This is a genomic window from Propionicimonas sp. (genome assembly GCF_034927565.1).
Lineage (GTDB): Bacteria > Actinomycetota > Actinomycetes > Propionibacteriales > Propionibacteriaceae > Propionicimonas.
This window is the reverse complement of sequence record NZ_JAYFPT010000010.1, coordinates 56,601-114,271: the sequence shown is the minus strand read 5'-3', so window position 1 is coordinate 114,271 and position 57,671 is coordinate 56,601. Positions and strand designations below refer to the sequence as shown.

Here is a 57,671-nt window from a genome sequence, read left to right as displayed (position 1 = left end):
CAGCAGCGAGATCGACGCCACGCCGTTCAAGCTGCCCGGCTCGACGGTGGTGATCAGCGGGAACTGCGGCGGCACCAGGATCACCCTGCAGCAGGCGCTCGAGGTTTCCTGCAACCCCGGTTTCGCCCGGCTCGGCGTCCAACTGGGCGCGGACGCGTTGCGCGAGCAGGCGGAGAGGTTCGGCTTCGGTTCGACCTTCCTCACCGACATCAAGTCCGCGGCCTCGAAGTTCCCTGAGTCCCCCGACGATGCCCAGACCGGGATGAGTGCGATCGGCGAATTCGAGGTCGCCGCCAGCCCTCTGCAGATGGCGTTGGTGGCTGCCGCGGTCGCCAATGACGGTGTGGTGATGAAGCCCTACCTCGTCCAGCGGGTGGTTTCTGCCGATCTCACGACGGTGATCAGCGACACCCGTCCCAGCCAGGCGTCGAACGCCCTGGGCGCCTCCGATGCCGCCGGACTGCGCCAGATGATGATCAGCGTCGTCGAGAATGGCACCGGCAGCCGGGCGCAGGTGGACGGGATCACCGTCGGAGGGAAGACCGGAACCGCGCACTCGGACAATGTGCGCCGGCCGTACGCCTGGTTCATCGCCTTCGCCGAGGAACTCGATCTGGCGGTTTGCGTCTTCGTCGAGGACGCCGAGATCCCCGCCACCGACATCGCCGGCGGACGTCTTGCCGCACCGATCGCGAAAGCGGTGATTGAGGCCATGCGATGAGGATTGGTTGGGTACGCTCGCGTCCATTCGGTCACAATGGGGCAGAGGTGCGTCTGCCCGGCGCGGGCGGAGCGCAAGGAAAGGAATCAGCTGATGACTGACGAGCCGACCCTGTTGGGCGGTCGCTATCAGCTTGGCGGCCTGCTCGGGCGCGGTGGCATGGCCGAGGTGCACCGGGCACGCGATCTGCGGCTGGGACGGGAGGTGGCCGTCAAGCAGCTTCGCATCGACCTGGCCACCGATCCCACCTTCCAGGCCCGTTTCCGGCGCGAGGCCCAGGCGGCAGCCGGGCTGAACCACCCCAACATCGTCGCGGTCTACGACACCGGCGAGGAGGCCGACCCCGCCACCGGGGTACACGTTCCCTACATCGTGATGGAGTTGGTGGAGGGGCACACCCTGCGTGAGATCCTGCGCACCGGGCGGCAGATCCAGCCCGAGAAGGCGCTGCAGTTCACGATGGGCGTGCTGGACGCGCTCAACTACTCCCACAAGGCCGGCATCGTCCACCGCGACATCAAGCCCGCCAATGTCATGCTCACCTCCAACGGCGTGGTGAAGGTGATGGACTTCGGTATCGCCCGGGCGGTGGCCGACACCTCGGCAACGATGACCCAGACCGCGGCGGTGATCGGCACCGCCCAGTACCTGTCACCCGAGCAGGCCCGTGGCGAGACCGTCGACAACCGCTCCGACATCTACTCCGCGGGCTGCCTGCTCTACGAACTGCTGGTCGGCCGGCCGCCGTTCCAGGGCGACTCCCCGGTGAGCGTCGCCTACCAGCACGTCCGCGAACAACCGGTGGCGCCGAGCGCGATCGACCCGATGATCACCCCGGCGATGGACGCCATCGTGCTGAAATCGCTCGCCAAGGATCCCGCCGACCGCTACCAGACCGCCGCCGCGATGCGCGCGGACATCGGACGGCTGCTGGCCGGACAGGACGTCACGGCGCGCTCGCCGTACCCGCCGGTGCCGCTGCCCGGTTCGGCAAACGCGCCGACCGTGGTCGCCCGGTCGGCTGTGCCGCCGTCCCAGCCGACCACCGTGCTGCCGTCGGAGTCCGAGCTGACCGGCACTGCGACCCGGGCGATCGAGCCGGTGAAGCAGCGCCGCAACCTGACCTGGCTGTGGGCCGTGCTCGGTGCGCTGGCAGTGGTCGGGATCGGCGCCTGGGTCTACACCTCGCTGTTCCCACCGGCCGCCCCGGTGGTGCTGGTCAAGGTGCCGATGGTGATGACCATGAAGGTGCCCGAGGCCTCGCAGGTCCTGGAGGACGCCGGGCTGAGGATCAAGACCGAGGACGTCGAGGGCCCCGACGACAACACCGTCGGTTCGATCACCGACCAGGATCCGCTGCCCGGGCAGGAGGTCGAACCGGACACCGTCGTCACCGTGCAGGTGAACGTCGGACCGAAGAAGGCGACCATTCCGACCGGCCTGAAGTCGATGAGCTACAAGGACGCGGTGAAGCTGCTGGAGGAGGCGGGCTTCACCAACGTCCAGGCCGAAGAGGATCCGAACGAGCCGATCACTGCCAAGACCAACGAGGTCACCTCGGTCAACCCGGACGAAGGGGCCAGCGTCGCCCTCGACCAGGAGATCATCGTGTACTACGCCACCGGCGAGTCGATGGTGCCGAACCTGCGCCAGCTGGACAAGGCAGCCGCCATCAAGTTGGCCAACCAGTCCGGCTTCGAGAACATCGTGGTCGAGACGGAGGAGACCGAGACCACTGCCGAGGGACTGGTCTTCAAGCAGGATCCAGGCCCCGGCCAGCTGTGGAAGCGGACCAAGACGATCACCATCACGATCGCGAAGAAGCCGTCGGCGCCACCCACCTCGGCGACGCCGACCGAGCCGACGAACTCGCCGACGTCCGAACCGTCCTCGTCCGAGGAGCCGGACGATTCCGGCGACCAGGGCGGCGGGTAGGCAGGTCCGGGTTCAGGCCTGCATGCCGGGGGCGACCAGCGGGCTGAGCCCTGCTGCCCTGGCCGGCGCGTCGGCGTCCCCGCAGACTGCCAGCCAGTTGCCCAGCATCTGGTAGCCGCCCTGGGTCAGCACGGACTCGGGGTGGAACTGCACGCTCTCGACCGGCAGGCTGCGGTGCCGCAGCCCCATGATCACGCCCGACTCAGAGCGCGCGCTGACCTCGAGGTCGGCCGGGACGGTTGCCGGGTCGAGCGCCAGCGAGTGGTAGCGGGTGGCGGTGATCGCCGGCGGCAGGCCGGTGAACACCCCTCTGCCGTCGTGGTGCACGGTCGAGGTCTTGCCATGCAGCAGTTCGGGGGCGCGCACCACCGTCCCGCCATAGGCCACGGCCATCGACTGCAGGCCCAGGCACACCCCGAACACCGGCAGGGCGGCGGGATGGTTGCGGATCAGGTCGACGCAGACCCCGGCCTGCTGCGGCGTGCCCGGCCCCGGTGAGACCAGCACGCCGTCGAAACCGTCGGACCAGTCGGCGGCGGCGAACCGGGGGTCGTCGTTGCGCCAGATCTCGACTTCGGCGCCAAGCTGGGCAAGGTACTGGACCAGGTTGTAGACGAAGGAGTCGTAGTTGTCCACGACGAGGATGCGGGCCATGGCGACCATTGTCACCCATGCACCGCGGGCACCCGCCCGCTGTCGGCGGGACGGGACGCCGTCCTCGCCGCAGGCCCGGTCACAACCGGACCCGCCGGGGGCAGGCGGGTGCGCCTGAGCACTCGTCCCGGCTGGAATCTCCGGACTGTGGGGCGATCAGCCGGCGGGCCTGGCGTAGCGCAGCCCGACGCTGCCCTGGAAGCCCGGCATGGCGACCTCGTCGACCCGCTGCTGGGCGTAGCCCAGACGGTAGGCGGTGACATACTCCCGGTAGGTCCGCAGGTACGCCGAGGTCGCCAGCGACGCTTCCATCCGCACCTGGTCACCGATCGCCGTGATCACATATGGCGGGGCGTAAGGGACGCCGTGCAGCAGGACGGTGTTGCCGACGCACTTGATGCCGGTCCGCGAGGTCACCCGCTGACCCTGGATGGTCATCGCCTCGGCGCCGCCCTCCCACAAGGCATTCGCCACCGCCTGGATGTCCTGCTGGTGGACGACCAGCAGTTCGTCGGCCACCCCGGCCGGTTTCACGCTGAGCGGGGCGTCGGCGAGGGTGACCGTGACGGCGGGGCCCTTGACCGGAGTGAGCGCCGCCTGCTGCGACAGCTCTGTCAGGTCGGCATCGGCGGGCTGGTCGGCCGAGAGATCCTGCGCGAGGGTGTCGACCTGAGCCCGCAGGGTTGCCACCCTGCTCGCGAGTTCGGCGTTACGGTCGGCCTCGGCCCGGACCAGGTCGATCAGGTCGGTGGTCTGGTTGGGGCGCAGGTCGGCTCCGTCTGCTGCCAGCGCGCCGGTGGTCATCATCAGGCCCGCGGCCAGACAGGTGGCGAAGGTGGCCAGCTTGCCGGCGGTGGGACGCCGGCGACCCCAGCGCAGCGCACGGCGGACCCGGATCCGGGCCAGGGTCAGCGCGTCCACCACGCCGGCCAGCCTACGTCAGGAGCCCGCGGGCTTCCGACGCCCTGAGGCAGACCCACGGCGCACGCCGCCCCAGGGTGGACCCTCTCGGTACTGGATCGTTCAGTCAGGCTCCCGTGCCGGCATCACCTCCGGAGTCCGGCGACTCGGGTATCCTTGGGCCGTCCAGCCGCGCAGTACGAGGAGTTCCAGGTGCCCGAGTCGAGGGTCCGCAAGACCGCCGCCGAGAAGAAGAAGCAGGCGTCCAAGGAAAAGGTCTCTCAGGCACGCGCTGAGGAGAAGCGCCACGTCGTGGCCCCCGGCAGTCGCCAGTGGGTGGCGCCGGCGTTCATCACCCTCGGCCTGATCGGCGTGATCTGGCTGGTGGTCTACTACATCACCGCGTCGACCGGGATCCAGGTGCCGGTGATGACCGACCTTGGTGCCTGGAACGTCGGCATCGGCATGGTCTTCATGGCCGGTGCCTTTGCGCTGTCCACGCTCTGGAAGTAGCCGCCGGCAGCGCTCGGGAAGTAGCCGCCGGGCGCCGTCTCGTCAGACCAGCGGCTTGAGCAGCGGGAACAGGATCGTCTCGCGGATCCCGGCGCCGGTCAGCAGCATCATCAGCCGATCGATGCCCAGCCCCATGCCACCCATTGGCGGGGCGCCGAACTCCAGGGCTGCCAGGAAGTCCTCGTCCAGTTCCATCGCCTCGGGGTCCCCGGCCGCCGCCTTCAGTGACTGGGCGACCAGCCGCTCGCGCTGGATCACCGGGTCGATCAACTCGGAGAAGCCGGTGCCACGCTCGACCCCGCCGATGATCAGGTCCCAGGCCTCGATCAGGTCGGGGTTGCTGCGGTGCTGCCGGGCCAGCGGCTGGGCGATCGGCGGGTAGTCACAGACGAAGGTGGGCTGCAGCAAGGTGGGCTCGACGATCTCGCCGAAAAGTTCCATGACCAGCTTCTGGGCGACCCAGCCCGGGTCGTACTCGACGCCGCGCTGATCCGCGATCGCGCGCAGCCGGGCGGCGTCGGTGGCCGGGGTGATCTCCTCGCCGAGCGCCTCCGACAGGGTCGGATAGACCGGCTTCCAGGCCCATTCGCCGTCCAACTCGATCTCACCGGCCGGCGTCACGATGGTGCGGGTCCCCAGCGCGGTGTCGGCGGCGCGCTGGATGACCCGCTGGGTCATCGCGGCGATCGTGGTCTGGTCGCCCCAGGCCTGGTAGGCCTCCAGCATGGTGAACTCGGCCGAATGGCTGGAGTCAATGCCCTCGTTGCGGAAGATCCGTCCGATCTCGTAGACCCGATCGGCGCCGCCGACCATCGCCCGCTTGAGGTAGAGCTCCAGGGCGATCCGCAGCGTCATGTCGATGTCGAAGGCGTTCAGGTGGGTACGGAACGGACGGGCGGCCGCCCCGCCGTGCACCAACTGCAGGACCGGGGTCTCCAGTTCGATGTAGCCCTCGTCGTGCAGCACCTCGCGGATCGCGTGGGTGACCAGGGCGCGGGTGCGCACCATGTCGCGGGCCTCCGGGCGTGCCACCAGGTCGGCATAGCGCTGCCGCACCCGGGTCTCCTCGCCGAGGTCCTTGTGCAGCGTCGGCAGCGGGCGCAGCGCCTTGGAGGCCAGTTCCCAGCTGCTGGCGAGCACCGACAGTTCACCACGCTTGGAGGAGATCACCCGGCCGGTCACCGAGACGAAGTCGCCCAGGTCGACATCGGCCTTCCAGGCTGCCAGCGACTCCTCCCCGACCTCGGCCAGCGAGATCATGACCTGCAGCCGGGTGCCCGACTCGGCCAGTGTGAAGCCGTCCTGTAGGGTGGCGAAGCAGAGCTTGCCGGTGTTCCGGATGAACACCACCCGGCCGCTGACACTCACCACGTCCTGGGTCTCGTCCCCGGCCTCCAACTGCGCCCACCGCTGGTGCACCTGCGCGGCACTGTGGGTGCGCGGCACGGTGATCGGGTAGGGCGGCGCCCCCTCGGCCAGCAGCCGGGTGCGCTTGTCGTGCCGCACCTGCTCCTGTTCGGAGAGTTCGGGGTTGATCGGCTCAGTCACCGCCTTAGGCTATCGGGCGGCCCGGCCCAGGTCGGCATCGATCCACAGCTGTCGGCCCACCGGGCCGGCCACCGTTCCCCGTCCCCGCCGCGACCGCCACTCGCCACTCGCCACTTGCCGCTCGCCGCTCGCCGCTCGCCGCTCGCCACTCAGCTGCGGCCCGCTCAGCAGAATCCGGGCAATCCGGCGCAGGCGCGTGCACTATCCACTCCGGTCTGCTCTACTGCCCGGTTTCTGCACGACCTACAACTGGTGATGCCAGGTCCGGGGCGAGCCGGGACAGTCTCGTGCCTCGCCCCGGGACACGTACACAGGTATTGTGCATGATTATTGTGCACGTGTAGGCTGCCGCCATGAGCACCGACGACACAGCCGGATCCAGGCCCTTCTCCCACCTCGAACTCGACGCCACCGCGGTGAAGGTGCTGGCCCACCCACTGCGGTCCAGGCTGCTGTCGGCGCTCCGGGTCGACGGCCCGGCGTCCGCCACCAACCTGGCCACGCGGTTGCACACCAACACCGGCGCGACCAGCTACCACCTGCGCAAGCTGGCGGAGGTGGGCCTGGTCGCCGACACCGGACGGGGTCGCGGCAAGGAGCGGATCTGGCAGGCCGCCACGCAGAGCCACGGCTGGTTGAACTCCGCCTTCGCCGAGGACGAGGACGCCCGCACCGCGCTGGACTGGCTGGTTCGCAAGTACCACCGGGACTTCGACCAGCAGTACGCCGCCTGGCTGGACGTCGCCGACACCTGGCCGGCCCGCTGGCAGGACGTCAGCGGAATGAACGACACCTGGGTGGAGGTCACCGCCGCCCAGGCCCGCGCGATGTTCACCGAGATCGACGCCGTGATCGAGAAGTACCGCAAAGCCGGCGCCGGTCAGGCCGACGCCCGTCGGCTGCACAGCTATCGGATCGCCTTCCCGCTCGACCCGGCCGATCCGCCCGACCAGGACGCTGCCGGATGATCCCGCTGAACGCCGCCGCGGCCCGCCGGATCTTCCTGCTGCTCACCGTCACCCGCTGGTTCCCGGTCGGCCTGGTGGTACCGGTCACCACCCTGCTGTACCTGGAGCGCGGGCTGGACGTGGCGCACGCACTCACCCTGGCCTCGGTCGTCGGGCTGGTGGTCTTCGCCCTCGAGCTGCCGACCGCCGGCATCGCGGACACCCTCGGACGCCGGCCCGTCCTGCTGGCCGGAGCAGTCCTGCAGGTGCTGGCCGCGGTGCTGTACTGCACCGCGGACTCCTTCTGGGCGTTCACCGCCGCGGCGGTCGCGATGGGCGTCTTCCGCGCGCTGGACTCCGGGCCGCTGGAGTCATGGTTCGTGGACACCGTCCACCGCGAGCGCCCCGGTGCCGACGTCGACCGCACGCTGGCCCAGCAGGGCGCCGTCCTGGGCGTCTCGATCGCGCTGGGCTCGCTGGCCTGCGGTGGGCTGGTCTGGTGGCATCCGGTGCAGTTCTGGTCGGCGCTCACCCTGCCGTACGTGGCCTATGCCGTGCTGGCGGCCGTCCACCTGACGATGCTGGCGATGCTGCTGCGTGAGCCCGCCAGGCATGCGGACGGGAGGGTACGAGCCGCGCTGGCCACCGTCCGGCAGGTACCGGGCACCGTCGCGACCGGGCTCCGGCTGGCTCGCGACAACGGCGTGCTCCGGGCGCTGCTGCTGGTGGAGGTGTTCTGGTCGACGGCGATGGTGGTCTTCGAGTCTTTCACTCCGATCCGGCTGGGCGAGTTGCTGGCCGACAACACCCGGGCCGGGGCGCTGATGGGGCCGGTGGCCTCGGTGGGCTGGGCGGTGTTCGCCCTCGGCTCCGGGCTGGCCGGGTTGGCGTCGGCCCGGATCGGCGTGGCGAGGACAGCGCTGCTGGCCCGCGTCCTGAACGGGCTGGGGGCGGTCTGGATGGGGCTGGCCGGCGGGCCGGCCGCGCTGGTCGTGGCCTACCTGGCGACCTACGGACTGCACGGCTCGGGTGGCCCGGTCTACAACACGCTGCTGCACCGCGAGGCCGTCGCAAGCAACCGGACGACGGTGCTCTCCATGGCGTCGATGCTGGGCTTCCTGGCCTATGCGATCGCCTCACCGCTGCTCGGCTGGACGGCCGCCACGGTCTCGACCCCGGTGGCGATGGTCGCGGGCGGCGGGTTCAGCGTGCTCGGGGCGCTGTGCTTCGTCCCGGCGCTGCGGCGCGAGCGGCAGCGCGCCAGCGCCCCGGTCGGAGCGGACGGCCGCACGCCGGCGTGAGCGCAGCAGACTCGACAGCCGGGCGCCGACCGGTGCCCCCACCCCCGGTGTCGTGATCGTGCACCTCGACGTCGACAGTGGGCCTGGAAACGCCTTGGCGAAGCATCGAGCCGCAGGATTGCGACACTTCCGTCACGAACCTGGCTGACTGATGCTGGCCATCTGGCCCGCGACCGGCAGGTGCCGTCCCCACCAGTCCAGGATGGCGTCGAAGCGCTGCCGGCGGTGCCAGGGGCGGCCCGAGCGGGAGAGTTCGTGGTTCTCGCCGGGGAAGACCAGCAGCTCGGCCTCCACCCCGGCCAGCTTCAGCTCGGTGTAGTACCGCAACGCCTGGGAGAGCGGGCAGCGCAGATCCTGCTCGGAGTGCAGCACCAGAGTCGGGGTGGTGACCTGGCCGGCCAACAGCATCGGCGACTGGGCGTCCATCGTGGCCGGGTCGTCAGTGTTGTAGCTGTGCGGAAAGAACCAGCCGATGTCGGACGCGCCCACGAACGAGCGCGGGTCGAGATAGCCGCGCTCCACGATCGCGGCGGCGAACCGGTGGTCGTGGGCGATGATCCAGGCGGTCAGGTAGCCGCCGTAGGAGCCGCCCATCACCCCGACCCGGTCACCGTCCAACGCGGGGACGGTGACCACTGCGTGGTCGAGGAAAGCCAGCACGTCGGCCAGGTCGCGATCGCCGAAGGCGCCCCGGATGGCCGCCCCGTGCGCCTCACCGTAGGTCGCCGAGCCCCGCGGATTGCACATCACCACCGCGTAACCGGCCTGTGCGTAGACCTGCGCCTCGTCGAAGAAGGCCGGCCCGTAGGCCGCGAACGGACCGCCGTGGATGGTCAGCAGCACAGGATGCGGTCCCTCACCTTCCGGTACCACCACCCAGCCGGGCACCGCCGTACCGTCCGGGCTGGTGGCGATGAGTTCACGCGCCGGGAGCGGCGTGGCGACCTCGCGCAGCCGCGCCCCGAAGTCGGTCAGCAACCGCGAGTCGGCGCCCACTGCCGCAACCTCGCCGGAGCTGGACGGGGTGGCCACCGCCGCCACGGCCCGTCCGCTTGCACCGGCGATCCCGGAGACCGAGGCGCCGGCGGGGAGCTCCATCCGCGTCCAGCTGCCGTCCGGCCAGAAAACGACCGGTACACCCACCCCACGCTCGGCCAGGACGGCCAGCACCACACCGTCGGCCGGGTCGGCATCGAGGTCAGTGAAGTCGAGGTCGGCGGGATCGGTGAGCCGGACGGCCGGCCCGTCGCTGCAGGGCATCCGCCAGACCGCCGCATTGCGGGCGACATGGTCTCGTCCGGTGGGGCCCAGATCGGTCCCCAGGAACCACAGGTCGCCCCACACCGTCACCGGCGAGCTGACCGCGAGACTGGTACCGATCACGGCAGGATCGGTGAGCAGGGTCGCGGCGCCGGTGGCCAGGTCGATCCGGTAGAGGTCTTCACGCAGGTCGGTATCACGGCCCTCATGGCGGGCGGCGACCACGATCGCCGACTCGCCTGCCACCACCGGCTGGCTGTGATCGAAGTCGCCCTCGGTGAGTTGCCGGGCCTGCGGAACCAGTGAATGGTCGCCGGCATCGGCCTTCGCCGCCCGGCCGACCGGCGTGACCGGCGGCTCGTCCCCCGGGTCGGGCAGGGTGACGACGAACAGGTGGACGCGCTGGTCGGCGGTGTAGCCGCGGCCGTTGAGCTGGAAGGACAGACCGGTGATCCGGCGCGGGTCCTCGGCTGCGGCGGGGACGCCGTCCAGCGTGCCGTAGCGACCCTGCTGTGGGACGGCGGCGGTGAAGACGATCCGGGAGGAGTCCGGGGTGAAGGCGAACTCGGCCACCCCCAGCTTCCGGTCGGTGATCACCATCGGCTCACCGCCACCGGCCGGAACGATCGCGAGCTGGGGTGGGCCGTCGGGGGTCGCCCGCAGGAAGCCGATCAGCCGGCCGTCCGGGGAGAGCCGGGGGGCGGTGTCGCGGAAGCCACGGGTGATCCGCGAGGGAGCCGAACCATCCAGCGGCACCCGCCACAACTGGCCGACATAGGCGTCCGCTGCGAAGTCGGGACGGATGGCGGAGGCCACCGCCCACCCGTCCGGGTGGACCGCCGGGCGGGACACGGTGACAAGACGATCCAGCTGCTCGGGCTTCATTTCCCGAGCCTAGCCCCGCCAGCGCCAGCCCGAGCGCTATTGACCGCCTCCCCTCCCGAACCGGCCGCCTGTCCTCGCGTCGAGAGCCAGGCCCCTGGGCGGAGCGGTCGGCGACAAGGGTGGCGGTCGGCGACAAGGGTGGCGGTCGCCAGCCGTGGGCCGGTTCCTTGGGCCGGGGTGGGCCGGACAAGACCATCGCGTGCAACGCCGGCTTCCGTTGCGCCCCAAGACCGCCACGCGCAGCGCCAGCTTCCGTCACGCCCTAAGCACGTCTACCTATTTGGTGAGTGAGTACTCACTCACTACACTTCCGTCCGTGAGCCGCGCAACTGCCATGACCCCCGAGAACCGCCGTCAGGCGATCATCGGCGCGGTCACGCCGCTGCTGCTCGAACACGGTACCTCGCTGACCACGCGGCAGCTCGCCGAGGCGGCGGGGGTGGCCGAGGGCACCCTGTTCCGGGTTTTCGAGTCCAAGCAGGAACTGATCGCCGCAGCCGCCCTGGCCGCTCTGGAGGCCGAGCCTGCGGTGACCCAGGTTGCAGACCTGCCCGAAGACCAGAACCTCACCGAACGGGTGACCGCGCTGCTGGCGATTCTGCAGCAGGAGATCCACCGCACGCGCGCGCTGGCGGTGGCCGTCTTCCACCGGCCGGCGGCCGGGCAGCCACCCGGTCCGCCACCGGGCCACCCGCCCAAGCCGTTCCACCACGACCGGCAGTTGCGGATGACCGATGCGGTCGCCAGCAGCCTGCAGGGGTACGCTTCCCAGCTGACCCTCCCGCCCCGGACGGCCGCCAACGTGCTTCAGGCGATGGCCTTCGCCTCCACCTTCCAACTCTCTGAGAACCACACTCTCGTCGAGCCGTCCGCCGTCGCCGACGTCGTACTCCACGGCATCACCCGAGGAAACCCATGATTCGTCTTCTCACCCGCTACCTTCGACCCTACGTCTGGCTGCTGGTAGCCGTTGTCCTGCTGCAGCTGGCCCAGTCGATCGCCTCGCTGTTCCTGCCCAGCCTGAACGCCCAGATCATCGACGACGGCGTCGCCACCGGCGACACCGCGGTGATCTGGCGGCTGGGCGCGATCATGCTGGCGGTCAGCCTGGTCCAGGTGGCCGGCCAGATCGGCGCCACCTGGTTCGGTGCCCGCACCGCGATGAGCTTCGGCCGTGACGTCCGCAACGCGGTCTTCTCCCGCGCGCTGACCTTCTCCGCCCGCGAGGTGAACAAGTTCGGCGCGCCGAGCCTGATCACCCGCAACACCAACGACGTCCAGCAGGTGCAGCAACTCGTGCTGATGACCGCCGTCATGCTGGTCTCCGCACCGCTGACCGCGATCGGCGGCGTCTTCATGGCGCTGCGGGAGGACGTCGGACTGAGCTGGATCATCCTGGTTGCGGTGATCCTGCTGGGCGTGCTGATCGGCTTCCTGGTCACCCACATGACCCCCCTGTTCCGCGCCATGCAGCAGCGGGTGGACGCGCTCAACCGAGTGCTGCGCGAGCAGATTGCCGGTCTGCGGGTGATCCGGGCCTTCGTCCGCGAACCCACCGAGGCGGCCCGCTTCGACCGCGCGAACGCCGACCTGGCCGACACCGCCACCCGGGCCGGGCGCTACATGATGACCATGTTCCCGATCGTGATGGTCATCATGAACCTCTCCCAGGTCTCGGTGATGTGGTTCGGCGCCCAGCGAGTGGCCGAGGGTCACCTGCAGGTCGGTCAGCTGACCGCCTACCTGGCCTACCTGATGCAGATCCTGATGAGCGTGATGATGGCCACGATGATGCTGATGATCGCGCCGCGGGCGCAGGTCTCGGCCGGCCGGATCAGCGAGGTCCTGGACACCCGCTCGTCCGTGGTGCCGCCCGACCAGGGCGTCACCACCGTCCCCCGGCATGGCGAGGTCGAGTTCGACCAGGTGAGCTTCTGCTATCCCGGCGCCGAAACCCCGGTGCTCGACCGGGTGAGCTTCGTCGCCCGGTGCGGTCAGACCACCGCCATCATCGGCTCCACCGGTGCCGGCAAGACCACCCTGGTCAACCTGATTCCGCGGCTGTTCGACGCCACCGCAGGTCGCGTCGAAGTGGACGGGGTGGACGTCCGCGAGCTCGACCCCGACCTGCTGTGGAGCCGGATCGGCCTGGTGCCGCAGAAGCCCTACCTGTTCAGTGGGACGGTGGCCAGCAACCTGCGGCTGGGCAAGCCTGACGCCACCGACGCCGAACTCTGGCACGCGCTGGAGGTCGCCCAGGCGAAGGGCTTCGTCGAGAAGATGCCGGACGGCCTCAACTCCCCGATCGCCCAGGGCGGCACCAATGTCTCCGGCGGCCAGCGGCAGCGGCTCTCGATTGCGCGCGCCCTGGTGCGCCGGCCCGAGGTGTATGTCTTCGACGACTCCTTCTCGGCCCTGGACGTCGCCACCGACGCCGCGCTGCGCACGGCCCTGGTCCCCGAGACCACCGACGCCGCGGTGATCGTGGTCGCCCAGCGGGTCTCCACGATCCGCACCGCCGACCAGATCATCGTTCTGGACGACGGCCAGGTGGTCGGGCTGGGTACTCACGAGGAGTTGCTCCGGAGTTGTCCGACCTACGCGGAGATCGTCGAGAGCCAGTTCCGCGCCGAGGAGATTGCAGCATGAGCCAGCACACTCCCAAGCCGGCACCGGTGAAGGCCAACGCCCGTCCCAAGTACGGCCCGCAACGCCGTGGCGGCGGCGGCCACGGCCCAATGGGCGGCGGCACCGGCGAGAAGGCGGTCAACTTCGGCCCCTCGCTGCGCCGCCTGCTGGGCAATCTCGGTCCGGAACTGCCGAAGATCTGGCTGGTGATCGGCATGATCATCCTCTCCACGCTCGGCTCCTCGGTCGGACCGCTGATCCTCGGCCAGGCCACCGACCTGATCTTCACCGCCCATGTGGTCAACGGCACCGGGATCGACTTCGCCGCCGTCGGCCGGGTGCTGGCCGGCGCGCTGGCGCTGTACATCGTCGCCGCGCTGCTGAGCTGGGGCGGCGGCCTGCTGATCAACGGCATCGTGCAGCGTTCGGTCTACCGGATGCGCGCCCAGGTCTCGTCCAAGATCGGCCGGCTGCCGCTGAAGTACTTCGACAGCCAGCCCCGCGGTGAGCTGTTGAGCCGGGTCACCAACGACGTCGACAACGTCGCGCAGTCCCTGCAGCAGACCCTCTCCCAGGTGCTGTCGAACCTGTTCACCCTGCTCGGCGTGCTGTTCATGATGTTCTGGGTGTCGCCGTTGCTGGCGGTCGTGGCGCTGGTCACGATCCCGATCGCGATGGGCCTCACGGTGGTGATCGGCAAACGCTCCCAGAAGTTGTTCGCCACGACCTGGAAGTCGACCGGCGAGCTCAACTCCCAGATCGAGGAGAGCTACACCGGCCACGACCTGGTGACCGTGTTCGGACGCCAGCGGGAGTCCCTTGCCCAGTTCAAGGCGAAGAACGCCGAGCTGTTCGACGCCTCCTTCGGCGCCCAGTTCATCTCCGGGATCATCATGCCGGTGATGTTCTTCGTCGGGAACCTGAACTACGTGGTGATCGCCGTGGTGGGCGGTCTGCAGGTGGCGTCCGGAACGCTCGGCCTGGGTTCGGTCCAGGCGTTCATCCAGTACTCCCGGATGTTCACCCAGCCGATCACCCAGCTGGCGTCGATGGCCAATCTGCTGCAGTCCGGCGTGGCCTCGGCCGAGCGGGTCTTCGAGGTGCTGGACGCCGAGGAGGAGCCGGCCGACGCCGACGGCCAGTTGGCGGTCACCGGTGGGCGGGTGGAGTTCGAGCACGTCGACTTCAGTTATGACCCCGACAAGCCGCTGATCACCGACCTGTCGCTGGTCGCCGAGCCCGGCTCGACAGTGGCGATCGTCGGCCCGACCGGGGCCGGCAAGACCACCCTGGTGAACCTGATCCTGCGGTTCTACGACCTGCAGGGCGGACGGATCACGCTGGACGGGGTGGACATCGCCAGCGTGCCACGCCGCGAACTGCGCAGCCAGATCGGGATGGTGCTGCAGGACACCTGGCTGTTCGGCGGCACCATTCGGGACAACATCGCCTACGGCAAACAAGGCGCGACCGAGGACGAGATCCTGGCTGCGGCCAAGGCCGCCTACGTGGACCGCTTCGCCCACTCGCTGCCCGACGGCTACGACACCGTGATCGACGAGGAGGCGTCCAACCTGTCGGCCGGTGAGAAGCAGTTGGTGACGATCGCCCGGGCCTTCCTGTCCGAGCCCTCCCTGCTGATCCTGGACGAGGCGACCAGCTCGGTCGACACCCGCACCGAGTTGCTGGTGCAGCGGGCGATGAAGAAGCTGCGGGCCGACCGCACGTCGTTCGTGATCGCCCACCGGCTGTCCACCATCCGCGACGCCGACGTCATCCTGGTGATGCGGAATGGCGCGATCGTCGAGCAGGGGACGCACGACGAGCTGCTCGCCGCCCACGGCCACTACTACCGGCTCTACCAGGCGCAGTTCGCGGCGGCCCTCACCGAGGACCCGAACGCCGAACCGGCCGAAGGGCAGGTGGCCTGAGCCGGCTCCACCCCACCGGTGCCCACCAGAACCGGAGCAAACAGGCCACCGGAGGTGTTCAGGTGCACTCACCTGCCCTGAAGCACCCGGTTCCTGGCAGGCAGACCAAGGTTCGAGCCCAGCCGAACCCGCTGACCAGGTCAGCGGCTGAGTAGGGTGGCGACATGGTCTCACCGCTCGCCGTGGCCGCCATGGCTGTCGTCCTGGCGGTGTGCGTGGTGGTGCCGCTGGGCGCTTTCGCCTGGATCGCCACCCGTCGCAACGCCGGAGGCGGACGCCGCTGGCCGGGGGTGTGGCGGGCATTCTGGGCCGGCGCGCTGGCGTTCACCGCCTCCCAGTGGCTGACCCAGATCCCGCTGATGACCTTCGTGGTGCCCGCGCTGGGGGCGGACGTCTCTGGCTTCCTACTGTCCGGACCGGTGGCGAGCTACACCGCCGGGCTGTTCGAGGAGACCGGAAGGCTGGTGGTGATGCTGCTGTTGCTGAAGGCCTTCCACCGCTGGATCGACGGCGTCACCTTCGGCTTCGGCCACGGCGGTATCGAGGCGATCACCCTCGTCGGTCTCACCATGGTGAACAATCTGGTGCTGGCCGTCCTGATCAACGCCGGTCAGTGGCCGACCATCGCCGCGGCGCTCCCGCAGGAGACCGCCGACCAGCTGTTCACCGCCCTCACGACTACCCCTCCGGCCACCTTCCTGCTGGCAGGGGTGGAGCGGCTGAGCGCGATCAGCCTGCATGTCGCCTGCTCGGTCATCGTCCTGGCCGGGATCGTCCACCGCCGCAAGGCGCTCGCCTGGCTGGTCGCGGTGGTACTGCACGGCAGCGTCAACCTGCTGGCCGTCCTCGGCCTGGCCGCGGGCTGGCCGGCACTGCTGGTCGAGGCCGCGCTGGCCGCGGTCGCGGTGGCGCTGTGGTTCGGCATCGCCCGCGTCCGGGGCTGGTTCAGCCAGCCGGACGCCCCCGTCCGGGCCTTCGCCGCACCACCGCCTCCGCAGTCTCCCCTGCCCTGACCCGCGCCGCCAGACCCCTGTCGCCCCCGGCCAGGCGCCCGGACGAGGACAGCGTGGCGCTGAGGCGGCAGGTTCACCCCTGGCGGGCCAGGATCAGCTGCCTGAGTTCGGCGACGGCGGCGGCCAGGTCGTCGCGGCTGGCCGGACGCTCTCCGGGCTTCAGGTCGATCAGTAGGTCGCCGGCGGTTTCCAGGCTTGCGGTTTCCACCTGGGAGACGTCGTCGATGCCCTGCCGACTCAGCGCGAGCGCAAGTTCCCGGTCCTCGATACCGACCCGGGCCAGCGCCGCCCGGTCGGCGTGACCGTCCTTCACCAACGCCACCGGACGGCCCTCCAGCAGGCGCTGCAACCAGCGGCTGCGCTGAGTCAGCACGTCAAGGCCGAGGTCGAAGCCGATCAGGACCACGGCGCCGATCATCGCCCCCAGTACCGAGTTGTCCGGGCCGATGATCGCGTTCTGCACGACATTGCTGAGCAGCAGCACCACCACCAGATCGAGGGAGTTCATCTGGGCGAGCAGCCGCTTGCCGGCCAGCCGCAGCAGCAGGGCGATCCCGAGGTAGACCACCACGGTGCGCAGCACCTTCTCCAGCAGCGGAATGTCCATCGTGATGAACGGGGTGTACCACTCCATGACGTCCTCCTGCGTCGTGCGTGCCCCCAGTCTGCCGCCTGGTCACGCCTCCCAGTCCACCTCCGGCACCCGACGGTACGAGACACCGCGGGCATCCCAGCGCCGGGCATAGCCCGCCAGCCGCCGGGTGAACCCGGCGAAGTCCCGCTGCTGGCCGGGGGCCGGCGCCGGCGACCAGGCCAGTTCGGCAAAGGCCGCCAGCCGCGGGAAGGCCAGCGAGCGCACCGCGTCCAGCCCGCAGAGGTACTCGGTGAAGACCGCCGCCTCCACCCCCAGCAGGTCGGTCTCGGCCAGGCCGTCGATGACGGTGGTCGGCTCCCAGCCGTAGGCCTCCCGCAGGCTGGTCGGCCCCTCGGCCCAGTCCTGTCCGAGGAGGTCGTCGGCGGTGTACTTCATGTCGAAGTAGGCGACGTCGGACGGCGACAGGATCACCTTCCCGCCCTGCGCGACCAGCGACCGTACCCGGGCAGCGTGGCCGTCCTCGGGGATGGTGTAGTTCCAGTACTGCCCGACCACCCCGTCGGGCAGCCCGCCGGCCTGGCCGATCTCGTGCCAGCCGACCGGGATCCGGCCCAGGCCGGTCACCAGCCGCGCTGCCCGCCGGACGTACTCCGCGTACCCCTCGTCCGGGGTGGAAAGGCATTCGTCACCCCCCAGATGAAGCCACGGTCCAGGGCTGAGCTCGGCCACCTCCCGCAGCACCTCGGCGGTGAACCGGTAGACCAACTCGTTGGCGGTGTCCAGGGTCGAGAAGCCCACCTCGTCGCCCTCGTACGGTTCGGGCACCACCCCGGGACAGGCCAGCTCCGGATAGGCAACCAGCGCGGCATTGGTATGGCCCGGAAAGTCCACTTCGGGGACGACGACGATGTGGCGGTCGGCGGCGTGGGCGACGATCCGCCGGAAGTCGTCCTTGCTGTACCAGCCACCGGCCGATCCCTGGCTGCCGGATCGTCCGCCGACCTCGGCGAGCCTGGGCCAGGAGTCGATCTGCAGCCGCCAGCCCTGATCATCGGTGAGGTGCAGGTGCAGCCGGTTGAGTTTCAGGTCGGCGAGGTCGTCGAGGAAGGCCAGGACGTCGTCGGTGCCGAGGAAATGCCGCGCCACGTCGAGCAGGACGCCCCGCCAGCCGAACCGCGGACGGTCGGCGACCCGCAGTGCCGGGAGTCTCCCGTCTGGGCCGACGGGCAGCTGGGAGAGGGTGAGGCGGGCGTAGAACGCCCCGGCGGCGTCACCCGCGACGATCCGTGGACGGTCGGCGTCAGTGGTGAGTTGATAGGCCTCCGGGCCGAGGGCGGGGTCGATCGCCACGTCCGCCGGGTACGAGGCGGGCGCTCCCGGGCCGCTCCGGGACTCCAGCTCCACCGGGAGCGGCAGCAGGCCGGTCCCGGGCTGCAAGGGGCTCTCACCGGCTCGGACGGCAAGGCTGACCGGGTCACCGCCCGCCAGGTCAGCAAGGTCACCGCCCGCTGGGCCAGCAAGGTCGACCGGGTCACCGCCCACTGGGCCGGCGGGCACTCGCCCGGCCAGGGCGGCGACGATCCCGGCGACGGGGCCGGGATGGCCCCGACCCGCGGGATCGGTGGGTCGCCGCTCAGCCACGGGGGTCAGGGTAGCCCAGACCGGAACGGGCCCGGGCCAGGGCATCGGCGCCGCAACCGGCGGCGGTCAGCGCGAGCTGGATCCCGCCCAGGATCGGCGGCGCCGCCACCACCACGGCCCGGGCCAGCGGGGACAGCGCCGCCAACTGGGTGTGGATCGCCGCCATCAGCAGCGGGTCGTGGGCGGCGATGATCCCGCCGCCGAGCACCACCGGCACCGGGCGATCGAACAGCTCCAACCGGTGCAGACAGGCCCGGACGAAGGCGACGATCTCCTCCGCCTGCCGGTCCACCAGCCCGCGCGCCACCGGGTCGCCGGCGGCGGCTGCCTCGAAGACCAGCGGCGGCAGCCCGGCCAGTTCGCTGTCACAGCGGCGGCCGAGGTGGAAGTCCTCGATCACGCTGGCCACCGAGTCGGCCCCCAGCCGCTCCAGCATCCCGGCGGTGAGCAGGGTGGCAGGGCCACGTCCGTCGGCGTCCCGGGCGGCATGCCACAGCACCTGGGCGCCCAGGCCGCCGCCACCGCCCCAGTCGCCGGAGATCTCCCCGAGGGCGGGGAACCTGACCTCCGCCCCGTCGGCGCGCACCCCGATCGCGTTCATCCCGGTACCGCAGACCACCGCCACGGCATCGGGCGCGTCCGTCCCGGCGCGCAGCAGCGCGTAGAGGTCGTTGTCCACCACGGTGGACTCCCCGGCCCACGGCAGCGACGCCAGCCGGGCGCGGTAGACGTCGATCTCGGAGGGAAGGTCGATTCCGGAGAGGTAGAGGTTCGCCTGACGGACCTGACGTCCGTCCGCCACCGCCCGGACCAGGTCGTCGACGATCCGCACCGACCAGCCCAGGTCGTCCAGGTGCGGGCTGGAACCGGGGCCGCGGAGCTGCCCGACCACCGTCCCGTCGAGGGTGGTGGCCACGGCGTCGGTCTTGGAGCCGCCGCCGTCGACCGCCACCACCACCGGCTCGGCAGCGGCGCTTCTCATGCCCACTCCAGGAACTTCCGGTTGGCGGCCAACAGGTGGTCGGCGAGCCGCTCGGCGCGGTGGTACTGGCCCACCAGCGGGTGGGCCAGCAGGGCGCGGACCACCCGGTCCCGGCCACCGTGGATCGCCGCGTCCAGCGCCAGCCGCTCGTAGCCGGCGACCCCGGCGACCAGGCCGGCGACGTCCTCGGGCAGCGGGGCCACCGGCTCGGCGACGAAGCGGCCGCCGGTGAACCGGGCCGGCACCTCGACGACGTGGTCGTCAGGCAGGAACCGCAGCAGCCCGTCGTTGGCCAGGTTCACCACCCGTGGCGGGTGTCCGGCGCCGTTGATGGCGGCCAGGATCTCGATCGCCGCCTCGGAGTAGAAGGCACCGCCGCGGCCCTCCAGGGCGGCCGGCTTGGTGTCCACCGCCGGGTCGGCGTAGAGCTCCAGCAGTTCCCGCTCGATCGCCCGGACGGCCTCGGCGCGGGTCGGCTCGACCAGCTGCTCGGCGAGTACCTCGTCGTGGGCGTAGTAGTAGCGCAGGTAGTAGGACGGCACCATACCCAACTGCCCCAGCAGCCCCGGTGCGAGCTCCACCTCCTCGGCGAGCTCGTCCAGCCGGGAGGCCAGCAGCCCGGGCAGGACGTCGGTGCCGGCCACGTTCACGCTGCGCTCCCAGGTGAGGTGGTTCAGGCCGACGTGGCCCAGCGCCACCTCGTCCGGCGCCACCCCGAGCAGCCCGGCGAACCGGCGCTGGAAGCCGATCGCCACGTTGCACAGCCCGACCGCGCGGTGGCCCTGGGAGAGCAGCGCCCGGATGACGATCCCGACCGGGTTGGTGAAGTCGACGATCCAGGCATCCGGACGGGCGTGCCGGCGCACCACCTCGGCGATCCGCAGCACCACCGGCACGGTGCGCAGCGCCTTGGCGAACCCACCCGGCCCGGTGGTCTCCTGCCCGATGCAGTGCTCCTCGTGCGGCCAGGTCTCGTCCGACTGCCGGGCGTCCTGGCCGCCGATCCGCAGCTGGATCAGCACCGCGTCGGCGTCGGCCACCCCGGCCACCAGGTCGCAGGTGGCCACCACCCGGGCAGGGTGTCCGGCGCGGGCGAGCATCCGGCGGGAGATCCCGGCCACCAGGTCGAGCCGGTGAGGGTCGGGGTCGACCAGGACAAGCTCTGCCAGCGGCAATTGCTCGCGCAGCCGCGCGAAGCCGTCAACCAGCTCCGGGGTGTAGGTGGAGCCGCCGCCGACGATGGCCAGCTTCATCTCTGGGTTCCTTTCTCAGACATGGATCGGGGACGGGACGGTGCGGCGTCAGCCGCCCGCGGTGATGTCGGACACCAGCCGCTCGCGGATCTGGTCGACCAGCAACTGCCGGGCACCGAGCAGCACCGGACGGGGGCCCGTCCGGCTGGGTTGCACGACCAGGCCCGGACGGGGGCCGCCGGCCACCCGGTCGGCGACCAGCTCCGCCAGCGCGGGCCCACCGGCGGCGCTGGTCGGGCCGCCCAGCACCACCAGCGCCGGGTCGAGGACGGCCAGCGCCGAGGCGAGCACCACCGCCACCCGGTCGGCGACCGCGGTCAGCAGCGCCGGGTCTGCGCCGAACCGGGCGGCCAGCTCCGCCGCCGTCCCCGGGACGGTCAGCCCGGCCAGCCGGACGATCGCCGGACCGCCCAGCAGTTCGGTGGCATCGGTGGCGTCCGGGTCGAGCGCCGCGGCAGCGGCCGGCAATGGCAGGTAGCCGATCTCGCCCGCGCTGCCGAAGGAGCCGCGGTGCACCACGCCACCGAGGTCGACCCCCAGGCCGAGGCCCTCGCCCAGCCAGAACAGGACGAAGCTGTCCGCCTGCTGCCCGGCCCCGACGGCGCGTTCGGCCATGGCGGCCAGGTTGACGTCGTTCTCCACCGTCACGTCCAGGCCGAGCGCCTGCTCGATCCGGGTGCGGGCCCCGGCAGCGGGCCAGCCCGGCAGCGTGTCGGTCAGCGAGAGCGTGTCGGCGGCGCTGTCGACAGCCGCCTGGACGCCGACCGCCACCAGCCTGACAGCTCTGGTCCCGACCTGCGCCGCCTCGCAGGCAACCGCCACGGCAGTGCGGATGTCCTGCTCGGGGGTTCTGCCCGACGCGGCCGTCGGCAGCTCGACGACGGGGTGTTCGGCGTCCAGCGCGTCGACCACCACGGCCTGGATGACGGTGGCCTGCATGCTCACCGCCACCCCCAGCAGCCGGTCGGCACGCACCCCGTAGCTGACCGCGTTCGGGCCGCGTCCGCCGGAGACCGTGCCGACGGCGCTCACCAGGCCAGCGCTCTCCAGCCGGCTGATCATCTGGGTGGCGGTCGGCTTGGACATCCCGGACAGCTCGCCGAGCTGGGCCCGGGTCAGTGGTCCCCGCTCCAGCAGCAGCCGGAGCGCCGTCCGGTCATTGTGGGCACGCAGCCAGGTCGGCGTGCCGGGATCGATCTGGGCCACCTTCTCCCTTCCTGTCGCAGGCTGTGGATACGCATCATCGCGGGCCGGGCGGCCGCGGACCAGTCGCTCAGCCATTCCGCCGCACCTCATCGCGGAGCTGGCCGAGCCGGTCGGGGTCGGCGGCGGCGTCCAGCAGGGTCCTGGTGTACTCGTGCTGTGGGTCGAGGATCACCCGGTCGGACGGGCCGCGCTCGACGATGTCGCCGTGGTACATCACCAGGATCTCGTCGGAGAAATGCCGGGCGGTGGCCAGGTCGTGGGTGATGTAGAGGACGGCGAGCCGTTCCTCCCGCTGCAGGTCGGCCAGCAGGTTCAGCACCCCCAGCCGGATCGACACGTCCAGCATCGACACCGGCTCGTCGGCGACGATGAACCGTGCGCCGGGGGCCAGTGCCCGGGCGATCGCCACCCGCTGCCGTTGCCCGCCGGACAGTTCGTGCGGCCGGCGCTGGGCGTAGCTTTCCGCCGGGGTCAGCTGCACCCGCTCCAGCCACCCCAGCGCCCGGGAGCGCACCTCGGCGTCGGCGAGCCTCGGGTGGTGCAGCCGGATCGGCCGCTCGACGTGGTGCAGCACGGTGTGGAACGGGTTGAGCGAGGCGAACGGGTCCTGGAACACCATCTGGACGTGCTTGCGGTACCAGGCCAGCCCGGGGCCGCCGTTCGGGCTCGGCCTGCCGTCGAGGTAGATGCCGCCGGACGACGGGGTCTCGATCTTGGCCAGCATGCGTGCGATCGTGGACTTGCCCGACCCGCTCTCCCCCACCAGAGCCAGCGTGGCACCGGGGGTGAGGCGGAAGCTGGCGTCCTTCACGGCGTGCAGCACCGAGCGGTGCCAGCCGCTGCGCAGCTGGAAGTCCTTGACCAGGTTGCGGGCCTCCAGCAGGTCGGGAACGCCGCCGAAGCCGGTACTCACGCCGCACCTGGATCCGTGGTCGGCCGGCCGGCGCGGACGAAGCCACCGCGCTCGCCGCGCAGGCTCGGGAAGCTGGCCAGCAGCGTGCGGGTGTACTCGTGCTGCGGGTCGCGGTAGATCTGCGCGGCCTCGCCCTGCTCGACGATCCGGCCGGCCAGCATGATCGCGATCCGGTCGCTAATCTCGATCAGCAGGGGCAGGTCGTGGGTGATGAAGATCACCGCGAAGCCCAGCTTCTCCCGCAGCCGCATGATCTCCCGGATGATCCCGCGCTGCACCACCACGTCGAGGGCGGTGGTCGGCTCGTCCATGATCATCACCTGGGGCCCCAGCGCCAGCGCCATGGCGATCATCACCCGCTGCCGCATGCCGCCGGAGAGTTCGTGCGGGAAGGCCGACAGCCGGGACGGATCCACCCCCACCAACCGGAGCAGTTCGGCGCTGCGCTCCTCCCGCTCCCGGCGCGGCATGCCCGGCCGGTGGACGGTGAACACGTCCGCCAACTGCTTGCGGACATTCAGCACCGGGTTGAGGGAGTTCATCGAGCCCTGGAAGACCATCGACAGCTTGTCCCAGCGGAAGCCGCGCAGCGCGCTGTCGGACAGCCGCACCACGTCGATGTCCGCTCCGGAGCTGTCGTGGAAGACCACCTCGCCCGAGGTCATCAGGGCCGGCGGTTTCAGCAGCCGATTGAGACCGTAGGCCAGCGTGGTCTTGCCACAGCCGGACTCGCCGGCCAGGCCGAGGATCTCGCCCCGGTGGAGGGTCAGCGAGACGTCCTGCACCGCTCGCACCGGCGGGTTGCCGGCGTACTCGATGGAGACCTGGTGGGCGCTCAGCACGGGAATCTGGCTCATGCTGCCGCCTCGGGGGCGACCACACTGCGTCCGGCCTTGCGGGCCAGCCGCTGCGACCGCGCCGCCTCGGGGGCGAGCCGCAGCTTGGGGTTGACCACCTCGTCGATGGCGAAGTTGATCAGCGACAGGCCGGCACCCAGCGCGGCGATCACCGCGCCCGGTGGCACGAACCACCACCATGCCCCGGTGCCGACCGCCTGCCCGGTCTGGGCATCGTTGAGCATGGTGCCCAGGGTGATCGACCCGGTCGGGCCCAGCCCGAGATAGGACAGCCCGGCCTCGCCGAGGACAGCGAAGATCACCCCGAAGATGAACTGGGCGGCGATCAGCGGCACCAGGTTGGGCAGGATCTCCACGAAGATGATCCGCAGCGGCCGCTCGCCGGCCACCCGGGCCGCCCAGACGTACTCCCTGGCCCGTACGGATTTCGCCGTCGCCCGCAGCACCACCGCCGAACCCGCCCAGCCGGTGATGCCGAGCACGAAGGCGACCAGCAGCGAGCTGCGGGCCAGCGGTCCCAGCCCCTCGGTGTGCTGGACGTAGGCGGCGATCACCATCACCAGCGGCAGGCCGGGGATGACCAGCATGATGTTGGTGACCAGGGTCAGCAGTTCATCCAGCCAGCCACCGAAGTAGCCGGCGAAGACGCCGAAGATGACCGCCAGCAGCAGCGAGATCGCCCCCGCCACGATGCCGACGAACAGCGACCCCCGGGTACCGTGCGCCAGTTGGGCGAAGACGTCGTAGCCGAGCTTGGTGGTGCCCAGCCAGTGGTCGCCACCGGGCGGCAGCAGGGCGGGGTGGTGGGAGTCGCGCGGATCCTGCGCCAGCAGCGGCCCGACCAGCCCCAGCAGCACGATCAGCGCGACGATCACCAGGCCGGTCAGCAGCTTGCCGGACAGGCTGGGCAGCAGCATCCGGGTGGCCGAGCTCGGCGGCGGGGTGCCGCCGTCCGGCGGGACCGGCGTCACGACCTGGTCGAGACCGACGATCTCAGCCACGATGCCTCACTCTCGGGTCGATGAAGCCGTAGATCAGCTCCATCACGAAGTTGGCCACCAGCACGGTCAGCGTGATGACCAGGAAGACCCCCTGCATCAGCGCGTAGTCCAGGCCCTGGACGGACTGGATCATCAGCTTGCCGATGCCCGGATAGCTGAACACCTGCTCGGTGACGATCGACCCGGCCACCACGAAGCCCAGCGCGATGCCGAAGCCGGCCAGGCTGGGGATCGCCGCGTTCCGGGCGGCGTAGCGGTTGCGGATCTGCCGCGGCGGCAGGCCCTTGGCCTCGGCGGTGGTGACATAGTCCTCGGCGAGGGTCTGGACCATCATGTTGCGCATCCCCAGCAGCCAGCCGCCGACCGACGAGATCACGATGGTCAGCGCCGGCAGGAAGCCATGGACCACCACGCTGTGGACGAACTCCCAGCTGAGCTGTGGCCCGGCCGGGAAGTCGAAGACGTCATAGCCGCCGACGATCGGCAGCAGCCCCAGTTGCACCGAGAAGACCGCCACCAGCACCAGCGCCAGCCAGAAGTACGGGATCGACTGCAGGAAGGTGGTCACCGGCACCAGATGGTCCAGCCAGGTGCCGCGCCGCCAGCCCACCCAGGCCCCGCCCACCAGACCGAGAACGAAGGAGATGATCGTGGCCAGCCCGACCAGGCCGACCGTCCAGGGCAGCGCGCCCGCGATCAGGTCGACTACCGGGGCCGGGTAGCGGGTGGACGAGACCCCGAGGTCGCCGTGCAGCAGTCGGCCCCAGTAGGCCAGGTACTGGTCCCACCAGCTCATGCCCTGGTCGGAGCCCAGGATCGAGCGGATCGAACGGACCATCTCGTCCGACAGCGGCCGGCCGCCGTTGGCCCGGCGGAGCTTGCCGAGCATGATCGCCGCCGGGTCGCCCGGCAACATCCGCGGCAGCAGGAAGTTGAGCGAGATCGCCGCCCAGAGGGTGATGATGTAGAAGCTGATCCGCCGCACGTAGAACGTCACTGGTCACCTCCTGGGTGCAACGGGTGGGCGGTCGGACGCCGGGCGGCGATCCGGCGATGGCGGGTCGACACGGCCTCAGGCGCCGGCCGGCTTCAGGTGGGCCAGCACGATCGCCGAGGCCGTCGACAGGTAGGGCAGCGGGTCGGCGTACTTGTCGGTGTCGGACGGCCAGCCGGTGAAGTCGGCGGTGTTGAAGAAGGCCTGGGAGGCGTTCAGCACCACCGGGATGTAGGGCAGGTCGCGGGCGATCTCGGCCTGGATGGTGGCGTAGGCGGCCTTCTTGCTCGCCTCGTCCTGGGTGGCGGCCGCGGCCTTCACCGCCTGGTCGACCTTCGGGTTGCTGTAGCGGGCGTAGTTCTGGCCGCGCGGTGGCTCCTCGCCCACCTTGGCGGTGGAGGCGGTCTGGAAGTACTGGTCGTAGTTTGAGTACGGATCGGCCACCAGTGACTGGGTGATGCCGTACATCACCAGCTGGAAGTCGCCGGTGGAGATCGGCGTCCAGTACTCGGCCTCGGACACGGTGCGGGCGTTCACCCGGATGCCGGCTGCCGCAGCCTGTTCGCTGATCAGCTTGGCGGCGTCGTTGTAGTCGGTCCAGCCGTCGGGCGAGATCAGGTCCAGCTCGATCGCCTTGCCGGCCTTGCCGTAGAAGCCCTCGCCGTCCTTGGCATAGCCGGCGGCCTCGAGGATGGCAGCGGCAGCGGCGGCGTCCGCCTGCTGCGGGCTGGTCGCCAGCGACTGGTCGGAGAGCCACTCGGCGTCGCGCGGCAGCAGGGCGAAGGCGGGCGAGGCCTCCCCGGCCAGCCCGGCGAAGGCCTTCTCACGAATCGTCGACCGGCCGATCGCCAGGTTCAGCGCCTGCCGCACCGCGACATCGGTCTGGGCACCCTTGCAGCCCAGGTCGGCGTTCGCGCAGGTCAGGATGACCGTCGGATCCTGCTGCTCGTTCATGGTGGCGATCCTGCCGCCGCCGGTGACCGCGTCCGGATTGGCGATGAACTGGCCGACCCAGTCGATCTTGCCGGTGGCCAGCAGATCCTGGCCGGACTGGTTGGAGTCCAGGCCGAGGTACTGCACCTCGGTGACCGCCGGGGCGCCGTCGCGGAAGTTGGGGTTGGCCGCAATCGTGTAGGCCGCCTCGGTGAAGCTCTTCACCAGGTAGGGGCCCGACCCGACCGGGTTGGCGTTGGTGTCGGCCAGGTAGTCGGTGACGTCGGCCCAGATGTGCTGCGGGATGATCCAGGTGGAACCCAGGATCAGCGAGGCCGAGGTGAACCGGGGCTCGGTGTAGGTGATGATGGCAGTGGTGTCGTCCGGGGTCTCGGCGGAGACCATCGCGGCGTCGTGGTTCGGCCCGTAGCCCAGGCTGAAGGCGACGTCGGCGGAGGTGAGCGGCTCGCCGTCGTTCCACTTCTGGCCGGGCTTGATCGTGATCGTCAGCACCTTTCCGTCGGCGCTGTACTGGTAGCTGTCACCGATCAGCCCGACCGGCGGGTCGGCCACCAGCTGGTTGAAGAAGAACAGCGGCTCGTAGATCGCACCGAAGGTCGGGTAGAGCGCGGTGTCGATGTTGAACGGGTTGAAGTTCTCGGCGATCGGGGTGGTGTTGCCGCCCCAGACCCGCAGCGGCCGGCCGGCAGCGGGCTTGGCCGGGTCGCCGGAGTCACCGGAGGCGGACGGCTGCTGGCTGCCCGAACAGCCGGCCAGCAGCAGGGTCAGGGCCGCAGAGCCTGCGACCAGGGCTTTCGCGAGGTGGTGGGTCGGGTGGTGCATCGGTTTCCCTCTCTCGACGGTCGTTGTCGAAAATGTCTCGGACTGGCTCACTCGGCAGTCCGGTGCACTACTGGAAGGAAACCTTACTGTTAAGAATGTTGCCAGTAAAGAGGAGGGCGAGATTCTTCGCGGTGATACCGGTGTAGGTACCAGCGACGCCCCACCGCGAGGGTCGGTGCGGGGTGGAGCGGGTGGGACCGGGACGGGCCGCCGTCCGGTCAGGCCTCGGCGGGAGCGTCGGCCGCGGCAGCCACCCAGCGGGCCACCTCGGCGCGCTCGGCCGGCGTCAGGTCGTCCAGCAATTCCGCAATCCTGGTCCGCACCAGGTCGACCCGGGTCAGCGCCGGACGGTACCGCCAGGCGCGTCCGTCCAGCTCGCGGTGCACGACGCCCTTCTTGCTCAGCCGGTCCAGCACCGTCATCACGGTGGTGTAGGCGAGGTCACGCTGCTCCCACAGCTTCTCGTGGACGTCGCGGACACTCAGTGCGGAATCCTGCGACCACAGGATCTCCATCACTGCATTCTCGAGTTCACCCAGAACGGCCATTTGCCCATGATAAGTCAGGAATCGCAAGGCTACGACGTTCCGTAGTAGTAGAACTGCCACCCGTCCCACCTCGGCGGTTGGCATGCGGTCTACGACAGGCCATAGTAAAGTCCGCAATATGACACCGGACTCCCTTGCCAGATGGCAATTCGGAATCACGACGGTCTACCACTTCTTCTTCGTGCCGATCACCATCGCCCTGTCCATGCTGGTGGCGATCCTGCAGACGATCTGGTTGCGGACCGGCGCTGAGCACCACCTCAAGCTGACCAAATTCTTCGGCAAGCTCTTCCTGATCAACTTCGCGATGGGCGTGGTCACCGGCATCGTCCAGGAGTTCCAGTTCGGCATGAACTGGAGCGAGTACTCCCGCTTCGTGGGCGACATCTTCGGCGCCCCGCTCGCGCTCGAGGCGCTGCTCGCCTTCTTCCTGGAGTCGGTCTTCCTGGGCTTGTGGATCTTCGGCTGGGACCGGCTGCCCAAGAAGCTGCACGTGATGTGCATCTGGCTGGCGGCGATCGGGACGATGCTGTCCTCGATCTTCATCCTGGCTGCCAACTCGTGGATGCAGAACCCGGTCGGCGCCCACTACAACCCGGTCACCGACCGCGCCGAGATGACCGACTTCGCCGCCGTCCTGTTCAACCCGGTGGCCCTGGTCACGCTGCCCCACGTCCTGTTCGGCGCCTACATGACCGCCGGCGCCCTCGTGATGGGGGTCAGCGGCTGGCATCTGGCCAAGCTCAACACCGCGATCGCCGGCGGCGAGCCCACAGCGGCCCAGCAGGGCGAGGTGAAGGCCCACCGGTTCGCCACGAAGTTCGGTGCCTGGGTGCTGCTGGCGGCGTCCGTCGGCACGATCGTCAGCGGCGATCTCCAGGGCAAGATCATGACCGAGGTGCAGCCGATGAAGATGGCCGCGGCCGAGGCGCTCTACACCAGCGAGGGTGGGCCCGGCATCGGGTGTGCAGACTTCTCCGTCCTCACCATCGGTACCCTGGACGGCTCCAAGGAACTCTGGTCGTTCAAGGTGCCCTGTCTCCTGTCCTTCCTCGCCACCGGCACCTGGGACGGCCACGTCGAGGGCATCAACGACCTGCGCGCAGACTTCGAGGCCGGCCGCATCGTCAACCCGGACAACCCGCTCCAGGTCGATGCCCGTCCCCGGCTCGACACCGTGGGGGTGGCCAACTGGGTGCCGAACATCCCGGTCACCTACTGGAGCTTCCGGTTCATGATGGGGCTGGGCTTCCTCGGTATGGCGATCGCAGCCTTCACGCTGTTCACCCTGCGCAAGGGACGGCTGCCGAAGCAGACCTGGTGGTGGACCGGCCTGATGATCGCCGCCCCGCTGTCACCGCTGTTCGCCAACTCCTTCGGCTGGATCTTCACCGAGATGGGACGCCAGCCCTTCCTGGTCAACGGCGTGCTGACCACCGCCTCGGGGGTGTCACCGGGGGTGAGCCCCTTCGAGGTCGGCGCCACGATGGTGCTCTACACCCTGATCTACGGCGTGCTGGCGGTGGTCGAGGTGGGCCTGCTGCTGAAGTACATCAAACTCGGGTTGCCGGAAGTCGCCGAACCCACGGTGATCACCGACGACGACCAACCCCTGACGTTCGCGTACTGAGCGGAGGCAGCCATGGACATCACCACCCTGCAAATCGTCTGGTTCGTTCTGATCGCCGTGCTGTGGACCGGCTTCCTGCTGCTGGAGGGCTTCGACTACGGCGTGGCCATGCTCATCCCCTTCCTCGGCAGGACCGAGAAGGAGAAGCGGGTCATCGTCAACACCATCGGCCCGGTCTGGGACGGCAACGAGGTCTGGCTGCTCACCGCCGGGGGCGCCATGTTCGCAGCCTTCCCGGCCTGGTACGCCACCCTGTTCTCAGGGCTGTACCTGCCGCTGTTCCTGGTCCTGGTCGGCCTGATCATCCGGGGCGTCTCGTTCGAGTACCGGGCCAAGCGTCCCGAGACCAAGTGGCGCCGCACCTTCGACTGGTGCGCGGCGATCGGCTCCTTCGTGGTCGCGCTGGTGCTCGGCGTGGCGTTCGCCAACTTCCTGATCGGGCTGCCGGTCACCCCGCTGCCGGCGGTCACCGCCCAGGCCACCACAGCGGTGTTCATGCTCACCCCGGCGCCCTACCTGCTGCAGTTGTTCAGCCCGTTCGGCCTGCTGGGCGGGGTCGTGCTGGTGGTGCTCTTCCTGTTCCACGGCTCGATCTACCTGACCGTGAAGACCCGCGGCGTCGTGCAGGACCGGGCGCGAGCCTTCGCCACCGTGATCGGCCTGGTGGCGATCGTCGGCGGGGCGCTGTTCCTGGTGCTGCAGAACACGGTCATCCACCCCACCGGGTGGATCGGTTGGGGGCTGCTCGTCGTCGCCGCTGCCGGGCTGGTGATCGGCTGGTGGTTCGTCGGACGGGGCGGACGTCCCGGCCTGGCACTGACCGGTACCGGCGTCAGCATCATCGCGGTGGCGGCCGGGATCTTCACCGCGATGTTCCCGAACCTCGGCTTCGTCAACGCCCCCGGGGCGGCGATGCAGTTGAACATCGCGACCGCGGCCTCCCAGGACTCGACGCTGACCATCATGCTGATCGCGGCGGTGATCTTCGTCCCGATCGTGCTCGGCTACACGGCCTGGACCTACTGGGTCTTCCGCCGGCCGCTGAGCGTTGACAACATCCCCGACGACGAGCCCGCGCCGGCCCACGCGGGCTAGCGGCTGTCACACCAGCTTGGCTGAGCCAGCCAGTGGCGAGCGGAGGTGTCGCAATCCTGCCAGTCGATCCCGCGCAACGGCCTTTTCCGGCCGGCCAGCGGCATCGAGACGCAGGATCGCGACACCCATGGCTGAGCTGAGGAGGCGCCCCTGATGCCGGGTCCGCTCGACCCACGACTGGTACGGCGCGCCCGTGCGACCAGGGTCTTCCTGGCCGGCGGGCTCGCCGTCGGCGTCGCCACGGCGCTGCTGACCCTCGGCCAGGCGCGGGTGCTGGCCGACAGCATCGCAGGCGTCTTCTCAGGCGGCGGCGTGGCCGGCCTGCCGGCTGCGGTCGGCGTGCTGGCGGCGATCTTCGCCGGCAAGGGGCTGCTGGCCTGGGCCAACCAGTGGCTCGGGCAGCGCGCGGCGGCGGCCGTGAAATCACAGTTGCGGGGCGAGATCGTGCGGGCGCGGCTGGCCCGTCCGCTGTCGTCGGGAACCTCCACCGCGTCCCTGATCACCCTGGTCACCAAGGGGCTGGACGCGCTCGACAACTACTACGCCAAGTACCTGCCACAGCTGCTGCTGGCCGCGACCGTGCCGCTGATCGTGGGGCTGGCGGTGCTGGGCGCCGACCTCACCTCGGCGGTGATCCTGGCCGTGACGCTGCCACTGATCCCGCTGTTCATGATGCTGGTCGGCTGGACCACCCAGGCCCGCACCGAGCGCCGCTGGGCCACCCAGAACCGGTTGGCCAACCACTTCGCCGATCTGGTCGCCGGGCTGCCTACCCTGCAGGTCTTCGGCCGGGCCAAGGCCCAGGTCGAAGGGTTGCGCCGGACGGAGGCCGCGCACCGCAGCGAGACCCTCGGCACGCTGCGGATCTCCTTCCTGTCCGCGCTGGTCCTGGAACTGCTGGCCACCCTCTCGGTGGCCGTGGTGGCGGTCACCGTCGGCTTCCGGGTGGTCTTCGGCGACCTCGACCTGGCCACCGCGCTGTTCGTCCTGATCCTGGCCCCGGAGGCCTACCTGCCGGTCCGCCAGGTGGGGGCCCACTTCCACGACTCGGCCGACGGTGTGACCGCCGCCGACGCCGCCTTCGCCCTGATCGACGAGGCCCGCGGGGAGGGGGCGGCTGGACCCTCCGACAGCCCGGTCAGCACCCCGACGAGCCGCGGCGACGCCCCAGCACACGAGGCCGCCCCCACCACCCCCGCGAGCACCCCGACGAGCCCGACCGTCAGCCCTGCCGGTGCCGTCCCCACCCCGGCGTCGCTCTCGTCCCCAACCCCCCATTGCGCGTCCACCACGGACGGCCCCGTGCTGGTGGTGGACGGTGTGGCGCACACCTATCCGGGAGCGGACCGGCCAGCGCTGGAGCCGACCTCCTTCGCGGTCGGGCCGGGGGAGATCGTGGCCCTGGCCGGTCCCTCCGGTGTCGGGAAGTCGACCCTGCTGCACGCGGTGATGGGGTTCCTCTCCCCTGCCGCAGGCCGGATCGAGCGGTCCGGGGCGATCGCCTGGGTGGGGCAGCAGCCGGGGCTGGTGCATGGGACGGTGGCGGACAACGTCCGGCTGGGCCACCCGGGGGCAACCGACCTCGCCGTCCGGGAGGCACTCGACCTGGCCGGAGCGGCTGCCCTGCCGGCCGACCAGCTGATCGGCGACGACGCCGAGGGGGTCTCGGCAGGCGAGCGCCGCCGGATCGCCGTCGCCCGGGCGCTGCTGCGGGTGACGCTGGGACGGGCGCGCCTGCTCGTTCTGGACGAACCGACCGCCGGGCTGGACGCCGACACCGAGGCGATCCTGCTCGGCACCCTGCGCCGGCTGGGCGTCGCCGTCCTGGTCGTGAGCCACCGTCCCGCGGTGCTCGCCGAGGCCGACCGGGTGGTCACCCTCACCGGCGCGCCGCCGGTGTTGTCCGGCGAGTACGACCAACAACCCCCGAACACCTGTCCCGACGACGGCCCGGGGCACCGGGCCCACACCACGATCCCGGCCGCCACTGCTGAACGCCCCCGCACGGACCTGCCAGTCGCCGACGACCGGAGCGCCCGGACGGCCCCGTCCCACTCTCGCGCTGAAGGAACCCCGGCAGCCGCCGCGGCCGGCCAACCCGCCGCGCAACCCGGCCTGGAATCCGTCGGCCGAACCGGGAATCGCGGCTCTCTCCTCCACCGGGTGTTCGCGGCGGTTCCCGGCGCCCGCGCCCGGCTGGTGGGAGCCGTCCTGCTCTCCTTCCTGGCCACCGGGGCCTCGGTGGCGCTGATGGCCACCTCCGGCTGGCTGCTCTCCCGGGCAGCCGAGCACCCGCCGGTCCTCTACCTGAGCGCGGCCGCCACCCTGGTGCGCGCGTTCGGCATCTCCCGCGGCGGCTTCCGCTATGTCGAGCGGCTGGCCAGCCACGAGGTGGCGCTGCGGCTGCAGTCGGCGCTGCGGCTGGAAACCTACGCCACCCTGGCCCGCACCACCCTGCTGGGTCGCCGCCGGGGCGACCTGCTCTCCCGGGTGATCGCCGACGTCGAGGCGATCCAGGATCTGGTGGTGCGGGTCTGGATCCCGTTCGCCTCCGCGGCGCTGGTCGTGCTGGTGACCTCCGCAGCGCTGGCCGTCCTGTCGCCGGCCAGCGCCGGCGTGCTGCTGCTGAGCGCCCTCCTGGCCGGGCTGGTGGTTCCCGAACTCGCCCGCCGGGTCTCCCGCAAGGACGACAGCGCGCTGGCCGGGTTGCGCGGCGACCTGGCCGACGCCGTCCACGAACTCAGCCATGCCGCCACCGATCTGGTGGCCTACGACGCCGCCGACACCTACCTGGCACGGTTCACCGCCACCGACGCCCGACTGCGCGGCCACGAGGGACGGGCGGCGAGGGTGCAGGGGCTCGCCGAGGGTTTCCAGTCGCTGGCGGCCGGACTCGCGGTGACCGGGGCACTGTGGTTCGGTGGCCATCAGGTGGCCAGCGGCACCCTGCCGCCGGTGATGCTCGCCGTCCTCACACTCACCCCACTCGCCCTGCACGAAGCGCTCGGTGCGCTGGCCCAGGCCGCCCAGACCGCCACCCGCGCCCGGACCGCGCTGCGGCGCGTCGAGGCGGTGCTGGACGCCGAGCCGGTCGGGTCCGGCGACGTCCCTGCGGTGCTGGTCACCGATGTCACCCCACACCTCACCCTGACCGGGCTGGACGCCGGCTGGCCCGGCGAACCGCCCGTCGTCCGCGGCCTCGATCTTGCGGTCGCCCCGGGGGAGAAGGTGGCCCTGGTCGGCCCGAGCGGGGTCGGCAAGACGACCGTCGCTGCCACCATCCTCGGCCTGATCGACCCGCAGGGTGGCAGCCTCGAGCTGGCCGGACGCCCCGGCTACCTCGCCCAGGACGCCCACATCTTCGGCACCACGATCGCCGAGAACGTCCGGATCGGGAACCGGGACGCCACCGACGCCGACATCACGCGCGCCCTGTTGCGGGCCGGGCTGGGAGGGCTGGCGCCGTCCCGGCTGGTCGGTGAAGGCGGGACGGCCCTGTCCGGTGGTGAGGCCCGGCGGCTGGCGCTGTCGCGGCTGTTCGTCGGGGACTACCAGGTGCTGGTGCTGGACGAACCCACCGAGCATCTCGACGCGCCCACCGCGACGGCCCTGGCCGACGACCTCTGGGCGAGCAGCGCCGACGTCCCGGTGCTGGTACTGACCCACGACCCGGCGTTGGTCGCACGCTGCGACCGGGTGGTCGAGCTCAGCGGGCCTCCAGCCGCCTGAAGGCGCCGTCGGCGGCCCGCAGGTCGCCTGCCGTTCCCTGCTCGACCACCCGCCCGGCGTCCAGCACGACCGTCGGAGTCTGGTCGGGGATCAGGTCGGCGCGGTGGGTGATCTCGATGGTGGTCAGGCCGACGCGATGGTGGGCCAGTCGATCGCGGACGAGGTGGGCAGTGCCCGCGTCCAGCTGACTGAGCGCCTCGTCGAGCACCAGGATGTCCGGCGCGGCGACCAGCGCCCGGGCGATGGCCAGCCGCTGGAGCTGCCCGCCGGAGAGGTTCAGGCCGCGTTCGGCGATCACCGTCGCCAGCCCGTCCGGCAGGGCGTCGACGTCGAACCCCGCCACGGTGGCAGCCCGGCGCAGTTCGTCGTCGCCGGCCGTAGGGGCGGCGAGCCGCAGGTTGTCGGCGATCGTGCCGGACAGCAGCGTGGGTCGTTGTGGGACCAGCGCCACCCGGCCGCGCAGTTCGTCGAGCGCCGCCTCCCGCACGTCCACGCCATGGACGCGGACGCTGCCGGTCTGGGCATCCCAGCCACGCAGCAGCAGCCCGGCCAGGGTGGACTTGCCGCTGCCGGACACTCCCACCACGCAGGCATGGCTGCCGGACGGGAAGGTGGCGCTGACCTCGGTCAGCGCCGGGACGGAGGCGCCCGGGTAGCTGAACGTAACCTGGTCGAACTCGACGGCGGCAGGTTCGGCGGCGGGCGGAGTGCCAGGTGGCGTGGGTCGCCCACCGGCGGAGTCGGGCATGCCAGCAGCAAGGACGCCTGAGGACGGGGTAGCGGCCGAGGTGGAAGGAATGGCGGCCGGGATAGGCCGGGGCCGCTTGGGGTCGCGCACCAGGGGCGGGGCGTCGGTCACCTCGCGCACCCGGGCGGCGGCGGCGAAGGCGGCATCCAGCCCGGTGACGAAGTCATCCACCCCGCGAGCGGGAGCCCACAGCCCGACCGCGACCGCCAGGGCAACGGCGACAGCCGCCGGCGGCAGGCCGGCCGCGCTTCCAGCAGTGACCACCGCCACCAGCGTCAGCAACTCCAGCACCAGCAGCGTGGCAGCCCGGATCCCGTCGACCCGGCCGGCCTGCAGGCGAGCGCCGGTCAGCGCGTCATCGGCATCAGCCAGCCCGGCCAGCCGGGAGCGCTGAATGCCGAAGCCCAGCACTTCGCGGACGCCCTGCAGGTCGTCGCCGAGGTGGGCGGCGAGCCGTCCGCGGCGGGCGGCCACGCGATGCGAGCCGCGCCAGGTGGCTCGTCCGCTCAGCAGCGGCACGACGACCACGATCATCACCACGAAGCCGGCAATGACCAGCGCCAGCCGTCCGTCCACCGCAGCAGCCAACCAGCCCAGCGCGAGCGCGGGGACGACCACCGCGGCGACCGCCGGTGGCAGGGTATGGGCGAAGAAAACCTCGATCCGGTCGATGTCACGGGTGGCCCGGTCGGTGAGTTCGGCGCCCGCCCGGCCCTGGGTGGCGGCCGGGGCCTGCGGCACCAGCCGGGCGAAGAACAGTTCCCGCAGCCGGGCCAGCGAGGTGAAGGCGACGAAATGGCCGGCGTAGTGCTCGAGGTAGCGCAGCAACGCCTTGGCCAGCGCCACCACCACGAGGAGGCCGAGCAGCCCGGGCAGGGCGGGCGTCCGTCCGGCAGCGGCGTCGGCGAAGGCCTGCGCCACCTGCACCAGCAGGACGATTCCGAGCACCTGGTTGGCGATCCGGGCCACCACCGCGATGCTCAGCGGCGCCAGCAGCGCCCGGGTGTGCCCGACCAGCCAGCGGGCCAGCTCCCGGCGGCTACCGGCGGCGCTCATACCTGCTCCCGCGGTGATGCAGCGTCCGGGTTCGCTGGGGTGGACGGTTCCGTCGAACCAGTAGCAGCCGACCCCTGCTCGGGAGCGTGGTTCGAGGGAACCGTCCCCATCGGGCCGGTTGGGGGAGGGGTCTTGTTCGAGTCAGCGAGGGTGACAACGCGGTCGGCGGCCAGGATGGCGCCGGGACGGTGGGCGATCATCAGGACGGTACGGCCGGCGGCCAGCCGGGCGAGCGCGGCCAGGATCGCAGCCTCGGCGGCCAGGTCGACCTGGGAGGTGGGCTCGTCGAGCACCAGGATCGGGGCGTCCCGCAACGCGGCCCGGGCGATCGCCAGCCGCTGCGCCTGGCCGCCGGAGAGCAGCCGGCCGTGCTCACCGACCTGGCTGGCCAGCCCCTCGGGCATCGCCTCGACGTCGGCCCGCAGGCCGGCGAGGTCGAGCGCCTCCCAGAGCCGGGTGTCGGTGGCGTCCGGGGCAGCGATCCGCAGGTTCTCGGCGATCGTGCCGAGGAACAGGAAGGTGCGCTGCTCGACCACCGCCAGCTGTGACCGCACCACATCGGGGTCGGTGGCGGACGTGTCGTGCCCGGCGACCAGCACCCGTCCGGACGAGGGCAGCAGATGCGCCTGGACGAGCGCACTGACCGTCGATTTGCCGACCCCGGTCGGACCGACCAGGGCGACCTTCTCCCCCGGTTCGACATCGAGACTGAAGCGCTCCAGAACCTGGGCACCGTCCGTCCACCCCGCTGTCACCTCCTCCAGCACGATCCCGGCACCCCCAGACCCACCCGTTTGTGCGGACTTGAGCGGGGTACGGCCCGCCTGATTCCCGGCCGAACTCCGCACAAACGGGACGTGGGGGGAGGGGGTGGCGAGGTGGTGGCGGAGTTGCCGGACGGACGCCCGGCCGCTGATGCCGATGTAGAAGAACTGGCCGATCACGTCGACCGGCGCCACCACCAGCACGGTCATGAGCAGGATGGCGATGGCCTGGCCGAGGGTGAGGTCACCGGCGCCGATCCGGCCCAGCGCCAGGCCGGCAGCGGCCACCACGATCGCCAGCGAGAAGGCGGCGTCCACCACGAAGATCAGCACCTGGTTGCCGGCCAGCAGCCGCATCACCTGACGGCGGTGATCCTCGCCGCGGCGGGCCAGATCCGCGGCAGCGCGGTCGGCCGCCCGGGCGTAGACCAGCGTGTCGAGGGCCTGGATGGCTTCCAGGAAGGACGAGGTGAGCGCGGTCTGGGTGCGCCGATAGGCGGCGCCGACCGGGCTGACCAGCCGCTGGAAACCGCCCACCAGCAGCGGCACCACCAGCACCAGCAGGGCCAGCCAGCCGGCGATCGCCGGGTCGACGGTGAGCGCCATCACGCCCAGCACAAGGAAGGGGGTGGTCAGCGAGCCGACGATCGGGCCGAGGAAGCCGGCCCGGTAGCTCGCGGCCTTCTCCACGGCGGTAGTGGCCAGCGAGAGCAGTTCGCCGGAGCGTCCGTCCGTCCCGACCACGCCGAGGTCGAAGGCCTTGGCGACCACGCCCTGTCGCAGCTCGCGCTCGGCCCCAGACGAGGCCCACTGGGTGAACCAGGCGCCACCGGCCGCCGCGCCGGCGGCCACGACCACCAGGCCCAGCAGCAGCCAGAGCTGCCCGGCCCCGCCGCCGTCCAGCGCGACCCCGAGCCGCCAGAACAGCAACGCGGTGGCGGCCGCGCCGACCCAGGAGATCGCCGCCTGGCACCATGGCACCCAGCCCGGCACGGCCTCACGCACGCCAGGGACGGCCGGTGCGGTCACGAGAGACGGCGGGCGCAGTCGGGGCAGGTGCCGAACACCTCGAGGACGTGCCGGGTGATGGTGTAGCCACTGTCGCGGGCGACCTCGCGAATCCAGTCCTCCAGCGGCGGCTGGATCTCGATCGCCTTGCCGCACGACTCGCACACCAGGTGGTGGTGGTGGCCGCCGGGGGCACACACCCGATAGAGCACTCCGCCGGCGTCCGGGATGGTGTCGGCTCTGCCCTCGGCGGCGAGGGCCGCGAGCTGCCGGTAGACGGTGGCCAGCCCGACCGAGTCGCCCTGGCTCACCAGCTTCTGGTGCAGATCCTGGGCGGAGACGAAACCGGGCGAGCCCTCCAGCGCGCGCCAGACGGCTTCCTTCTGCGCGGTGCGTCGGGTTGCCGGGGCCGTGCCCACCATGATCGCTCCTCTTCGGTCGCTGCTACTGAGAATCTATGCCATTTTTCCACAACGTTAGGAAGGCCGACAGGGGCCAAGCGCGGACGTGGTCGGGGAGGATCAGACTCCGGTTGGTCCACACGCCTGCCGGGAGAATCACCGAGCAGCGCCCAGCCGTCCAGCCCTCCCACTCACCACCCCGGCCGTCCTGAGGCATTGTCATCCTTGGGCAAGCTGTGATCCGGGTTCCGTCCTCGGGGGCTTGATCACAGCTTCGCCATGGGTGGCGAGCCAGCATCGGAATGCTTGCGCAAGCTGTGAGTGGCATTCCGTCCTTGGCCGTGGCGTCACAGGTTGGGGTGATCCACCACCCCACTCACCATCCCGGGAGCCGCCGCATCGACCCCTCGGCCCAACATCGACCGCTCGCCTTCGCGCCGAGCGCCTGGCCCCTGGGACGGGCGCTCAACGCTAGGACAGGCGCTCAACAACAGGACAGGCGCTCAACAACAGCGTTGGCGCTCGACGCGAAAGCGGCGCTCGATCGCAACCAATCGGCCTCAGCCGCTCCCCTCGGCCGTTTTGACACGGCTGTAGATGAGGATGAGAATGATTCCCATGACGTTTTCTTTCCGGTCCACCGCCGTCGCCCTGACCGCCGCGGTCTCGCTGACAGCGCTGGCGGCCTGCTCCAGCCCGGCCGCCACGCCGTCGGGGACCACGACTCCCGCCGAAGCCTCGTCCGGTCAGGCCGCACCGCTCGTAGTCGCGGTCGCGTTCTACCCCTTCCAGTTCGTCGCCGAGCGGGTGGGCGGCAACCTGGTGACGGTCGAGAACCTGACCGCCCCGGGCGCCGAGCCGCACGACCTCGAACTCGCCCCGCAGCAGGTGGCGCTGCTGTCCACCGCCGACCTGGTCGTGATCCAGCACGGCTTCCAGCCCGCCGTCGACACCGCCCTCGAACAGGCCACCCCCAAGCACCTGGTCGACACCGCGTCCTTCCTGCAACTCCACCCGGCCGCCGCCGGCGACGAGGAGGAGGACGCCGACCACGAGGAGGGCGAGGACAGCCATGATCACGACCACGGCGCCCTCGACCCGCACACCTGGCTCGACCCGACCAACGTCGCCAGCATCGCCGAGCACGTCCGCGACGCGCTGATCGAGGAACGACCCGATGCCGCCGACACTCTCAAGGCCAACACCCAGAAGCTGCTGGACGACCTCAGCACCCTGGACGGTGAGTTCACGTCCGGCCTGGCCACCTGCAAGGTCAAGACCTTCGTCACCTCACACGCCGCCTTCGGCTACCTCGCCGAGCGCTACGGCCTGGAGCAGGTCGCCATCCGCGGTGTCGAACCGGACGTGGAGCCGTCCGCCGCCCGGATCGCCGAGGTGCAACAGATCGCCAAGGAGCAGGGCATCACCACCATCTTCTTCGAGACCCTGGTCTCCCCGGTGGTGTCGGAGTCGATCGCCGGAGACCTCGGGCTGAAGACCGATGTGCTGGATCCACTGGAGGGCATCACGGCGGAATCCCGCGGAACCGACTACCTTGAGGTGATGCGCTCCAACCTGGCCTCCCTGCGCACTGCCAACCAGTGCGCCTGAACTCAGAGCAGGCACCGGGGCCGGCGGCGATTCGTGCCGCCGGCCTCGGTGTGCTGCTGGGCGGCGTCCCGATCGTCCGCGACGTCGACCTGGAGATCGCCCAGGGCGAGGCGGTCGCCATCCTGGGCAACAACGGGTCCGGCAAGACCACCCTGATGCGGGCGCTGATCGGGCTGATCCCGCACCGCGGCGAGATCGAGCTGTTCGGCACCCGGCTGCAGGACTTCCGCGACTGGAACAAGCTCGGCTATGTGCCGCAGCGCAGCGGCATCCTGGTGCAGCAGGCCACCGCCCGCGAGGTGGTCGCCAGCGGACGGCTGGGCCATCGCCGTGCCTTCTGGCCGGAGACCCCCGCCGACCGACAGGCAATCGCCGCCGCCCTGGAAGCGGTCGACCTCACCGACCGCGCCCGGCACCGGTTCGTCCGGCTTTCCGGCGGGCAGCAGCAGCGGGTGCTGATCGCCCGCGCACTCGCCTCGGGCGCGCAGCTGATGCTCTGGGACGAGCCGCTGGCCGGGGTCGACCACGTCACCCAGAAGCTGCTCGCCGACGTGGCCCGGACGCTGATCGCTGACGGCGTCACCGTCGTGATGGTGCTGCACGAGCTCGGCCCCTTCGCGGAGGTGATCGACCGCGCGATCTTCGTCCAGGACGGACGGGTGCTGCCCCACGTCCCCGATCCCGGCCACCACCACGGCGGCCACGAGATGACCGAACTGGCGGCTACCCGCCCCCGTCCCCACCAGACCGGACTGGAGGCGCTGTGATGGACTGGCTGGCCCTGGAGTTCATGCAGCGGGCGCTGCTGGCCGCCGTCATCACCGGCGTCACCGCCCCCGCGATCGGCACCTACATCGTGCAGCGCCGGCTCAGCCTGCTGGGCGATGGCCTGGGCCACCTGGCGGTGGCCGGGGTGGGCCTGGCGATGCTGACCAATACCGCGCCGCTGCCGCTGGCGATCGCCGTCTGCGTGGTCGGCGCGGTGGCGATCGAACTGCTGCGCGAGTCCGGCCGTGCCCAGGGGGACGTGGGGCTGGCGATCATCTTCTACGGCGGCCTGTCCGGCGGTCTACTGCTGGCGGCGCTGGCCGGCCAGGGGGCGGGTGCGCTGGCAGGCTACCTGTTCGGCTCGCTGCTGACGGTCGGCACCGCCGACCTGTGGGCGATCGCCGTCCTCGGCGCGGTCGTGCTGCTGGTCACCATCGGGCTGATGCCCCAGCTGTTCGCGGTTTCAGCGGACGAACCCTTCGCCCGCTCAATCGGGCTGCCCACCCGCTGGCTGAACATCCTCGTCGTGGCGCTGGCAGCGGTGACCGTCACCGTGTCGATGCGCACCGTCGGGTTGCTGCTGGTCAGCGCGCTGATGGTCGTCCCCGTCTCCACCGCCACCCAGTTGACCACGGGCTTCCGGATCGGGCTGTTCGCCTCGATGGGGATCGGCACCGTCGCGGCTGTCTCCGGTGCGGTCGGCTCCTACTACCTCAACACCGCCCCAGGAGCGCTGATCGTGGTGATCGCGATCGGGATGTTCGCCGCCAGCTGGCCGTTCGCCCGGCTGTTGCAGGGACGCCCGGACCGTCCGGTCGAGGTCGGTTCACCGGACGATGAACCGTTGCCGGAGCAGCCGGCCGAGGACCATCCCCACGTCCACGGCCCCGACTGCGGGCACCCGGCCGTCGAGCACGCCGGCCACGTCGACTACGTCCACGACGGCCACCGGCACGTCCCGCACGGTGACCACTACGACGAGCACTGACCCAGCGACGCCCCTGCCTCAGATCGGTTCCCACGTGAGCCAGGCCGCGACCCCAGCGGCTGGACAGCGGCGGCCGGACCAGGCCGGCCCCATGACTCACGTGGGACGGCTTCGACCTGAGTCAGCCCGCGACCCCAGCCACGGTTCCACCGAGCCGTCCTCGCCACCGGACGGGCCCAGTGGACAGCTCTGCCGGTTCTGAACACCGCTGGACGGCGCCAGCCAAACCGCTGGACATCGCTGCCGGTATTCGACCTCCAGAAGCCGAGCAAAACCAGCAGGGCCGTCCAACGTCCGGCATCCCTCAGTCCGCGCCCGCTGAGAACCAGCAGAACTGTCCAGCACCTCGCCCGCGGCCCGAGATAGAGCCGCTGGGAGAAGCACCTGTGTCTCCGCTCGCCCGCATCGCCTCGCTCAGACCCGGCTCCCCGCTCAGACCCGGCTCCCCGCTCACGGCGAGCCCAGCAGGGTCCCGGCAGGGTCGCGCACGACCGGCAACCCCGCTCCCCACTCACGGCGAGCCCGGGCCCCGGCTGCTGACTCGAACGGGAATCGTCCCAAGGTCGAGTCACCCCCGACTTGCGGAGGGATCCTTCTTGAGTCACCACGGACGGCCTTCCGCACCGCTCACGGCCACGGCGGCTAAGCTGCCGGAAACTCCCCGACACCAGGCGACACCATGCACTCCACCGCTCCGCGCGCGACCAGCTCCACTGCGGGCCCGGCGGCGGGCGGTACCGTCCCGGCGCTGCTGCGGACCGGGGTCATGCTGGCGATCGCCGCCGCCCTGCTCGCGCTGCGGCTGTTCTCCGACCCGGCCTGGTCGGCCTGGCTGCCGGACGCCGGACGCGACTTCGTCACCTTGTCGGTCAGTGTCTTCGTCGAGTCGCTGCCCTTCGTCCTGCTGGGGATCGGGATCTCCATCCTGGTGCAGGTCTGGGTGCCCGACCGGGTCTGGCAGCGGCTGCTGCCCCGCAACCCGGCCGGACGGCGGCTGCTGCTGTCGGTGCTGGGCGTCTTCCTCCCGGTCTGCGAGTGTGGCAACGTCCCGCTCGCCCGCGGGCTGATGATGCGCGGCCTGGGCGTGGGTGACGCGCTCACCTTCCTGCTCGCCGCGCCGGTGCTCAACCCGGTGACGATCATCACCACCTACCAGGCTTTCGGCTTCTCCGACGGCATCCTGCTCGCCCGGATCGGTGGCGCCTTCCTGATCGCCAACCTGGCCGGCTGGCTGTTCTCCCGGCACCCCGATCCGTCAGCCCTGCTCACCCCGGAGTTCGAGGCCCGCTGCCATGCCCACGATGCCCCGGGTGCGCAGTCCCGGGCGGTTCGCAGCGCCCGCTCGTTCGCCGAGGAGACCACCACCATGCTGCCCGCCCTGGTGGCCGGTTCGGTGCTCGCCGGCGCGATCCAGGTCGGGGTGCCGCGGGCGATTCTGGTGGACCTGGGCAGCAACCCGGTGCTGTCGGTGCTGGTGCTGATGCTGCTGGCCTTCGTCGTGGCAGTTTGCTCGAACGTCGACGCCTTCTTCATCCTGTCCTTCTCGGCCACGTTCATGCCGGGCGGGGTGGTCGCCTTCCTGATCTTCGGCGCCATGATCGACATCAAGATGCTCGCCCTGCTGCGCACCACCTTCACCACCCGCGCGCTCGGCCTGATCGCCACCCTGGTGGCACTGTGCGTGATCGTGATCGGAATGGGGTTGAACCTTGTCAGCTGAACACTCAAGCCACGGGGACGGTCCCACGGGCCCAGCGGGCCGGACCGGCCGCGGAGCTGTGGGACACGGCGACGGATCTGCTGTCTCAGCCAGCCATATCCGAGCCGGCAAGGCGGGCCACCGCAACCGTGCCTCCGTCCCCGACCACCAGAACCGTCCCGGTCTCCCCCGGCCGCCGGCAGGGCTGCTGCTCACCCTGATCGGGGTCGTCGCGATCGGCTGGCTGGCCGCCACCGGACAGTTGGGGCTCTACATCCATCCCCGCTACTTCACCTTCACCACGGTGATGGCCGGTCTCGGGCTGATGGCCGCGCTGGTCGCCTGGCCGCTGCTGGCCGGACGGGAACACGTCCACGACGACCACGACCACGGACCGCCGCCGTCCGGGCTGCGCCGGGTGCTGCGGATCGGTGGCCTCGGGCTGGCCGGGCTCGCCCTGGTGCTCGGCCTGCTGGTGCTGCCGCCGGCCACCCTGACCAGTTCGACCGTCGAGCAGCGCGACCTCAACGCCGGCGTGGACGACAGCACCGTCACGCTGGTCGGGGCCGACCCGTCCGGGTTCACCCTGCGGGACTGGGCGGCCGTGCTGTCCAACTCGTCCACCGCCTTGTCCTACGCCGGCCACCAGGCCAGCCTGACCGGCTTCGTCAGCGCCTCCCCGGACGGCGACCCCGACATCTTCTACCTCACCCGGTTCGTCGTCACCTGCTGCACGGTGGACGCCCAGCCGGTCGGCGTCCCGGTGGCGGTCGCCGGCTGGGCCGACAGCTACCCGGTGGACGGCTGGCTGCAGGTCGAGGGCACGTTCGTCGCCTCCTCCGCCCAGGACGCGGCCGCCCCGGTCGTGCTCAAACCCACCGCCGTCCAGCCTGTCGACGCCCCGGACCAGCCCTATGACTACTGACTCCTCCGCCGGTCGAGACCGGCGGGGTCAGCAGCCCGCCGCCGGCCAACCCCGCCGAGCCCAACTGCCCGATGCTGGTCAAACCCGTCCAGACCAGCACCCGGCGGTCGTCCCGACCCGGCGGTTCTGGCTGCTCGCCCTCACCGTCTGCCTCGCCCTCGCCCTGACCGCCGGTGGTCTGACCGTGGCCAACGCCACCCGCGGTCCCGAACTCACCGACGCCACCGTCGCCGCCGACCGTGCGGTGGTCACCGGCGGTGAGCGGCTGGTGCTGCGCGGCCGGCAGCCGCTGGACGAGGTGGACGCGGCGCAGGTCGAGATCACCCCGTCCGCCCCGTTCACCGTGGAGACCAAGGACGCCGAGGTGGTGATCAGGTTCTCCCGTCCGCTGGCCTACGCCACCGCCTACACCGTCCGGGTCGGCGAGGTCCGCAGCCGCCACACCGGGGTCGCCTCGGACTGGACGTACTCCTTCACCACCCCCGGCTACAGCCTCTACTCCCTGGTCGGGCTGGGGCCGTGGGGCTACGGCGAGGCGGACCAGGTGATCCGCACCGACCCCGCCACCGGCCAGCCCACGCCCGTGCTGACCGGCACCGGCATCGAGTCGTTCACCGTCGTGGCGGGGGTCACGGTCGCACTCAGCCGCGAGCCGGACGCGGTCCACCTGATCGGCTCTGCCCCGTCGGGCAGCGGGCAGTTCGAGTTCTCGGTGCCGGACGGCGTGGACGTCGGCCTGCTGCAGGGCTCGACCGAGCAGCCGCTGATCGGCTACACCCTCACCGGCGAGGACACCGCCAGTGGCCGCAGCTACGACAACGCGCTGTTCCTGCGCGACGTCACCGACCCCGCCCAGCCGGCTCGCGAGATCGGCGGCCAGGGTGGCACCGAGCTGCGGGTGGTCGACTGGGCGTTCATCCCCGGCACCCAGTCGCTGGTGGTTGAGGACGATGCCCAGCAGTTCTACCTGACCAGCACTGCCGAGGGCGCCAGCCTGGTACCACTGGGCAACCACGACCAGTTGATCGGCTTCCTGCCCGGGAGCACCAGCCTGGTGGTGCTGGACAAGTCCGAGGAGATGATCCTCGACCTGGTCACCGGAACGTCCACCCCGCTACCCCAGGCCACCGATGACCCCGCCGACGAGTACAGCGGCAAGCGCACGATGATCACCCCGAGCGAATGGATACAGCAGGTGGACGACCTGACCGAGACCGCGGACGAGGTGACCGTCACCTCGCGGATCACCCACACCCGCGACGGTGTCACCACCGACGTGACCAGCATCGGCGCCAAGCTCGGGCGCCTGCTCGACACCGGTGTCTCGGCCAACGGCCAGTACGCCTGGGCTGAGGTGCTCGACCCGGGAGCCCCGGCCGACGACCTCACCTCCGGCGCCACCGACAAGCTGTCCACCTTCCTGTTCGACCTCACCACCGGTCACCCGGTGGCCGTCGTCCCGGGCGGACGGGTGCTCTGGGTCAGCCGGTAGGAAGCCGAGCCGACGTCAAGGCCGATGGTCCTCGAACTCCCAGTGCCCGAGCCGGGCAAGCTTCTCGGCGACCTGGCCGTCGGTGCGGATCCGCTCAGCCAGCACAGCCGAGTGCCGCCTCAACGGCACGCAAGGCGGGTATCTCGCTTTTATGCGAGATCTGCGGGACTGTCAGCGACCCTGGGCCGGCAGTCGATCATCTCCTCAGATGTACGATCCGGACACCCCGAAAGTGCTGTTTACGGCAAGCCCAGATTGCTGTTCTCAACGAACCGACCCTCTTCTTCCCGCCAAAGGACGAGTCGCTGGCTACGTCCGCCGACGGTTCTTCATCGCGCCCGCCAGTCCGGACGTCCCGTCCGCTCCGCAAGCTGAGCGTGCACCGCCTGATCGGAGAAGGCAAGACGACGGTGCGGATCGCCAGGGAGGTCCATCTGGTGCCTTCCACCGTCAAATACCACATCACCCGGATGCAGGAGAAGCTCGGCGCCGTCAAGCGAGTCACGCTCGCCATCCGCGCCCACGAGTTGGGCATCTACCGGGAACCAGAGCGGCCAGATCGCTGACCTGACTCCATCAGGCCCCGGTCGCCGACAATCTGTCCACCTTTTTGTTCGACCTCACCACCGGCCACCCGGTGGCCGTCGCCCCGGGAGGACGAGTGCTCTGGGTCAGCGCATAGAACGCCAACCGCCCACCGTGCCCGTCGAGACCTCCACCAGCCGCTTCGTGGCGGGGAACGCTCCAAGCACAGCCACCGCTGGTCCACCCCGGCCGATCCGCAGGGAAGCCGGTTCTACATCTCCCCCATCGGCTGGCCCGGACGCTATTTCGCGAGCCTAACGTCACGTAAATCCCCTTGTCATCCGGTCAAAGTGGGCCGGGAAGGCGGGTAGGGTTGCCTAAGCAATGCTGCTGAGCAAGAGGTAACCATGGCCCGAGACATCACCCAGCTTCCGAACCTTGCCGCCGAGGGCGGGAGGGTGGCGCCCGTCCGGTCGCGGATGCCGGTCTACGTCGACCTGCTGCCGCCCTGCAACAACGGCTGCCCCGCCGGGGAGAACATCCAGGAGTGGCTGCGGCTGGTCAAGGCCGGCCAGGACGAGGGCGCCTGGCGCGAGCTGGTGAAGAACAACCCCTTCCCCGCGATCCATGGCCGGGTCTGCTACCACCCCTGCGAGACCGCCTGCAACCGGGTCGAACTGGACGGGGCGGTGTCGATCCACTCCGTGGAGCGCTACCTCGGCGACCTGGCGATCGAGCGCGGCTGGAGCTTCAGCAAGCCCCGGTTCTCCTCCGGGCGCCGGGTGCTTGTGGTGGGCGCCGGCCCGTCCGGGCTGTCGGCCGCCTACCACCTGGCCCGGATGGGCCACGAGGTCGAGATTCGCGACGCCTCCCCGCTGCCCGGCGGCATGATGCGCTACGGCATCCCCGAGTACCGGCTGCCGCGCCGCGTGCTGGACGCCGAGGTGCAGCGGCTGGTCGACCTGGGCGTCCGGATCGTCACCGACTACACCGTCAAGGATCTGCTGGCCGACCAGGCCGAGGGCGGCTTCGACGCGGTCTTCGTGGCGATCGGCGCGCACCTGTCCCGCCGGGTCGACATCCCCAACCGGGACGCCTCCCGGATCGTGGACGCGGTCAGCTTCCTGCGCGACGTCGCCTCCGGCGAACGCCCGGTGATCGGACGCAAGGTGGCCGTCTACGGCGGCGGCAACACCGCCATGGATGCCGCCCGGGTGGCCCGCCGGCTGGGCGCCGAGGAGTCGATCATCGTCTACCGCCGCACCCCGGAGCAGATGCCCGCCCACTCCGAGGAACGCGAGTCCGCCGAGCGCGAGGGCGTCACCATGAACTGGCTGCGCACCATCTCCAGCGTGGACGCCGGCGACCTCACCGTCGAGATCATGGAACTCGACGAGAACGGCAAGGCGGTCGGCACCGGCCGGTTCGAGAAACTGGAGGCCGACACCGTGATCCTGGCGCTGGGCCAGGAGACCGATTCCTCCTTCCTGCGCCGGATCCCCGGCATGCAGTTCGACCACGACGTGGTGAAGGTCGACCCGCGCACCCTGATGACCGGCGTCCCAGGCGTCTTCGCCGGCGGCGACGCCGTCCCCAGCGAGCGCACCGTCACGATCGGCGTCGGCCACGGCAAACGGGCCGCCCGGCAGATCGACTCCTGGCTGGCCGGACGGGAGGCGCCCGCGCGTCCCAAGCACACCCTGGCCAGCTTCGACAAACTGCACCTGTGGTACTTCGGCGACACCCGCGCCACCACCCAGCCCGAGCTCGAACCCACCGAACGGATCACCGACTTCGACGAGATCGTCGGCGGCCTGGACGTCGACCAGGCCCACGTCGAAGCCGCCCGCTGTCTGTCCTGCGGCAACTGCTTCGAGTGCGACGGCTGCCTGGGCGCCTGCCCGGAGGATGCGGTGATCAAACTCGGCAAGGGCTTCCGTTACCGCTTTGACTACGACCGATGCACCGGCTGCGCCACCTGCTACGAACAGTGCCCGGTGCACGCCATCGAGATGATCGAGGAGAACGCCCGATGACCCGCACGATCATCGACGGCAACGAGGCCGCCGCGTCCGCCGCCTACCGGCTCAACGAACTGTGCAGCATCTACCCGATCACCCCCAGCTCGACGATGGCCGAACTGGCCGACGAGTGGTCGGCGCAGCGCAAGCCGAACGTCTACGGGATGATCCCGACCGTCGTCGAGATGCAGTCCGAGGGCGGGGCCGCGGGGGCACTGCACGGCGCCCTGCAGGGTGGCGCGCTGTCGACCACCTTCACCGCCTCCCAGGGCCTGCTGCTGATGATCCCCAACATGTACAAGATCGCCGGGGAGCTCACCTCGACGGTCTTCCATGTCGCGGCCCGCTCGCTGGCCGCCCAGGGATTGAGCATCTACGGCGACCACCAGGACGTGATGGCCGTGCGGCAGACCGGCTTCGCGATGCTCTGCTCGGCGTCCCCGCAGGAGGCCCACGACTTCGCCGCGATCGCGCAGTTGGCCACGCTCACGTCGCGGATCCCGTTCGTCCACTTCTTTGACGGCTTCCGCACCTCGCACGAGGTCAACGTTGTCGACCTGCTCAGCGACGACGACCTGCGCACCTTGGTGCCCGAGGATCTGATCCGCGCCCACCGCCGCCGCGCGCTCTCCCCCGAGCACCCCTACATTCGCGGCACCGCGCAGAACCCGGACACCTACTTCCAGTCCCGCGAGACGGTGAATCCGTTCTACGCCGCCGTGCCCGGGCTGGTCAGCGACGCGATGGCGCAGTTCGCCGCGATCACCTCACGGCAGTACAACCTGGTCGACTACCACGGCGACCCCGAGGCCGAGCGGGTGATCGTGGTGATGGGCTCAGGCGCCCAGACCGTCCGGCACACCATCGACCACCTCAACGCCGCCGGCGCGAAGGCCGGCGTGGTGCAGGTGCGGCTCTACCGTCCGTTCCCGGCCGCCGACATCCTGGCCGCCATCCCGGCGACCGCGACCAGGATCGCCGTGTTGGACCGCACCAAGGAGCCCGGCTCCGGCGGCGAGCCGCTCTTCCTCGACCTGACCGCGGCCCTCGGCGAGGCGGTCGCCACCGGCAGCCGCACCATGCCGCTGGTGATCGGCGGCCGCTACGGCCTGTCGTCCAAGGAGTTCACCCCGGGCATGGTGGCCGGCATCCTGGACGAGCTGGCGCTGGCGCGCCCCCGTCCGCGGTTCACCATCGGGATCAACGACGACGTCTCCCACACCTCGCTGCCCTACCACCCCGGCCTGGACATCCAGGGCTCCGACACCCACTCGGCGGTGTTCTACGGCCTCGGCTCGGACGGCACCGTCGGCGCCAACAAGAACACCATCAAGATCATCGGCGAACTGCCCGGCACCTACGCCCAGGGCTACTTCGTCTACGACTCGAAGAAGTCGGGCTCGCGGACGGTGTCGCACTTGCGGTTCGGCCCGCGTCCGATCGAGGCGCCGTACCTGATCAACTCCGCCGGCTTCATCGGCTGCCACCACTGGTCGATCCTGGAGCGGGTGGACGTGCTGGAGTTCGCCCGTCCCGGCACCGTCCTGTTGATCAACACCCCGTATCCGCCTGAGGAGGTCTTCGCCCGGCTGCCCGAGCCGATGCAGGCCAGGATCATCGAGCTCGGCATCGAGCTGTGGGCGATCGACGCCAACCTGGTCGCCCGCAAGGCCGGGATGGGACGGCGGACGAACACCGTGCTGCAGACCTGCTTCTTCGCGATCTCGCGGGTGATGCCGCGCGAAGAGGCGATCGCCGAGGTGAAGCGGACGATCCGCAAGACCTACCTGCGCAAGGGCGAGGACGTGGTGGCGAAGAACAATGCCGCCGTCGACGCCTCGATCGCCGACCTGCACCGGATCGAGGTACCGGCCGCCCCGCTCAGCGACATCCCGATGATCCCGCCGGTGCCCGACACCGCGCCGGAGTTCGTCCGGTCGGTGACCGCGTCCATGCTGCTCGGTACCGGCGACCAGCTGCCGGTGTCGGCGCTGCCGGTGGACGGCACCTTCCCGTCCGGCACCACCAGGTACGAGAAGCGGAACATCTCCGACATCATCGCCGAGTGGGACCCGGAGGCCTGCATCCAGTGCGGCAACTGCGCCTTCGTCTGCCCGCACGCCGTGCTGCGCGCGAAGTACTACACCGAGTCGGCGCTGGAGGGGGCTCCGGACGGCTTCGCCTCTGCGCCGCTGAACGCGGCCGGCTTCCCGGGCTCGCGCTACACCCTGCAGGTGTACGCCGAGGACTGCACCGGCTGCGGGCTGTGCGTCGAGGCCTGCCCGGTGAAGGCCGGCGGCACCCGCAAGGCGATCAACCTGGCGCCCGTCCTGGAGCGGACGAAGGAGAAGGAGAACGTCGCCTTCTTCGAGACGATTCCGGTCAACCGGCGCTCCCGGGTGGACTTCGCCAACGTCCGCGGCACCCAGTTCCTGGAGCCGCTGTTCGAGTTCTCCGGAGCCTGCTCGGGATGTGGCGAGACGCCCTACCTGAAGCTGCTCACCCAGCTGTTCGGCGGCCGGGCGACGGTGGCGAACGCGACCGGGTGCTCGTCCATCTACGGCGGCAACCTGCCGACCACGCCCTGGTCGTCCAACAAGTACGGACGGGGTCCCGCCTGGTCGAACTCGCTGTTCGAGGACAATGCCGAGTTCGGGCTGGGGCTGCGGCTGGCAGCCGACCTGCACACCGAGACCGCCCGGCGGCGGCTGGAGGAGTTGCGTCCCGAACTGGGCGGCGAGGTGGTTGACACGATCCTGAACGCCCCGCAGCAGTACGAGTCGGAGTTGTCCCAGCAGCGGGCCAGGGTGGACGCGCTGAAGGCGTTGCTGGACACGATGAGCGGACCGAAGGTGGAGGACCTGCGCTCGGTGGCCGACCACCTGCTGCGCCGCTCGGTGTGGATCGTCGGCGGTGACGGCTGGGCCTACGACATCGGTTCGGCCGGGCTCGACCACGTGCTGGCGTCCGGGCGGAACGTGAACGTGCTGGTGATGGACACCGAGGTGTACTCCAACACCGGCGGGCAGGCGTCCAAGTCGACCCCGCTGGGCGCGGTGGCGAAGTTCGCCGCCGGCGGCAAGGTGACCGGCAAGAAGGATGTCGCCATGCAGGCGGTCTCCTACGGCAATGTCTACGTCGCCCGGGTGGCGATGGGCGCCGACCCGCAGCAGACCCTGAAGGCGTTCCGCGAGGCGGAGGCCTACGACGGACCGTCGCTGATCCTGGCGTACAGCCACTGCATCGCGCACGGCATCGACATGCGCAAGGGACTCGACCAGCAGTACCGCGCAGTGGCGTCGGGGCACTGGCCGCTGATGCGGTACAACCCGGTGCTGCGGATGTCCGGGCGCAACCCCTTCCTGCTGGACTCCCCCCGTCCGCGGATCCCGCTGAAGGAGTACCACGAGAAGGAACTGCGGTTCCGGATGCTGATGAATGCCGACCCCGAGGCGGCCGAGCGGTTCCTGGAGTTCGGCCAGGACGCCGTCAACCGTCGCTGGGCGGAGTACGAGGAGATGGCGACCCGCGGTGCCGAGCGCTTCGCCGCCGACGCCCGGGCCGACCGGTGATTCCCCCTCTCGCCGCCTGGGCCGGGGGACGGTTCCCTGGCTCACGTCCCCGTGTGGGCCAGGGGACGGTTCCCTGGCTCGCTCCCCAGGCCAACTCCGGCCTACCCGGGCCCGAGGACCGTTCCCCGACTCCACTCCCCAAGCCAGCTCCGTCCCCGGGCCGGGGGACGGTTCATTGGCCCGGGCGACTGGGAACCCGATCCCACTCCAGCCACCCGCGCCAGGGAACCGCGCCCCTGGTCGGTTGCCGCCCGCTCCGCCCGGGCCGGGGACCCGTCCCCTGGCCCACATCCCCGGGCCGGGGAACCGTCCCCCGGCCCGTTGATCCACTGTCCCGCCGCCCCGTCCTGCTGACCACTTTCCACACCTTGTGAGGCGCACGATGAACCTTCAGACCAACTACCTCGGCCTTCCCCTGCGGAACCCGCTGGTGGCCTCGGCCGGCCCGCTCTCGCAGACCGTGGACCAGGTGAAGGGCCTGGCCGACGGCGGCGTCGGGGCAGTGGTGCTCTACTCGCTGTTCGAGGAGCAGGTCCGCGCCCAGCTCGAGCAGGCCGAACGCGACGTCCTGCTGGAGGAGGAGCATGCCGACATGTTCCCCGAGGCGACCTCATACTTCCCGTCGATGTCCTCCGAGCCGGTCGAGACGGTGGCGGCGAAGTACCTCACGCTGGTCGAGCGGGCGTCCGCGGCGATCGAGGTACCGCTGATCGCCTCGCTGAACGGCTCTTCGCTCGGCTCGTGGGTGGAGTTCGCCCGGCAGCTCCAGGAGGCCGGCGCGGCGGCGCTGGAGTTGAACATCTACTTCGTCCCGGGCGACACCAGCCTGGCCGGGCCGGACGTCGAGCAGCGGCATCTGGACATCGTCGCGGCGGTGAAGCAGAATGTCTCGATCCCGGTGGCGGTGAAGCTGGCGCCGTACTTCTCCTCCTTCGGCAGCTTCGCGCTGCGGCTGGTCGAGACCGGTGCGGACGGCCTGGTGCTGTTCAACCGCTTTCTGCAACCGGACGTGGACATCGAGCGGCTCGAAGTCGTGCCCGGCGTCGAGCTGTCAACCCCGTCCGAAGCGCGGCTGCCGCGCACCTGGATCGCCGCCCTGCGCCACCAGGTGCCGGTCTCCCTCGCCGCGACCTCGGGGGTGGAGACCGCCGACGACGTCGTGGCCTACCTGCTGGCCGGCGCGGACGTGGTGATGACCACCTCGGCACTGGTCCGGCACGGCCGTGACTACGCCCGCGTCCTGCTGGACGGGCTGGATACCTGGCTGACCCGCAAGGGCTTCGACTCGGTGGGCGCCGCCCGCGGGCTGCTCGCCGTCCCGGCCGGCGCCGACGCCAGCGGCTACCAGCGCGCCGGCTACGTCACCGCTCTGGAGAAGGCCAAGTCCCGCTACGGCTCGCTGGTGGGCTGACAGGTCGAGCCGGAACCCGGCCCGCACCAGCCTGCACTGAGAGCGGTCGCCAGAATCCGGGGCACTGCGGCCACCGGAGTGCACAGAGCACTCGGCTGCCCGACATCACCCGGATACTGACAGCCCCACCACTCCGCCCGCCGACCCGCTCGGCCAGTCAAGCCCGCGAGGTTCTGTTGCCCGTCGAGGTGCCGGGCACGAGCGCCCGTTCTGCCGCAGCAGTCTCGGCCGCTAATGTGGGAAGGCGTTCAGAGCAGGAGGCGACCATCATCGACGACCCAGCGCAACCGGCCACGGCCACCAGTGGGGACACAACCGCCCGGCCCGAGCGGGTCCTCACCATCGCGGAGTTCACCGACAACTACGGCCCCGCGCACTCCGGGCTGCTCTACGCCCTGCACTTCCTGGAGGAGCAGGTGCTCAAGGCCGGCCACCGGCTGCTGCTGGTGGCTCCGGTCGCGGACGGGCCCAATCCCTTCGCCGGCTACCCGCGGCGCCGCGAGATCCGGCTGCCCTCGGTGCAACTGCCGGGCACCGGGATGCGGATCTCGATGGGACAGGACTTCGACTACCGGCTGGCCCAGCTGGTCGCCAACCCGCCGGACGTGATCCACGTCCATGGCCTGGGCGCAGTCGGACTGCTCGGGATGTGGGTCGCCCAGCGCACCGGCAAGCCGCTCGTGGTCACCTGGCACACCGACTTCGAGGCCTACGCCGACCACTACTGGCACCTGGTGCCGTTCCTCACCGCCGCCTACCGGGTCTACACGATGCACCTGGAAGGCAGCACCTGGAACGAGCTGAAGAAGCTGGCGGCGAAGCGGCCCCGGCGCGGCGGCGCGCAGGTCGAGCTGCTCCAGGTCTGCGCGAACATGCTCGCCGACGCTGAGCTGGTGACCACCCCCTCGTCCAAGACCGCCAAGCGGGTGCTGGAGCTGGCGCCGAACGCCCGGGTGCGGGTGGTGCCGAACGGTACCGACCCGCTGCCGGTGGGCGCCACCGTCCCGCGAGCCCGGGGGCCGCGGTTGCTGTACGTCGGACGGATCTCGCCCGAGAAGGGCATCGAACTGTTGCTGGACGCGTTCGCGCTGGTTCGCGATGCCGTCCCCGACGCCGAACTGATGATCGTCGGACAGTGGGAGAGCACCCCCCTGGGGCTACGGCACAAACTCGGCAAGGCCGCCCGGTTCGGCGGGGTGAAGCTGGTCGGCGAGGTGGCGCACGACCGGCTCGGCTCCTACTACGCCAGCGCGGACGTCTTCATCTTCCCGTCGCTGACCGACACCCAGGCACTGGTGCTGCACGAGGCCGCGCACGCCGGGTTGCCGATCGTCCTGGTCGACCATGAGCTGCGGCTGGTGGTCGATCCGGGCGTCAACGCCGAACTCGGACGGCCCAACCCGGTCTCCTTCGCCGCTGCGACGATCCGGATGCTCGATGAACTGAAGGACCCGTCCTTCGCCGAGGCCGCTGCCGCCCGCAGCCGGGAGCTGGCCGCGCAGTGGTCAGTGGCCGCCCAGTCGCGGGAGTTCGTCGACATCTACGAGGCGGTGGCCGACGGACGCCCGGTCCCGCTCACCGAGGGACTGCAGCCCGACTACGGACGCCGGATTTTCCCCCGCCGCAAGGTCACCGCCACGCTGGAGGCCCCGCCGTCCGAGGTCGGCTAGAACCACCGCGGACGCCACCCCGTGCCGATGCGCCGCCCGGCCCGCCACCCTGCCGGGCCCGCTCCACTCCGGCCCGCCGCCCCACCCGGCCGCACCACCGTGGCTCTGCGGCGCGGCCACATTGCGCGCGCTCCCTGACATTGCGCGTGTTCGGTCACATTGCGCGTGTTCTGACAGGCGCAATGTGACGTAAGGCGCGCAACGAGCGGGATCAGGCCCGGCAGGGCGTGCGTGCAGCAGGGCCGGCTCGGACGTGGGCCGGCAACGACCGGGCTGGCTCCGTCGTCCCGGCCGGTTTACCGCGACCGGGCCGGGTCAGCGGCGAGCCGTGGCCCCGGACTCGCCGGTCGGACGGAAGCCCCGCAGCCGCAGGCTGTTCAGCACCACGAAGACCGACGAGAAGGACATCGCCGCACCGGCAATCATCGGGTTGAGGTAGCCCAGCGCGGCCAGCGGGATCGCCGCCACGTTGTAGGCGAAGGCCCAGAACAGGTTGCCCTTGATCGTGCCCAGGGTGGCCCGGGACAACTGGATGGCGTCGGCGGCCACCCGCAAGTCGCCGCGCATCAGGGTGAGGTCGCTGGCCTCGATCGCCGCATCGGTACCGGTGCCCAGCGCGATCCCGAGGTCGGCCTGGGCCAGCGCGGCGGCGTCGTTCACGCCGTCGCCGACCATGGCCACCTTGCGTCCCTCGGCCTGCAGCCGCTTCACCGTGGCCACCTTGTCGGCTGGCAGCACCTCGGCGATCACCTCGTCGATGCCCACCTCGGCCGCCACCGCCGCCGCCGTCGCCTGGTTGTCGCCGGTCAGCAGGACAGGCCGCAGCCCGAGGCCGCGGAAGCGCTCCACCGCGGTCGCCGAGCCCTCCTTGACGGTGTCGGCCACGTCGATGCTGCCGCGGTAGCGGCCGTCCCAGGCCACCGCGACGGTTGTGACCCTGTCGCCCTGTCGCAAAACTGCACCTCGATCGTCGCCGAGGGCCGAAATCGACGGTTTCTGGGAATCGAGCTGCGATTTCGCGACACCGCCGGCCCAGTCCGGGCGCCCGACCCGCACCTCGCGGCCGTCCACGACGGCGGTGACGCCCTCGCCGGGCTGGTTGGTGAACTGTGACAGCGTGGCGGTGGAGGCGGCCCGCTCGGTGATGGCCCGGGCGATCGGGTGCTCCGAGCCGGACTCAGCCGCTCCCGCGTAGCGCAACAACTCGGCCTCGGTCGTCCCCTCGGCCGGCAGCACCCCGACCACCGCCATCACGCCGGTGGTCACGGTGCCGGTCTTGTCCAGGACGATGGTGTCGACCTCGCGGGTGCGCTCCAGCGCCTCGGCACCCTTGATCACGATGCCGAGCTGGGCACCGCGCCCGGTGCCGACCAGCAGGGCAGTCGGCGTGGCCAGGCCCAGCGCGCAGGGGCAGGCGATGATCAGCACGGCCACCGCGGCCGAGGCGGCGAACGGCAGCCCGGCACCGGCCAACAACCAGCCGGCCAGGGTGAGTGCCGCCAGTCCGATCACCACCGGCACGAACACCCCGGAGATCCGGTCGGCGAGCCACTGCACCCGGGCCTTGCCGGTCTGGGCCTCCTCGACCAGCCGGGCGATCTGTGCCAGCTGGGTGTCGGCGCCGACCCGGGTGGCGCGCACCACCAGTCGCCCGTTGGTGTTCAGGGTGGCGCCGGTGACATGGTCACCGGCCGCGACATCGACCGGGACGGACTCGCCGGTGACCAGCGAGGCATCCACCGCTGAGAAGCCGGAGACCACCTCGCCGTCGGTGGCGATCTTCTCCCCGGGACGCACCACGAAGGTGTCGCCGACCCGCAACTGGTCGGCCGGCACCCGGGTCTCGGCGCCATCGACCAGCAGGGTGGCCTCGGTGGCACCCAGGTGCAGCAGGGTGCGGACTGCCTCGCCGGCGCGGTGCTTCGCGCGGGCCTCGAACCAGCGTCCGATCAGCAGGAAGAAGATGATCGCGACGACGGCCTCGAAGTAGATGTTGGCGTCGCCGTGGCCGCGCATCAGCCGGAACTCGAAGGCGTGGGTGTAACCGATCGTGCCGGCGTGGCCGAAGAACAGCGCGTAGAGGCTCCAGCCGAAGGCGGCGGTGGTGCCCAGGCTGATCAGGGTGTCCATCGTGGTCGCCAGGTGGCGGGCGTTGACCAGGGCAGAGTGGTGGAAGGGCCAGCCAGCCCAGGCGTACACCGGCACGGTGAGCACCAGCGACACCCACTGCCAACCCGGGAACTGCCAGGCCGGCACCATGGCGAGCAGGATCACCGGAACGGCGAGCGCTCCGGCCACGATCACCCGGGTGCGGAGTTCAGCGGCGTGGTCCACCTCGGGGGCGTCGGGGACGGGGATCGCCGCCCCGTACCCGGTGTTCTGCACGACGGTGATCAGGTCGTCCACCGTGATACGCGGCGGAACCAGCACCGAGGCCTTCTCGGTGGCATAGTTCACCGAGGCCTGGACCCCGTCCACCTTGTTGAGCTTCTTCTCGATCCGTGCCGCGCAGGAGGCACAGGTCATGCCGGTGATGTCGAGTTCGACGTACTCGCG

At 70.7% G+C, this 57,671-nt stretch carries 42 protein-coding genes and 1 pseudogene (2 of these 43 cut by a window edge); 24 read left to right on the top strand and 19 right to left on the bottom strand.

Features of this window, described 5'->3' with window-relative positions; all coding sequences use genetic code 11:
* On the top strand, positions 1–721 hold the 3' portion of the coding sequence (locus VB080_RS03285) for a penicillin-binding transpeptidase domain-containing protein (RefSeq protein WP_323417000.1). It extends 701 nt beyond the left edge of the window; the window shows 721 of its 1,422 coding nt (coding positions 702–1,422); the start codon falls outside the window, past its left edge; the stop codon is at positions 719–721.
* A 93-nt stretch (positions 722–814) separates the two neighbouring features.
* Entirely contained in the window at positions 815–2,656 is a 1,842-nt protein-coding gene (gene pknB, locus VB080_RS03280) for a Stk1 family PASTA domain-containing Ser/Thr kinase (protein WP_323416991.1), read from the top strand.
* A gap of 12 nt (positions 2,657–2,668) precedes the next feature.
* On the opposite strand, the gene VB080_RS03275 is transcribed toward pknB, so the two are convergent.
* Both VB080_RS03275 and VB080_RS03270 read right to left on the bottom strand, forming a co-directional pair.
* Positions 2,669–3,310: an aminodeoxychorismate/anthranilate synthase component II gene (locus VB080_RS03275; protein WP_323416990.1), complete on the bottom strand. Its 642-nt coding sequence runs from the start codon at positions 3,308–3,310 to the stop codon at positions 2,669–2,671.
* Between the two features lie 156 nt (positions 3,311–3,466).
* Positions 3,467–4,234 (bottom strand): DUF881 domain-containing protein, encoded by a 768-nt coding sequence (locus tag VB080_RS03270; protein ID WP_323416989.1) that lies wholly within the window; start codon positions 4,232–4,234, stop codon positions 3,467–3,469.
* A 189-nt stretch (positions 4,235–4,423) separates the two neighbouring features.
* On the opposite strand from VB080_RS03270, the gene VB080_RS03265 reads away from it, so the two are divergent.
* Positions 4,424–4,723: a cell division protein CrgA gene (locus VB080_RS03265; protein WP_323416988.1), complete on the top strand. Its 300-nt coding sequence runs from the start codon at positions 4,424–4,426 to the stop codon at positions 4,721–4,723.
* 42 nt (positions 4,724–4,765) lie between these two features.
* Here the strand turns inward: VB080_RS03265 and lysS are convergent, their stop codons facing one another.
* Positions 4,766–6,271, bottom strand: coding sequence for a lysine--tRNA ligase (lysS, locus tag VB080_RS03260; RefSeq protein WP_323416987.1), 1,506 nt, complete (start codon positions 6,269–6,271; stop codon positions 4,766–4,768).
* A 353-nt stretch (positions 6,272–6,624) separates the two neighbouring features.
* Between lysS and VB080_RS03255 the strand changes: the two genes are divergently transcribed.
* The gene (locus tag VB080_RS03255) at positions 6,625–7,239 is read left to right on the top strand and encodes a helix-turn-helix domain-containing protein (RefSeq protein ID WP_323416986.1); all 615 of its coding nucleotides are present in this window, start codon (positions 6,625–6,627) and stop codon (positions 7,237–7,239) included.
* Positions 7,236–8,519: an MFS transporter gene (locus VB080_RS03250; RefSeq protein WP_323416985.1), complete on the top strand. Its 1,284-nt coding sequence runs from the start codon at positions 7,236–7,238 to the stop codon at positions 8,517–8,519. The genes VB080_RS03255 and VB080_RS03250 overlap by 4 nt, the downstream gene beginning before the upstream one ends.
* Before the next feature lie 132 nt (positions 8,520–8,651).
* On the opposite strand, the gene VB080_RS03245 is transcribed toward VB080_RS03250, so the two are convergent.
* Positions 8,652–10,664 carry a S9 family peptidase gene (locus VB080_RS03245; RefSeq protein WP_323416984.1) on the bottom strand — a complete coding sequence of 671 codons (2,013 nt, stop codon included), beginning with the start codon at positions 10,662–10,664 and terminating at the stop codon, positions 8,652–8,654.
* Between the two features lie 316 nt (positions 10,665–10,980).
* On the opposite strand from VB080_RS03245, the gene VB080_RS03240 reads away from it, so the two are divergent.
* From VB080_RS03240 to VB080_RS03225, 4 genes are all read left to right on the top strand, one after another.
* Positions 10,981–11,583, top strand: coding sequence for a TetR/AcrR family transcriptional regulator (locus tag VB080_RS03240; RefSeq protein ID WP_323416983.1), 603 nt, complete (start codon positions 10,981–10,983; stop codon positions 11,581–11,583).
* Positions 11,580–13,313, top strand: a complete 1,734-nt coding sequence (locus tag VB080_RS03235) for an ABC transporter ATP-binding protein (protein ID WP_323416982.1) — start codon at positions 11,580–11,582, stop codon at positions 13,311–13,313. The genes VB080_RS03240 and VB080_RS03235 overlap by 4 nt, the downstream gene beginning before the upstream one ends.
* Positions 13,310–15,223, top strand: coding sequence for an ABC transporter ATP-binding protein (locus VB080_RS03230; RefSeq protein ID WP_323416981.1), 1,914 nt, complete (start codon positions 13,310–13,312; stop codon positions 15,221–15,223). Before VB080_RS03235 ends, VB080_RS03230 begins: the two co-directional genes overlap by 4 nt.
* A 164-nt stretch (positions 15,224–15,387) precedes the next feature.
* Positions 15,388–16,236: a YhfC family glutamic-type intramembrane protease gene (locus VB080_RS03225; RefSeq protein WP_323416980.1), complete on the top strand. Its 849-nt coding sequence runs from the start codon at positions 15,388–15,390 to the stop codon at positions 16,234–16,236.
* A gap of 73 nt (positions 16,237–16,309) precedes the next feature.
* Here VB080_RS03225 and VB080_RS03220 read toward each other — a convergent pair whose 3' ends face one another.
* From VB080_RS03220 to VB080_RS03170, 11 genes are all read right to left on the bottom strand, one after another.
* Positions 16,310–16,870, bottom strand: coding sequence for a DUF421 domain-containing protein (locus VB080_RS03220; protein ID WP_323416979.1), 561 nt, complete (start codon positions 16,868–16,870; stop codon positions 16,310–16,312).
* Positions 16,871–16,912: 42 nt separating this feature from the next.
* The gene (locus VB080_RS03215; RefSeq protein ID WP_323416978.1) at positions 16,913–18,472 is read right to left on the bottom strand and encodes a family 20 glycosylhydrolase; all 1,560 of its coding nucleotides are present in this window, start codon (positions 18,470–18,472) and stop codon (positions 16,913–16,915) included.
* On the bottom strand, positions 18,465–19,454 hold the full coding sequence (locus tag VB080_RS03210; RefSeq protein ID WP_323416977.1) for an N-acetylglucosamine kinase: 990 nt from the start codon (positions 19,452–19,454) through the stop codon (positions 18,465–18,467). Before VB080_RS03210 ends, VB080_RS03215 begins: the two co-directional genes overlap by 8 nt.
* Positions 19,451–20,707 (bottom strand): 6-phospho-beta-glucosidase, encoded by a 1,257-nt coding sequence (locus tag VB080_RS03205; RefSeq protein ID WP_323416976.1) that lies wholly within the window; start codon positions 20,705–20,707, stop codon positions 19,451–19,453. The genes VB080_RS03210 and VB080_RS03205 overlap by 4 nt, the downstream gene beginning before the upstream one ends.
* Before the next feature lie 48 nt (positions 20,708–20,755).
* Complete coding sequence (locus tag VB080_RS03200; protein WP_323416975.1) at positions 20,756–21,988, bottom strand: ROK family transcriptional regulator; 1,233 nt, start codon at positions 21,986–21,988, stop codon at positions 20,756–20,758.
* The gene (locus VB080_RS03195; protein ID WP_323416974.1) at positions 21,981–22,826 is read right to left on the bottom strand and encodes an ABC transporter ATP-binding protein; all 846 of its coding nucleotides are present in this window, start codon (positions 22,824–22,826) and stop codon (positions 21,981–21,983) included. Before VB080_RS03195 ends, VB080_RS03200 begins: the two co-directional genes overlap by 8 nt.
* Complete coding sequence (locus tag VB080_RS03190; RefSeq protein ID WP_323416973.1) at positions 22,823–23,683, bottom strand: ABC transporter ATP-binding protein; 861 nt, start codon at positions 23,681–23,683, stop codon at positions 22,823–22,825. The genes VB080_RS03195 and VB080_RS03190 overlap by 4 nt, the downstream gene beginning before the upstream one ends.
* Entirely contained in the window at positions 23,680–24,684 is a 1,005-nt protein-coding gene (locus tag VB080_RS03185) for an ABC transporter permease (protein ID WP_323416972.1), read from the bottom strand. The genes VB080_RS03190 and VB080_RS03185 overlap by 4 nt, the downstream gene beginning before the upstream one ends.
* The gene (locus VB080_RS03180; protein WP_323416971.1) at positions 24,677–25,681 is read right to left on the bottom strand and encodes an ABC transporter permease; all 1,005 of its coding nucleotides are present in this window, start codon (positions 25,679–25,681) and stop codon (positions 24,677–24,679) included. Before VB080_RS03180 ends, VB080_RS03185 begins: the two co-directional genes overlap by 8 nt.
* Before the next feature lie 75 nt (positions 25,682–25,756).
* The gene (locus VB080_RS03175; RefSeq protein ID WP_323416970.1) at positions 25,757–27,454 is read right to left on the bottom strand and encodes an ABC transporter substrate-binding protein; all 1,698 of its coding nucleotides are present in this window, start codon (positions 27,452–27,454) and stop codon (positions 25,757–25,759) included.
* Between the two features lie 218 nt (positions 27,455–27,672).
* Positions 27,673–28,002, bottom strand: coding sequence for a BlaI/MecI/CopY family transcriptional regulator (locus VB080_RS03170; RefSeq protein ID WP_323416969.1), 330 nt, complete (start codon positions 28,000–28,002; stop codon positions 27,673–27,675).
* 118 nt (positions 28,003–28,120) lie between these two features.
* Between VB080_RS03170 and VB080_RS03165 the strand changes: the two genes are divergently transcribed.
* The 4 genes and pseudogenes from VB080_RS03165 (at position 28,121) to cydC (ending at position 34,456) form a co-directional block, all read left to right on the top strand.
* A complete protein-coding gene (locus tag VB080_RS03165; protein WP_323416968.1) occupies positions 28,121–29,632 on the top strand; it encodes a cytochrome ubiquinol oxidase subunit I in 1,512 nt (503 codons plus the stop codon).
* Positions 29,633–29,644: 12 nt separating this feature from the next.
* Positions 29,645–30,727 carry a cytochrome d ubiquinol oxidase subunit II gene (cydB, locus tag VB080_RS03160; protein ID WP_323416967.1) on the top strand — a complete coding sequence of 361 codons (1,083 nt, stop codon included), beginning with the start codon at positions 29,645–29,647 and terminating at the stop codon, positions 30,725–30,727.
* Positions 30,728–30,880: 153 nt separating this feature from the next.
* Positions 30,881–32,608, top strand: a pseudogene (gene cydD, locus VB080_RS03155) (thiol reductant ABC exporter subunit CydD); the annotation flags it as partial.
* 234 nt (positions 32,609–32,842) lie between these two features.
* Entirely contained in the window at positions 32,843–34,456 is a 1,614-nt protein-coding gene (cydC, locus tag VB080_RS03150; RefSeq protein WP_416339591.1) for a thiol reductant ABC exporter subunit CydC, read from the top strand.
* Here the strand turns inward: cydC and VB080_RS03145 are convergent.
* The 3 genes from VB080_RS03145 to VB080_RS03135 are packed head-to-tail and all read right to left on the bottom strand — an operon-like array spanning position 34,434 to position 38,454.
* Positions 34,434–36,260, bottom strand: a complete 1,827-nt coding sequence (locus VB080_RS03145) for an ABC transporter ATP-binding protein (RefSeq protein ID WP_323416966.1) — start codon at positions 36,258–36,260, stop codon at positions 34,434–34,436. The two genes, cydC and VB080_RS03145, sit on opposite strands and share 23 nt — an antisense overlap.
* Positions 36,257–38,029: an ABC transporter ATP-binding protein gene (locus VB080_RS03140; protein WP_323416965.1), complete on the bottom strand. Its 1,773-nt coding sequence runs from the start codon at positions 38,027–38,029 to the stop codon at positions 36,257–36,259. Before VB080_RS03140 ends, VB080_RS03145 begins: the two co-directional genes overlap by 4 nt.
* A gap of 20 nt (positions 38,030–38,049) precedes the next feature.
* Entirely contained in the window at positions 38,050–38,454 is a 405-nt protein-coding gene (locus VB080_RS03135) for a transcriptional repressor (protein ID WP_323416964.1), read from the bottom strand.
* 597 nt (positions 38,455–39,051) lie between these two features.
* Here VB080_RS03135 and VB080_RS03130 point away from each other — a divergent pair.
* The 11 genes from VB080_RS03130 (at position 39,052) to VB080_RS03080 (ending at position 55,115) form a co-directional block, all read left to right on the top strand.
* On the top strand, positions 39,052–40,044 hold the full coding sequence (locus tag VB080_RS03130) for a metal ABC transporter substrate-binding protein (protein WP_323416963.1): 993 nt from the start codon (positions 39,052–39,054) through the stop codon (positions 40,042–40,044).
* The gene (locus VB080_RS03125; RefSeq protein WP_323416962.1) at positions 40,035–40,811 is read left to right on the top strand and encodes a metal ABC transporter ATP-binding protein; all 777 of its coding nucleotides are present in this window, start codon (positions 40,035–40,037) and stop codon (positions 40,809–40,811) included. The genes VB080_RS03130 and VB080_RS03125 overlap by 10 nt, the downstream gene beginning before the upstream one ends.
* Positions 40,811–41,800, top strand: a complete 990-nt coding sequence (locus VB080_RS03120; protein WP_323416961.1) for a metal ABC transporter permease — start codon at positions 40,811–40,813, stop codon at positions 41,798–41,800. The genes VB080_RS03125 and VB080_RS03120 overlap by 1 nt, the downstream gene beginning before the upstream one ends.
* A gap of 679 nt (positions 41,801–42,479) precedes the next feature.
* Positions 42,480–43,520, top strand: coding sequence for a permease (locus VB080_RS03115; protein ID WP_323416960.1), 1,041 nt, complete (start codon positions 42,480–42,482; stop codon positions 43,518–43,520).
* A 58-nt stretch (positions 43,521–43,578) separates the two neighbouring features.
* Positions 43,579–44,424 carry a TIGR03943 family putative permease subunit gene (locus tag VB080_RS03110; RefSeq protein ID WP_323416959.1) on the top strand — a complete coding sequence of 282 codons (846 nt, stop codon included), beginning with the start codon at positions 43,579–43,581 and terminating at the stop codon, positions 44,422–44,424.
* The gene (locus tag VB080_RS03105) at positions 44,414–45,916 is read left to right on the top strand and encodes a hypothetical protein (RefSeq protein ID WP_323416958.1); all 1,503 of its coding nucleotides are present in this window, start codon (positions 44,414–44,416) and stop codon (positions 45,914–45,916) included. Before VB080_RS03110 ends, VB080_RS03105 begins: the two co-directional genes overlap by 11 nt.
* 377 nt (positions 45,917–46,293) lie before the next feature.
* Positions 46,294–46,482 (top strand): LuxR C-terminal-related transcriptional regulator, encoded by a 189-nt coding sequence (locus VB080_RS03100; RefSeq protein ID WP_323416957.1) that lies wholly within the window; start codon positions 46,294–46,296, stop codon positions 46,480–46,482.
* 366 nt (positions 46,483–46,848) lie between these two features.
* Positions 46,849–48,477, top strand: coding sequence for an NAD(P)-binding protein (locus VB080_RS03095; RefSeq protein WP_323416956.1), 1,629 nt, complete (start codon positions 46,849–46,851; stop codon positions 48,475–48,477).
* Positions 48,474–52,034: a pyruvate:ferredoxin (flavodoxin) oxidoreductase gene (gene nifJ, locus VB080_RS03090; protein WP_323416955.1), complete on the top strand. Its 3,561-nt coding sequence runs from the start codon at positions 48,474–48,476 to the stop codon at positions 52,032–52,034. Before VB080_RS03095 ends, nifJ begins: the two co-directional genes overlap by 4 nt.
* 382 nt (positions 52,035–52,416) lie before the next feature.
* The gene (locus VB080_RS03085; protein ID WP_323416954.1) at positions 52,417–53,445 is read left to right on the top strand and encodes a dihydroorotate dehydrogenase-like protein; all 1,029 of its coding nucleotides are present in this window, start codon (positions 52,417–52,419) and stop codon (positions 53,443–53,445) included.
* 236 nt (positions 53,446–53,681) lie between these two features.
* Positions 53,682–55,115 carry a glycosyltransferase gene (locus VB080_RS03080; protein ID WP_323416953.1) on the top strand — a complete coding sequence of 478 codons (1,434 nt, stop codon included), beginning with the start codon at positions 53,682–53,684 and terminating at the stop codon, positions 55,113–55,115.
* Between the two features lie 315 nt (positions 55,116–55,430).
* Here the strand turns inward: VB080_RS03080 and VB080_RS03075 are convergent, their stop codons facing one another.
* Positions 55,431–57,671, bottom strand: partial view of a heavy metal translocating P-type ATPase gene (locus VB080_RS03075; RefSeq protein ID WP_323416952.1) — the 3' portion only. It continues 15 nt past the right edge of the window; 2,241 of the gene's 2,256 nt are visible here — the last part of the coding sequence; its start codon lies off the right edge, out of view; it ends in the stop codon at positions 55,431–55,433.

What these genes read in the sequence shown, in the direction of transcription:
- pknB (WP_323416991.1), top strand. Translation starts at nt 815, where the DNA reads ATGACTGACGAGCCGACCCTGTTGGGCGGTCGCTATCAGCTTGGCGGC.
- VB080_RS03275 (WP_323416990.1), bottom strand. Translation starts at nt 3,310, where the DNA reads ATGGCCCGCATCCTCGTCGTGGACAACTACGACTCCTTCGTCTACAAC.
- VB080_RS03255 (WP_323416986.1), top strand. Translation starts at nt 6,625, where the DNA reads ATGAGCACCGACGACACAGCCGGATCCAGGCCCTTCTCCCACCTCGAA.
- VB080_RS03250 (WP_323416985.1), top strand. Translation starts at nt 7,236, where the DNA reads ATGATCCCGCTGAACGCCGCCGCGGCCCGCCGGATCTTCCTGCTGCTC.
- VB080_RS03245 (WP_323416984.1), bottom strand. Translation starts at nt 10,664, where the DNA reads ATGAAGCCCGAGCAGCTGGATCGTCTTGTCACCGTGTCCCGCCCGGCG.
- VB080_RS03235 (WP_323416982.1), top strand. Translation starts at nt 11,580, where the DNA reads ATGATTCGTCTTCTCACCCGCTACCTTCGACCCTACGTCTGGCTGCTG.
- VB080_RS03230 (WP_323416981.1), top strand. Translation starts at nt 13,310, where the DNA reads ATGAGCCAGCACACTCCCAAGCCGGCACCGGTGAAGGCCAACGCCCGT.
- VB080_RS03225 (WP_323416980.1), top strand. Translation starts at nt 15,388, where the DNA reads ATGGTCTCACCGCTCGCCGTGGCCGCCATGGCTGTCGTCCTGGCGGTG.
- VB080_RS03220 (WP_323416979.1), bottom strand. Translation starts at nt 16,870, where the DNA reads ATGGAGTGGTACACCCCGTTCATCACGATGGACATTCCGCTGCTGGAG.
- VB080_RS03210 (WP_323416977.1), bottom strand. Translation starts at nt 19,454, where the DNA reads ATGAGAAGCGCCGCTGCCGAGCCGGTGGTGGTGGCGGTCGACGGCGGC.
- VB080_RS03205 (WP_323416976.1), bottom strand. Translation starts at nt 20,707, where the DNA reads ATGAAGCTGGCCATCGTCGGCGGCGGCTCCACCTACACCCCGGAGCTG.
- VB080_RS03200 (WP_323416975.1), bottom strand. Translation starts at nt 21,988, where the DNA reads ATGGCTGAGCGACTGGTCCGCGGCCGCCCGGCCCGCGATGATGCGTAT.
- VB080_RS03190 (WP_323416973.1), bottom strand. Translation starts at nt 23,683, where the DNA reads ATGAGCCAGATTCCCGTGCTGAGCGCCCACCAGGTCTCCATCGAGTAC.
- VB080_RS03175 (WP_323416970.1), bottom strand. Translation starts at nt 27,454, where the DNA reads ATGCACCACCCGACCCACCACCTCGCGAAAGCCCTGGTCGCAGGCTCT.
- VB080_RS03170 (WP_323416969.1), bottom strand. Translation starts at nt 28,002, where the DNA reads ATGGCCGTTCTGGGTGAACTCGAGAATGCAGTGATGGAGATCCTGTGG.
- VB080_RS03165 (WP_323416968.1), top strand. Translation starts at nt 28,121, where the DNA reads ATGACACCGGACTCCCTTGCCAGATGGCAATTCGGAATCACGACGGTC.
- cydB (WP_323416967.1), top strand. Translation starts at nt 29,645, where the DNA reads ATGGACATCACCACCCTGCAAATCGTCTGGTTCGTTCTGATCGCCGTG.
- VB080_RS03145 (WP_323416966.1), bottom strand. Translation starts at nt 36,260, where the DNA reads ATGAGCGCCGCCGGTAGCCGCCGGGAGCTGGCCCGCTGGCTGGTCGGG.
- VB080_RS03135 (WP_323416964.1), bottom strand. Translation starts at nt 38,454, where the DNA reads ATGGTGGGCACGGCCCCGGCAACCCGACGCACCGCGCAGAAGGAAGCC.
- VB080_RS03130 (WP_323416963.1), top strand. Translation starts at nt 39,052, where the DNA reads ATGACGTTTTCTTTCCGGTCCACCGCCGTCGCCCTGACCGCCGCGGTC.
- VB080_RS03120 (WP_323416961.1), top strand. Translation starts at nt 40,811, where the DNA reads ATGGACTGGCTGGCCCTGGAGTTCATGCAGCGGGCGCTGCTGGCCGCC.
- VB080_RS03115 (WP_323416960.1), top strand. Translation starts at nt 42,480, where the DNA reads ATGCACTCCACCGCTCCGCGCGCGACCAGCTCCACTGCGGGCCCGGCG.
- VB080_RS03105 (WP_323416958.1), top strand. Translation starts at nt 44,414, where the DNA reads ATGACTACTGACTCCTCCGCCGGTCGAGACCGGCGGGGTCAGCAGCCC.
- VB080_RS03095 (WP_323416956.1), top strand. Translation starts at nt 46,849, where the DNA reads ATGGCCCGAGACATCACCCAGCTTCCGAACCTTGCCGCCGAGGGCGGG.
- nifJ (WP_323416955.1), top strand. Translation starts at nt 48,474, where the DNA reads ATGACCCGCACGATCATCGACGGCAACGAGGCCGCCGCGTCCGCCGCC.
- VB080_RS03085 (WP_323416954.1), top strand. Translation starts at nt 52,417, where the DNA reads ATGAACCTTCAGACCAACTACCTCGGCCTTCCCCTGCGGAACCCGCTG.